The following is a 55,888-nucleotide window of genomic DNA, read 5'->3' as shown; positions in this document are numbered from 1 at the left end:
GGCAGGCTCGATGCCTGCCGGCACCGTGGCGCGGGCCGTGCGTGCCGGCGTTAGGAGGGCAGACCGTCGACGCTGGATACGGCGTGGACGCCATGAGTACATGCCCTCGGAGCAGATCAGATAGTATGTAATCATGGTTACCGTGACGGCCACCCAGGCAGCGCGGAGTTTCGCGAACATCCTCGATGCCGTCGAGCACGGAGAGATCGTCGTCATCACCCGCGACGGCGTGCCGGTCGGTCGGCTCGTCCCCGAACGGCAGACGTCCGCGGACCGGCTCAAGGCCGCGCTGCGCGACAACCCGGCCGATGCGGGCTTCGCCGACGACCTGGAGCATATCCACGCCGAGCTGGGCTCCGGCTTCAGCGATGAGGTGCGCGGATGGCCAGGCGAGTAATCCTCGACACCGGCGTCCTCATCGCTGTGGAAAGAGGCACGCTCGACGTCGACACCCTCCTCGGGCTGGACGACGCCGTGATCGCTGCGGTCACCGCGATGGAACTCCTGGTCGGCGCCGAGCGTGCTGACGAGGCACGCCGCCAAGCCCGTGCCGTCCGCGTGGAGGCGATCCTGTCCAGCCTCCCGATCGAGCCCTACACCCTCGGCGTCGCGCGGGTGCACGCGCGCCTGACTGTCGCCGCGATGGCCAGCGGCCGGCCACGATCAGCCCATGACATGGCGATCGCGGCGACTGCGGCCGCCACCAGCCGCGTGCTGCTCACGACCGACGCCAACGCCGGCTTCGGTGAACTCGCGGGCGTCCGCTCCGAAGTCGTCCAGCTCACCGGCCGATGACGCTCACCTGTCCAGGCCAAGCGTCCTGCTCACCGTCCAGGCCAAGTGCATTGTCGGCCAGGGGCAGCACGCGCTCCGGCTCATCGACGCCTCGTTCTGACCAGCGAAAACAGCAGGTCGGTCAGCCCTTGAGCAACTGCCGCGACATCACTACCCGCTGGATCTGGTTCGTGCCCTCGTAGATCTGGGTGATCTTGGCGTCGCGCATCATGCGTTCGACGGGGAAGTCGCGGGTGTAGCCGGCGCCGCCGAACAGCTGGACCGCGTCGGTGGTGACCGACATGGCGACGTCGGAGGCGTAGCACTTCGCGGCGGCCGTGACGAAGCCGAGATCCGGCTCGCCGCGTTCCGCGCGGGCGGCGGCGACATAGACGAGGTGACGGGCGGCCTCGATCTTCATCGCCATGTCGGCGAGCATGAACGCGACGGCCTGGTTGTCCGCGATCCGCCGGCCGAACTGCTTGCGTTCCTTCGTGTACGCGATCGCCGCGTCCAATGCCCCCTGCGCGATACCGACCGCCTGCGCGCCGATCGTCGGCCGGGTGTGGTCGAGGGTGCGCAACGCGGTCCGCAGCCCGGTGCCGGGAGCGCCGATGATCCGGTCGGCCGGGATCCGGCAGCCGGAGAAGTGGATCTCGCGGGTCGGCGAGCCCTTGATGCCGAGCTTGCGCTCCTTGGAACCGACCTCGAAGCCCGGGTCGTCCTTGTGTACGACGAAGGCGGAGACGCCGTCGACCTTGCGGGCGGCGTCGGGGGCAGTCACCGCCATGACCGTGTACCAGGTGGAGATGCCGGCGTTGGTGATCCAGCACTTGGTGCCGTTGAGAACCCAGTCGGACCCGTCGCGGCTGGCGCGGGCCCGCATCGATGCTGTGTCCGAGCCCGCCTCCCGCTCGGACAGGGCGTAGGACGCCATCGCCTCGCCGGCCGCGATCGACGGCAGTACCAGCTTCTTCAGCTCCTCCGACCCGGCGAGCAGGATCGGCATCGTGCCGAGCTTGTTCACCGCCGGGATCAACGAGCTCGACGCGCAGCCGCGGGCGACCTCCTCGATCACGATGCACGTCGCGACCGAGTCGGCGCCCTCGCCGCCGTACTCGGTGGGAACGTGTACGGCGGCGAAACCGGCCCGGTTCAGTGCGTCGAGCGCCTCGTGGGGGAACCGCTCGTTCTCGTCGACATCGGCCGCATGCGGGACGATCTCGGACTCGACGAGATCACGAACCGCGGCGCGCAGAGCGTCGTGCTCCTCGGGAAGCCGGTACAGATCGAAACTGGAGTCCACCTTGTGCCTTCTTCCTACCTCGCTGGTCGGGATACCTGGCTGGTGGGATACCTGGCTGATCGGGATACCTGGCTGATCGGGATACCTGGCTGATCGGGATACCTGGCTGATCGGGATACCTGGTCTACCGGCGGGCTAGCCGTGGTAGTCGTGGAACCCGCGACCACCCTTCTTCCCGACCAGACCCGCGTCCACCATCCGGGCGAGCAACGGCGGCGGCGAGTACAGCGGCTCCTTGAACTCGTCGTACATCGACTCGGCGACCGCTTTGACCGTGTCCAGGCCGATCAGGTCGCACAGCGCCAGCGGGCCCATCGGGTGGCTGCAGCCCAGCACCATGCCGTTGTCGATGTCCACCGCCGAGGCGAAGCCGGACTCGAACATCCGGATCGCCGACAGCAGGTACGGGACCAGCAGCGCGTTGACGATGAAGCCGGCGCGGTCCTGGGAGGTGATGACCTGCTTGCCGAGCGGCCCGGTGACGAACGTCCGCGCGGCCTGGATCGTCGACTCGCTGGTCAGCAGCGACGGCACCAGCTCGACGAGCGGCAGCACCGGAACGGGGTTGAAGAAGTGGATCCCGATGACCTGCTCGGGCCGGCTGGTCGCCATACCCAGCTTCATGATCGGGATGGAGGAGGTGTTCGAGGCGAAGATCGCCGCCGGGTCCGCGACCACCTTGTCGAGCGTCGCGAAGATCTCGGTCTTGAGCTGCTCGCTCTCGGCGATCGCCTCGACCACGAGCTGCCGGTCGCCGAAGTCACCCAGGTCGGTGGTGAACGCGATCCGGCTCAGCGCCGCGTCCCGCTCCTCGGCGGAGAGCTTCCCGCGGGTGACGCCACGCTCGAGCGAGCGGGCGAGCCGGGCCTGCCCGGCCTCGGCGGCGCGCGCGTCGATCTCGCGTACCAGCACGTCCAGCCCGGCCCGGGCGGCGACCTCGACAATGCCGGAGCCCATCAGCCCGCAGCCGATGACGCCGAGCCGCTCGACCGTCGGCGCGGTGGCGCCCACCTGCTCGCCCATCACGAGTCCCCTCTCGCTTCGCCGCCCAGCTGCCGGGTGTCAGGGGCGATCCAACAGGCCATCATTCCTGGCAGAAGGCCGGATTCTAGGACGTCCAGGTAAATGGGCCGGACGTCACCCAGCCCGAAACCCGCCAGACCCACGCCCGACACCCCATCCACCGTAGACCCGTCAGAACGCGCGGCAGCGGCGTCCGCAGGCCGGCCGGCCGAGGGGGACGCAGGTTGCAGGACGACGAGGACGAGGGAGGCCCGACGTAGCGGTCAGGCGCCGCCGTCGAGCGCGCGGGCGAGGCCGTCGATGGCCCGCGCCTGCTCCAGGTCGAGCACCGTGATACCGCCGGCGTCGTGGGTGCTGAGCGCGAAGGTGACCCGCCGCCAGCGGATGTCGATGTCCGGGTGGTGGTCCATCTCCTCGGCCACCGCGGCCACCTGCCGGACCAGCTCGACACCGGCGAGGAAGGTCGGCGCCGTGACCGTGCGCCGGATCGCCCCGTCCGCGAGCGCCCAGGCGGGCAGCCCACGCAGCGCCTCGGTGATCTCGTCCGTGGACAGCGGCGCCGGGCGTGCCATGCGGGCTCCTCGCGGTGCGACGGACGGTCGCCGCCCATGCCCGGACGGCCCTGCCCAGCCTAGCGCCGCACCCCCGAGATCAGCCCGTCTCGTGATCACTGGCGGCGGCCGCTACTTGACGCAGCCCGCGGCGGCCGAGACGGGCGCCTGCGTGTAGTACGGCACCACGGCGCCCGGCGCCCGAGTGGCGGCGGTCGGCGTAGCGATGACCGATGTGTCGCCGGTGACCATGTCCTCGCCGACGACCAGGGTGATCATCCCGCTGGTCGCCGTCGCCGTGGCGGAAGGACTGGCCGGCGACGTCGTCAAGGCTCCACCGGACGAGCCGGCGGCCTCGGTGTTCGGAACCAGCCGGGCCCCGGGAATGTCGGCGAGCAGCCGGCTGGCCGCGGCGGCCAGGCTTTGCGGGTAGAGCACCTCGGTGCTGGCGACCTGGCGCGAGGCGTTGGTGCCGACGCGGACCACCTGGTAGCCGGCGGCCCGCAGCTTGGCCGCCGCCTTGTTGGCGGTGCCCCCCGTCGGGCTGCCGTTGAGCACCGTCACCCGGATCTGGCTCGGGTCCACGGTCGGGCTCGGCGCCGCGGACGGCGTCGGCGATCCGGCGACAGCCGCCGTCGCGTCGTCGCTGGCGAGGATCTGCTTGATGAACCCGCGGACCGTGGCCGGGTCGTAAAGCGCGTAGTAGACCGGGGCGGACTGCGCGCCGGACAGCGGGATCGTGGTGAAGTGCACCTGCCCGGCGTTCATCGCGTGCAGCCGCTCGGCGAGGGTCTTCAGATCGGTCAGGCTCGTGCCCGAGTCGACTGTGACCGCGCCCGTGACGGCGTTCAGGAAGCCGGCCAGCTTCCCAGGGTCGGTGAGCAGGTTCCCGCTGTTGACCTTGCGGAAGACCGCCGCGAGGAACGCCTGCTGCCGCTGGATCCGGGAGTAGTCTCCGTTGACGAAGCCGTGCCGCTGCCGGACGAACGCCAGCGCGTTGTCGCCCTCCAGCAGGTTCGGGCCCACCTGCCCGCGGAACCCGGACATCGGGTCGTTGAGGTTGGTCGACGTCTTCCCGTCCTCGGCGACGTACTCCTTGAACGGGTCCTTGACCATGCAGACCTCGATGCCGCCGAGCACGTCGCTCATCTGCTTGAAACCGCCGAAGTCGATCTCGGCGAAATGGTCGATGCGCACGTCGGTGACGTTCTCGAGGGTCCGCACCAGCAGCGCCGGGCCGCCGAGGCTGAACGCCGCGTTGATCTTGTCGGTGCGCGCGGAGTGGTGCTTGCCGGCCGAGTCGGTGAACGCGGGGATGGTCACCTTGAGGTCACGCGGGACCGAGACCAGAGTCGTCGAGCCGTTGGCGCCGAGATAGCCGATCATCATCGTGTCCGAGCGGGCCCCACCGACCTCGGCCGAGTCCGCGCCGGTGCGGACGTCCGAGCCGACCAGCAGCCAGGTCTCCCGCCCGTGCGGGACCGCGGGCGGCCGGGTCCCCTCGACCCGCCCCGCGCCCAGGTCGGTCCGGCTCAGCTGCGTCTCGTAGTACTTCGTGGCGCCGTAGCCGAGCCCGGCCACGAGGAACAACGCACACGACACGATCGCGGCCAGCCCGACAACCAGCGCCCTGACGAGCCCACGAGGCCGCCGGGGCGAACCACCGTCGGCCTCGGGCCGCGGGCTGAGCTTGTCGGGCAGCTCGTTGAGGCCTTCCGGTGGAATCCACTCGGTCGGCGCCTCCGTGATCTCGGGCTCCGCCGCCGCGGCGCCACCGGCGTGAGGGCGCCGGCCCTCGTCACCCTCGGCGGACGTGCCTGGCGGGCTGGTGACGCCGACGGCCGTCACCGCGCCGCCAGGCTCGACGATGCCGCCAGTCTCGACGATGCCGCCAGGCTCGACGATGCCGTCCCTGGCGCCGTCCGACCCCGGCACGGACGGCGCAGGCTTGCGGCGCGGCCGGGGAAGAGCTGTCGTCGCCGGGGCGTCCACGGGCGCGTCGGCCGACCGTCCCGCGGACGTGGGCGCCGCCAGGGCCTCACCGGCCAGGCGGGCCAGCCGCGACCGGGGGGACAGCCGGGCAGCTGGCACCAGCGCGGGCACATCGTCGGGGCCGCCCGCCGGCACGGTCTGCGCTCCTGCTGCCGGGACCGGTTCGACCGGCTCAGCTCCGGAGACCACCTGCGCACCGCTCACGCGGATGACCTTTCGACCGGGCAACCGGCACCGGTCGCGACCAGCCCGGCCAAAGGTTCTCGTGGACAAAGTTCGATAAGTGAGACCTTACCTTCGGTGCCCTGCTGGAACGCCCGTCGATGCCTCGCCCGCCAAAGAGGGTGGCGAGCGTCTCGTCGCCTGGCGCTCGCCCGTCCTGACGACGGTGGCTGCCCCGCCACACGCCGGCGCGACGTAGCGCGGCGGTGCCACGCAGAGCGCCTCCCACGATGGCCAGAGCGACGTCGGCCAGCCTATTCGGGAGAAGACGTAGCGAATCGTGAGACGAGGCGCGACAATCGGAATACGGATTCGGCGCAGGCCACTCCACCACGCCTCCGCCCTGGCGGGTCGGCCGCTGCTGGCGGCCGGCCCGGCGCGAGGCGTAGCAGTCGCAAGGAGGCACCGATAACCAGGCCGATCTCGTCAGTCGCCAAGCCTTTCACCGAGGCGATGGCGGGCTCGATCCGTCGCAAGGCAGGCCAGCACGCGAACGAGTTGCTGACCAGCCGGGACAACGGAACGGTGCGGGACGACGAGGCGGAGCTGGCCAATCGATTCGAGTCCATGATGGCGAAGGTGCTCGACGACTATGTCCGGGACATCCCCCGCGAGGCGCGGAAGTCAGATGCGCTGGTCTTCCAGGCCCTCTACGAAACGGCTACCACTCCGGCCGCCGCGGACGCCGACGATCTGGACCAGGACAAGCACGAGGACCTGCGGTGTCTGCTGGCCGCGCTGCTGGCCGCCGAGACGGAGGCGAACGGACCTCTGCGGCTGACCACCGCCCAGACTCTCCGGCTCGCGGGTATCGCCGAGACACTGGGCAACCAGCTGCGCGGCTGGCAGCTCCCGCTGCACGCCGCGCTCGCCTACACCCGGGCCGCCGCGCTCTTCCAGACGGCGGACGAACAGCGCGCCCGTGACAAGTGTGTGCTGGCGGGCCTGCGCGCCCGGCATCAGGCCCGCAAGCCGGGCGTCGTCAAGGCGCGCGAGACGGCGGCCGACTGGCTGTGCGGCTACGGCTACGAGCCCTATCGGCTGCTCGGGTGGGGCGCCTGTCAGCTGGTCGTGTTCAGTCTCCTTTTCATTCTTGTTTTCGGGACGCCGATCGCGAACGGCACGTACGTCGCGCTCGTGAACTACCTCAACCCGCTGAGCAGCGGCGAGGGAGATCTGCCGACATCGGCCCGCATCCCGCTCGTGGTGGAGTCCTATGTCGGCCTGATCTCGACGAGCGTGTTCTTCGCGCTCATCGTTCGGCGCTGGTTCCGGCTGTAAGGCCGCGGGCGCGGTGACCGGCCCGGTTACCAGCCCGCGCTGCGCCGCCGGGCGTCGGCGAGGGCCTGGAGGGTCCGCAGCGCGATCTGGGAGTGGATCCGCCCGACCAGCGAGTTCCACTGCCTCGAGTAGCCCGGGTTGCTGTCCAGCGCCGGCCACAGCCCGGCCAGCTCGGTCGCGATCCGGGCACCCGGCATCCACAGGTGCTCGAGGCGTTCGACGGCCGCGCGCACGAGGTCGGTCGGGTCCTCTCCGGCCATCCGACGCCGCTCGGCATCTTCGATCACCCGGTCGAGCGAGGTCAGGAGCCAGTCGTGCAGCGCGAAGTCCTCGACGAAGGACTGCGCGAGATCGAGCTGCTCGGGCGGCATGGCCAGCCGCACGCTTCGCACGACGTCGTCGACGAGCCGGACCTCGGCTCTCGGCGTCCTGGCCGTCGCGTCCGGCAGCGCGACCCAGCGCACCCGGATCGTCCGTGAGCGCAGGGCGGTCACGTGGTCGAGCCGACGGTCGCGCTGGACCGTCCCGATGAGCCGCTCGGCGACGGCGCCGAGGTCCAGGGTCGGGCCCGGGCTCGGGTTCCCGAGGAACCCGTCGGCGACCACCTCCGCGTCCGTCGGGGTGACCGCTTCCACGACGCCGGGCAGTGCAGCGTAGTGCGACCAGGGGAGCCGGTTCGGCCTGGCGGCCTGGACCACGCGGGTGCGGGCCGACGCCTGCAGGACCAGCCCGCCGGTGATCACCGCGTTCGCCGACACGGTGCCGATCACGCGGGAGCCCCGTGCGGCCTGGGGAGGGCTCGCGAGCTTGCAGTCGACACCGGTGAGCAGGGGCGCGGAGACGGACTTGGCGCACGGCCGAGTCGTCGTGAGGACGCGGCGTCCGGGGAGCAGCTCAAGAACCTGCTCGGCCACGCCCAGGGGCAGCTGGGTAGAGGTCCGGAGCAGGCAGGTGCGAACTTCGCCGAGCAGCAGCATGGGCGCCGGTCAGCCGTCGATGAAGACGTGCGAGATCCGATCGGTGACCGCGGGAGGGACGGTGATCCTCTCCCGCGCGGCGCGGCGAACCAGGTCGTCGACTACCGGCTTCTCAAGGTCGAGCTGGCCGAGGATGACCTGGATCGCGTGCTCGATCGGGAGGTAGGACCTCGGCAGGATCGACAGCACGTGGTATGCGCTGAACGGGTCCGCGCCCTCGCGGAGCTGCATCACGGCCGGGAGGTCGTCCCAGGCCGACGGCCAGTCCTGCGTGGGCGAGCACAGTTGTGGCTGTGCCACCGGCTCGCCGAAGTTGCGCAGCACCCCTAGGCGCAGCAGATGCCAGATGCCCGCGAGGAACGGGCAGGACCACAGCCGGTCCCGCTCGTCCCGCCACAGCTCGACGTCCAGAAAGATCGAGTGGTTACGCCGGCCGAACTCCTGCGGCGGCTCCCAGGACCTCGAGCGCAGTGCCTGCCCGCCGTCGTCCGGCGACGACCGAGCGCCGTTGGAAAGCCAGCCCGACTGGTGCGTGGGCGGTCGCGAGCCGTTCGTCTTCGGCGCCGGCTCGTCGACGAGGCGAGCGGCCGTCAGCGCCGCGAGATCGACGTTGTCGGCCTCGTAGCAGCCAGCCTCGCGGGCGACATAGTCGATCGTGACACCGCTCGCCTCTGCGGCGGCCAGCAGCCGGGGCATGATGTCGGCTGGGTTCGTTCGCGCGTAGAAGTAGTCATCGATCAGGAAGCAGGTGCTCACCCGGGGCCGGCTGGTGGAGCGCACGGATGCGCGCGCGGCGTCCAGCCATGGCCGGACGGCGGCGAAGCGGGCGCGGATCGGCTCGTCACCGTTGAGCAGCTCGTCCATGTAGAAATGACCGACCTCGACGGAAAGGTGCGCGAGCGGGAGCGACGTCAGGTCGTCCTGGTTGCTCGCCTCGTTGTATGAGACGACGTCCGCCACGGCGGTCATTGCCCTTCCCACTCCCCGTCGTCCAGCAGGTCCTTGACGAGCTGGTTGAAGGCCGCGACGGTCTCGCCGTTGGCGATGTTGTCCGTCACGTCCGAATCAATGATCAACTGTTCGCGCCACTGCAGAACCGGCTCGACAGGAGTGGAACCGAGCAGCAGGTCCTGACCGACGTTATAGCGTCTGGCCAGCTCGTTCAGCTCGCGGTCCGCCCGCTGCAGCCAGCGCGCCTGCGTCGGCCGTGCCGCCGCCGTCGGCGACCTGAGCTCCGGGACGGCGGTGCGGACGAACTTGATCGCGTTCGCCAGTCGCTCCGGGTCGTGGCTCACGTCGGCGCCCATCTTGAGGAGCCCGTGCTCGCCGGTCACCAGGTTGGCGGCGGCCACGATGTGCTGCCGCGTCCAGCGGTGGAAGACCACCCAGCGCACCGGCACGGTCCGAAGCTCAGGCGTGGCCATCGCGGCCAACGACATGCCGACCGCGTGTGAGCGGCCGGCCGACAGGTCGACCACGCAGATGTCGAACTCGTTGTCGAGGCGCTGGAAGAGGTCGACGCACCGCGCGATCCCCTCCGGTGTGCTGCCGAACTCCGCGCCACCGAGGTCGCCGGGGAACAGCACCAGCCGGCCGGCGCCTGCCTGCAGCGCCCGCAGCTCCTGCCGGTCGGAGTGGCTCCGGACGTCGAACTGGTCGGGGTCCGTGGCACCCTCGGCGATGCACTCGTGCAGCCCGGTGGTCGGGGTACCACGGTCGATCTTCGCGATCTCGAAGATCGCGCCAGCAGTCGGTGAGCCGAAGTCGAAGTCCAGATAAGCGACATCGCGGCCCGTCATCGAGAGGCGGTAGGCGATGTTGCAGCTCGTCACCGAACGCCCGGTCCCGCCCTTGTCGGAGGCGGCGAACACCAGCATCTACATGCTCCTCGTGGCGTCGCTGTCAGCGACCGCTAGCCCGTCCAGCTGACGAAGCGCGTCCATGGCCAGCGCCGCGGCGGTTCCAGGCCTGTCATTCAGGATCCGGCGCGCTCGGGTGAGCCGGCCCTCGATCTGGAGGAGGCCCGCCTGCATCGCCGACTGGTCGTCGGCGTCGGCGGTCATCATCTCGCGGTTCAGCAGGTGGTCTGCCTCCGAGAGCAGCTGGAGGGCATGGTCCACCTGGGCTCCGCTGCGCAGCGGCAGGCCGTCGAAAGCCTTCGTGGCCGCGACCAGGCCCTCGACGACTCGCTCGGTGATGTACCACGACGGCCGCTGGTCCGACTCACCAGTGGCGTAGGGCGCGAGCACCTCGACGGGGTCGTCCCACAGGCCCGCGGCGGCGCTACCGGTCCGCAGGCGCCGACGGCTCAGGTGATCCATCGTGGACTCGGCGACGAGCATCAGCCTGTCACGCGCATGCACGTTCTGAGACAGTCCGGCGGCCTGAAGGCTGCGCTTGAGCAGCAGCGGGGCGAAGTCCGCGACGTTGCGGTATAGCGGCGGGCCTAGCAGGTCCGCGCCACGCAAGGACATCTTGACGCCGGGCTCGTGCAGGGCGATCGCACGGTCTCCCCGAGTCACGCGGCTGGTAATCCTGCCGCGCCGCGCAAGCTCCTCGAAGACCTGTACCGCCCGGGTGAGGTCGTCATCGGTCGCTCGGCGCTGCTGGAGGTCCTGCACGAGCACCGCCGAGACCAGAAGACTGAAATAGTCCGACTCCTCGTCATCGGACGTCCGCCACGGGATGTTCTCCAGCGGCCACATCTGGTCGCCGAACCTGGCGACGGTCGACCAGTAGCGCTGCGTCATGTCCCAGCGGATCTGAAGCGCGTCCGCGAGGCGGCGCTGCTCGTCATTGAGTAGCCCGAGTTCTCGGGTACGGGACGACACGAGGTCGTTGATGCCGTCAAGCGCGACAACGGTGAAGTAGAGGTACGGACGATCCTCGGCGCACCCCTGCCGTTTGTTAATCTTGAGATCGGCCACGAAGTCGATGGGTTCCGCGTTCTCCGCGATTCCCCACGTCCAGCCGCACTCGAAAAGCAGGCTGTCGTCGTCCAGCCGGTTCTTCAGGTCGGGCGAGAGGCCGATTCGGATGTCGTCACGCAGTCGCGACCGGACCCTGGCAAGCTGCCGGCGCAGCCGTTCGAGCACCACCTGCTCCGGGACACCGGACACATTGATCATGCTCAGGATCGCCCGGCCCGCCACCTCGTCAGGCTTGGTCGTCTGGACGACAAAGCTCCGCAGCAGGCCAACCATGGAATCGGTCAGTCGACGGCTCATCGCCTCGCGAACGAATTCGATGCGCCGCCGAAGATCCACTCGGCGGGGTGGGGGCTCGTATACTTCGAGGAAGCCGAGCGTCGCCAGACAAAGCGTCACGGACATCGAGTAGGCATCGACGATGTGCAGGTCCGACTGCTCGACCGAGACACCATTCGGATCATCGGTGGACACATAGCGGCCCGAACTGAAGATCGGCTCGCCGTCCTCGGCTGTGTACCTCCGAAGGTACAGCTCGACGATCTCCAGCAGTGCACGCGGCAGCTGGCTGGTATCCCCCAGCGGCCGCAGCGCGCGGCGAACGTCGGCGCCGGTCGAGTCCGCGCGGTCGAGCGTCAGCGTGTCGATCTCGGTAGCCGGATAAAGGAGACACAACAACTGCTCGGCGTCGCTGATCGAGTTGGAGTCGTCACGACCGCCCCAGCTCCATGCGCTGTCTTGGTAGGCGGTCGCCAGAACCGCTCGCCATATGTCGAGAATCTGGTGTCTCGGTTGGATCCGCACGGCCGCCGTCCAGGAATGAGTAGCGCAGTCGCACACGACCGACGGCGGCTCGCGGCCAGCGGCCGGCCGCCCGCGGCCACACCTCGGACGAGCGCATCGCCGAGAGTGGCAAGGCGCCGCGGACCGGCTGCGTGAACCGGTTGGGCTGAGCCAGCCCGCAGGTCGCCACTCAGGATTGGTTTCACGCCACCGTCCCAGTGCGTCCGCAGGTTATCAGAGTCACGAGTAGCTTTCTGTCAGCACCCACGAACTCACTCGCCGCGCCCACTGGGCGAACACCACGCGACCGGGCCGGCCGGCGGGCCGGCGGGCGGGCCGGCGGGCGGGCCTGCGGGCCTGCGGGCCTGCGACGGCCGTCGCAGCTGGCGTCCGGGGCTTCCGGCTCGTCCACCGTTCCCCGTCTCCTCGTCGTTCCCGGCGCCGCCGGCAGGCGCGCGCCGCGGCCGTTCGGACGAACAGCCTGCGCGGGCGCCTGACCGGCGGCACCGAGTTCGCCGGCCGCAGCCGGCGGTGCGGCTTGGGAGCCGGCGGCCGATTGCCGAGTAACAGCTCTGTTTCTCCGGCGCCAGCACGACCGACTTGTTAGGATTACCCCCGCTGTCATCACCTCAGACGGGAACGGCGCCATTGGCCCACTCGCCCATCCGCGACCGTTCGAGCACGCGTATGCCTAGCCAATTCGGGTCCCCGAGATTCGCCGGGCCGAAGTCCCGACAGCACTCGCGGATGCGGGTCGGCGGATTCTCCGAGAGCTGCCCAGACTTGCTGGTGGGCCGCGCTGCCAGCTCTCTCGGCCACCCAGGGCCGGGGCGCTCACGGGTCGGATCTATGGCGTCCCAGGGCGATCCAGAAAGGCATGGCAGAGAACCCGGCGCACGATCATGAGCCGGGGCGTTGGGGACCTGGCGCTGATCGCCACATTGCGACCGGGCAGCGACACGGCCGGACCGCCTGGCGGCGCCTTTACCGAGGCGGGCGCTGACCAGCGTGTTTTCCAGGTTCTCATCGCGGCTAGTGGAAAAGGGGGAACAGCAGGTGTACCGATATCCTCGCGCACTGGACGTGTCAGCCGCCGTCAGGCCCGTCCCTGATGCTCCCGAACTACATGAGTGGACGCACCGCCACACAGTCGACGACCTCGCCTGGTACGAGCGGCTCGCCGGTTCCGCGCGGGTGGAGAACCTCGGCTTCTCGTTGCGCGACGGTTGGCTGACGAACAGATGACCATTGGCCAGCCCGGGCGGGGAGAGCCGTCTACGCCCGACGACTCCGTGCCCGGAACGACGGCGCATCCAGACGGCCGCGGGCCGACAGTTTTCGGCGCCGACTTAGCCGGCAACGGGGCGGGCGGTGGCCGTGTCGCGGTAGGCGGTCGCGTCCGGCCCGTCGAGGTTGCCGAGCTTCCCCTGCTCGTCGACCTCGACACGCGCCTGTTCGGCGAGTTCGCGTACCCGTATTTCGTCCTACGGCAGCTGTTCGACCTGCACCCGGCCGACCTGCTGGTTCTTGACGATGGCGGACGGCTGCGAGGCTACTGTCTCGGAGTCGCCGGGTCCGTGCCCGGGCTTGGCTGGATCCTGGGCCTGGGGGTGGAGCCGACAGCCCGTGGGCTCGGCCATGGTGAACGGCTCGCGCGCGCCACGTTCGCGCGCCTGGCCCGGGCCGGGGTAAGCCGGGTGCGGCTGACGGTGAACCCCTACAACGACTCTGCCGTGAAGCTGTATCGCAAGCTGGGGTTCACGTTCCTCACGCACGAGGAGGACTACCTGGGGCCAGGAGCGCACCGCCGGCTGCTGGAGGCTCGGCTGCCCGGTCTCGATGGGAATCGGCCGGGATCCGACCACGAATAGCTGGCCGTGGGACGGCCGCCACCTGGCGGCTCGACCGGGAGAGATGCCGTACGCCGGGCCGGACCCGCCTGAGACGGTCCCGGCCCGGCGTGTACGGCTAACGCTTGCCGGTAAGGGAGGCGCGCAGGTACTCCTTGTTGAGGCGGGCGATGCTCGCCTGCGGGATGCCCTTGGGGCAGGCGTTGGTGCATTCGCCGGTGTTCGTGCAGCCACCGAAGCCCTCGGCGTCCATCTGCTCGACCATGTTCATCACTCGGCTCTCGCGCTCCGGCTGGCCCTGGGGCAGCACGTTGAGGTGCGAGATCTTCGCCGAGACGAAGAGCATGGACGAGCCGTTCGGGCAGGCCGCGACGCAGGCGCCGCAGCCGATGCACTCCGCGTTCTCGAACGCGAGGTCCGCGTCCGGCTTCGGCACCAGCTGGGAGTGCGCCTCCGGGGCGGCGCCGGTGGAGACGCTCACGTAGCCGCCGGCCTGGATGATCCGGTCGAACGCCGACCGGTCGACCATCAGGTCCTTGACCACCGGGAACGCCGCCGAGCGCCACGGCTCGACGACGACGGTGTCGCCGTCGGAGAACGAGCGCATGTGCAGCTGGCACGTCGTGGTCAGGGTCTGCGGGCCGTGCGGCGCGCCGTTGACCACCATGCCGCAGGAGCCGCAGATGCCCTCGCGACAGTCATGGTCGAAGGTGACCGGGATCGCCCCGTCGAGGATGAGCTTCTCGTTGAGGACGTCGAGCATCTCCAGGAACGACATGTCAGGGCTGACGTCGTCCAGCTGGTAGTCGACGAGCTCGCCTGGGGCCTCCGGGCCGGTCTGCCGCCAGATGCGCAGGGTGAGTTTCATGCGTAGCTCCGCTGGGCCAGGTGCACTTCGTCGAACTGGAGGTTTTCGCGGTGCAGCACCGGCTGGCTGCCGACGCCGGTGAACTCCCAGGCGGCCGCGTAGGCGAAGTTCTCGTCGTCGCGCAGCGCCTCGCCGTCGGGGGTCTGGCTCTCCTCGCGGAAGTGGCCGCCGCACGACTCGGCGCGGTGCAGCGCGTCGAGCACCAGCAGCTCGCCGAACTCGATGAAGTCCGCGATCCGGTTCGCCTTCTCCAGTGACTGGTTGAGCTCCGCACCGGTACCGGGAACCTTGACCCGGGTCCAGAACTCGTCCCGCAGCTCGGCGATCCGGGCCAGCGCCTTGCGCAGGCCGGTGTCGTTGCGGGCCATGCCGCAGTTGTCCCAGATCAGGTCGCCGAGCTCCTTGTGGAAGGAGTCCGGCGTCCGGTCGCCGTTCACCGCGAGCAGCTTCGTCAGCCTCTCGCTGCTCTCGGTGTGCGCCGCGACCGCCTCGGGGGCGGACGCGTCGACCGGGGCGAGCTTGGTCGAGGCCAGGTAGTTGCCCAGCATGGGCGGCAGGACGAAATAGCCGTCCGCGAGGCCCTGCATGAGCGCCGAGGCGCCGAGCCGGTTCGCGCCGTGGTCGGAGAAGTTCGCCTCACCGATCACAAAGAGGCCTGGGATGGTGGACTGCAGGTCGTAGTCGACCCAAAGCCCGCCCATCGTGTAGTGGATCGCCGGGTAGATCCGCATCGGAACCTTGTACGGGTTCTCGCCGGTGATCCGCTGGTACATGTCGAACAGGTTGCCGTACTTCTCGCGGACGCTGTCCTCGCCGAGGCGCTTGATCGCGTCGGCGAAGTCCAGGTAGACGCCGAGCCCGCCGGGGCCGACGCCGCGGCCCTCGTCGCAGACGTTCTTGGCCGCGCGCGACGCGATGTCACGCGGGACCAGGTTGCCGAACGCCGGGTAGATCCGCTCCAGGTAGTAGTCGCGGTCCTCCTCGGGGATCAGCTCCGGGCTCCGGGTGTCGCCGGCCTCCTTCGGCACCCAGATCCGGCCGTCGTTGCGCAGCGACTCGGACATCAGGGTGAGCTTCGACTGGTAGTCGCCGGAGCGCGGGATGCAGGTCGGGTGGATCTGCGTGTAGCAGGGGTTCGCCAGGTACGCGCCCCGCTTGTGCGCCCGCCAGATCGCGCTCGCGTTGGAGTTCTTGGCGTTCGTCGACAGGTAGAAGACGTTGCCGTAGCCGCCGGAGGCGAGCACCACGGCGTCGGCCATGTAGGTCGAGACCTCGCCGGTGACCAGGTCACGGGCGATGATGCCGCGGGCCCGGCCGTCGATGACGATCAGGTCGAGCATCTCGTGGCGGGCATGCATCTCGACGTTGCCGGCGTCGATCTGCCGCGACAGCGCCTGGTAGGCGCCGAGCAGCAGCTGCTGGCCCGTCTGGCCGCGGGCGTAGAAGGTGCGCTGCACCTGCACGCCACCGAAGGACCGGGTGTCCAGCAGGCCCGAGTACTCGCGGGCGAACGGGACGCCCTGGGCGACGCACTGGTCGATGATCTGGACGCTGACCTCGGCGAGCCGGTGGACGTTCGACTCGCGGGCGCGGAAGTCGCCGCCCTTGATCGTGTCGTAGAACAGCCGGCGGACCGAGTCGCCGTCGTTGCGGTAGTTCTTGGCGGCGTTGATGCCACCCTGCGCGGCGATCGAGTGCGCCCGGCGCGGCGAGTCCTGGAAGCAGAACTGGATGACGTGGTAGCCCTGCTCGGCCAGCGTCGCGCCGGCCGAGCCGCCGGCCAGGCCGGTGCCAACGACGATCACCTTGTGCTTGCGCCGGTTGGCCGGGTTGACCAGCTTCGCCTCGAACTTGCGCCGGCTCCAGCGGGTCTCGATCGGGCCGTCCGGAGCGGCCCTGTCGGCGAGGTCCTCGCCGAGCGTGTAAGGCATGGCCGCCTCGGCCGCGCCCGCGATGGTGCTCTCGACCTCGGCCGGTTCTGCCGACCCAGTGACCTCGGCCGGTTCTGCCGACCCAGTGACCTCGGCCGGTTCTGCCGATCCAGTGACATTGTCGGACATTGACTACCTCACCAGCCCTGCGAGGACCGCGATGGGGACGGACAGGAAGCCGAGCGTGATCACGGCCGCCAGGACGCCGGCGATCGCCTTGTAGGTGGTCGCCTGGGTGGCACTGGAGACGGCGCCCAGCGTGCGGGCGGCGCTCCAGAAGCCGTGCGCGATGTGCGCGCAGAGCGCCAGCATCGCGACGATGTACGCCACCGCGATGTACCAGTGCGACGGCGAGAAGTCGGCGACGACGTTGTCGTAGGGCTTCCCCTCGGCCCCGTTCGGGTTCGCGACCAGCGCCGTCAGGTCGAGGATGTGGTAGATGATGAACAGCCCGAGGATGATGCCGCCGAACCGCATGGTGTTCGTCGCGTAGCTCGCCGTCGGGCGCAGCCGGTGCGCGTACTTCGCGGGCCGCGCCTGCAGGTCCCGCCTGCTCAGCTGGTAGGCGGTGACGGCGTGCAGGCCGACGATCACGAGCAGCCCGAAACGCTGGATCCACAGGTACCAGGCGTTGTGCAGGACCGGGTGGCCGATCGTGCGCAGCCAGGCCGCGTAGTCGTCGAAATCGGTCCGCCCGAAGAAAATCTTGAGATTGCCCAACATGTGGACAATGAGGAAGAGCAGCATGAGCAGGCCGGTGGTGGCCATCACTGCCTTCTTGCCGATGTTCGACCGCCACAGGGCCGTCACGGCTGAGGGGCGACCTACCCGGGTCGCCGCGGTCTCTACTGCCACGGCGGCGACCGTACGGGCGGCACCTGGCAATGGTCCAAGACATGAAGGTGCTCGTCTCAATAGCCGAAGGCTATGGTGCGGGTGTGCAGCTCCAGCAGCTGGCCTACTTCGTCGCCGTGGCCGAGACAAAGCACTTCACGAGGGCCGCCGCGCGCGTTCACGTAGCCCAGCCATCACTCTCCGCGCAGATTCGTGCCCTGGAGACGGAGCTCGGCAGCCCCCTGTTCAACCGGGCTAGGGGGAATATCACACTCACCGCGGCGGGTGAGGCGCTGCTTCCACTGGCCCGAAAGATCCTCGCGGACGCCGACATGGCCCGCCGCGAGGTCCAGGAGCTGACCGACCTTCGCCGGGGAACCGTCCGGATCGGCGCCACCCCGAGCCTGTGCACGGGCATGCTGCCCGAGGTGCTCCGGCTGTTCCGGCAGCGTTACCCGGGTATTCAGCTGCTCGTCGAGGAGGGCGGCTCACGCGACCTGGTCGGCGAGCTCGCGGTCGGCGCCCTCGACCTGGCCCTGATCATCCTGCCGCTGCAGGGCAGCGACCCGGCGCTCGCGACCGCCCCGCTGCTGCGCGAGGACCTGGTCGTCATCTCCTCCCCCGACGGCCCACCGCCCGTGCGGGGCGCCCGGATGGCGGTCGAGGATCTGCGTGACCGGCCGCTGGTGATGTTCCGGCGCGGCTACGACCTGCGCGACTTCACCGTCGGCGCCTGCCGGACGGCCGGGTTCGAGCCGACCTTCGCGATCGAGGGCGGCGAGATGGACGCGGTCTGCGGGTTCGTGATGGCGGGCCTGGGCATCGCGGTGATCCCCAGCATGGTCGCGTTCCGGCAGCCGCTGCGGACCACGCCGTTCGCCGAGCCCGGCTTACACCGCACGATCGGGCTGGCGCACCGGCGCGACGTCGAGCCGCCGCGGGCGGCCCGTGAGCTGCGGGCCACGCTGGTCGACTTCGTCGCCAACGCGGCCGCGGCCGACATGCTGCCGCCTGGCGTCCGCCCGGCGCCGGGGGTGCGGCGTGGCGCGGACGGCCAGCTCTGGACCGCCGGCCTCGACGGCCTGACAGCCGACCCACCGGCCCCGCGGGCCGGCTAGGCCGCCTCGCTGCGCACGACCGGCATCAGGACGTAGCGGAAGCCGTCGTCGTCCTTGCCGGTGATGATCGCGGGCAGCCGGGCCGCCTCGCCCGGGTCCGCGGCGGCGAAGCCGATGGTCACCTCGTCGCCGTCCACGGCGACGAGCCCGTCGAGCAGGTAGGTGGGGTTGTACCAGGCGACCAGGTCCGGCCCGTCGTAGTCGATCGGGACCGAGTCGGTCGCCGCCGCGAGGCTGAGCGGGCCGGAGTCGCCCGCCGCGGTGGTTCCCGCGTCCGGGCCGACGTCGGCCGTGAGGGTGCCGGCCGAGAACGTCAGCCGTACCACCGGCCCTGTGCGCGGGGCGACCACCGCGACGCGGCGGATCGCCGCCGCGAGCGGCGCGATCTGCGCCCCGGCCGAGAGCCCGACGGCCTCGGGGAGAAGCCGGCGGTAGTGCGGGAACGTCCCGTCGACGAGGCGGACGACGATCCGGCGCGACCCGGTCGAGAGCCCGAACCGCGGGCCACCGTCGTCGTCCGCGCCGAGGCCGAGCGCGAGCCGCGACGCGGCGGTCGGGATGCGGGCGAGTTCCGCGAGCAGCCGGGCCGGGACGTGCGCGACGGCCTCGGGGGCCCGCACCGAGGGCTGCCAGGGGATGGAGCGCACGGCGAGGCGATAGCGGTCGGTGGCGACCAGGGTGAGGCCGCGGCCGGCGAGCTCGAGGCGCAGCGCGGTCAGCACCGGGAACGTCTCGTCCCGCGCGGCGGCCGGGACGACCTGGTTGACCGCCGCGGTGAACCCCAGCGTGTCCACCTCGCCGACCGGCGGCGGGAAGGCCGGCAGCGCCGGATAGTCCTCCAGCGGCAGGATCGGCACCCGGTAGTGGGCTCCGGCGGCGCGGACGAGCAGCCAGCCCTCGTCGACCGAGAGCCGGACCGTCTCGTCCGGCAGGCTGCGCATGATGTCCGCCACCAGCCGGCCGGGCACCAGCGCCCCACCCGGCACGGCGGCCGACGCCTCGACGGTCGCGGTCACGGCGACCTGGTAGTCGAACGCGGAAAGCGTCAGCCGCTCCGCCGCGTCCAGCCGCATCCCGGCGATCGCCACGATGCCCGGCGCCATCCGTGCCGGCAGATGCCGGGCCACCCACCCCGCGGCCTCCGCGAACTCCGCCCGCGGCACCGTGACCCTCATGGACCGACTCGCGCGGCCGTGCGGCCGGAGGCCGCCGTGCTGACCGTCATGGCTGGATTCTCCCGCGTCACGACCTGAATTCCCGGTATATCGCCCGTGTCGGCCGCCGGCTTCACCGACCACGCTGCGCCACCGCCACGTGGGGACCACGACCGGCACCGGCGGGCCCCACCCGAGGCCAGTCCTGGGCGCGGGCCGGTGAGGGCGATCGACGGATCTGTTCACCGCCCCGCCGCTCTACCTTCATCACTTCTGGATCACAGGCCATACGCTGGGCGAAGCCACCATAGGAACACCCAAATCCCACTTGTCGCCGTCCGGACCACATGTCCCCAACAGATCGGCGCCGCCGGGCCCGATTCGTCGTCATTGTGGGTGAGGTGAGGACGAGCCCGGTCCACCTGTCCCAGTCCCAGGCGTCCAAGTCTTCTGCCGCCCGTCGGCCTGTCTTCTCGGCCCGCCGGCGCACGTTCGGTAGTCGGCCCCGCCGGTGGCGGCGGCGGCCGCGCACGGCCGCGGCACTGTCGGCCGCGGCACTGTCGGTCGCGGCCTGTCTCGTCGCGGTCGAGGCTCTGACGGGCTGCGCGGCCCCGAGCCGGGCCGAGACCGGGCGCGGCACCTGCACCTCGCCCGGGATCAGCCGTGACCAGATCCAGCTGGGCATGATCTACCCGAACTCCGGGAACGCCGCGTCGCTGTTCGGGTCCTTCCGGGCGGGGGTGGACGCCCGCTTCGGCGTGGCCAACGCCGCGGGTGGGGTCCGCGGCCGGAAGCTGACCTACAGCTGGCAGGACGACGAGTCGGCCACGCAGATGAACCTGGCCGCGGCGACGGCCCTGGTGAACAGCGGTGTCTTCGCGATGCTGGAGTCGACGTCTGTCGCGACCGGCTCGGCCGCGTACCTCCACAGCCAGGGGATCCCTGTGGTCGGCTCGTCCCTCGAGGAGCCGTGGACTGTCTACGACAACATGTTCAGCTACTCGAACCTGCTGGCGGCGTCGGGGTCGGTGACCACCTACGGCGACTTCATCGCGAGCCACGGTGGGCATCGGGCCGTCATCGTCGTCTCCCGGTTCGCCCCGGCCTCGGTCGCGTTCGCGGCCGAGCTGACGGCGAGCCTGAAGTCGGTGGGCATTCCGGTCGTGGCGACCGTCGACGCGACGTCGCCCATCAACTACGCCAACCTGGGCAATCAGATCAAGGACAGCGGGGCCGACGCCCTGGTCGGCGCGGTCGCGGGTCCCGCCTTCGGCCAGTCCGTGCTCGCCTCGATCGGCGCCCAGGCCGGTATCAAGATCGCGCTCTCGCCGACCGGCTACGACCCGCGGCTGCTCAACACGTTCAAGACGATCCTCGCGGGGGCGTACTTCGTCGTCGACTTCCTGCCCTTCGAGGCCGACAGCCCGGCCCACCAGGAGTTCCTGGCCGCGATGTCGCAGTACGCCCCGGAGACGCAGCCCGCGAACCAGCAGGCCGCGCTCGCCGGCTGGATCTCGGCCGACATCACGCTGCGCGGCCTGCAGGCGGCCGGCGACTGCCCGACCAGGGCGGGGCTCGTCGCCGCGCTGCGGGCCGTGCACGGCTACACGGCCGACGGGCTGCTGACCCAGCCGGTCGACTTCCGCGCCGACTTCGGCCGGCTGACCCGGTGCCTGAGCTTTGTTCAGGTCGGCGCGGACGGCCAGCACTTCACTCCGGTGGACCCGTTGCCGCAGTGCGGCCGGCTGATCTCCCGGTAGCCAAGCGCTCGCGCCTGCGGCCACCATCCAGGACGATGTACTGACAGTACGTGGCAGGCGGATCAGCTCCCGCGACCGGACGACACCAGCCAGCGACCGTGCAGGGCCTGGCATGCCGGCGTGATGTGGAACACATAGACAACGCCACAGAAAGTGGCTAGGAACTGCCGCGATCCGGCCGTCACGCAACCAGGCCACCCTGGCGGCCCACCACACGCCGACGGGCCAGACAAACCCGGCTCAAATCTTCGCTGTTACTCCGTGGAAATACGCGAGACACCACGGCGGAACGGGTGGTGCGGAACCTGCCGCCTTGGGCCTCTCCCCCGCCGGTGCCCAGTTCCCCTCTGGTACCGCGCCGCCCAGGAGGCCGCCAGCTTCCGACCAGCACAGGGACAGGCGGGACATGCCGTTCAACATCGGCGCGATCGACTCCGGAGACACCGCGTGGCTGCTCGCGAGCTCCGCACTGGTGCTCGTGATGACGCCCGGTCTGGCGTTCTTCTACGGCGGCATGGTCCGGGTCGAGAACGTCCTCGGCATGCTCATGCAGAACTTCTTCTGCATGGGGATCGTGAGCCTGTTGTGGGTGACGTGCACCTACAGCATCGCGTTCGGCGGCCAGAACGAGTTCTTCGGCGGCCTGCACTTCGCGGGGCTCCAGCACATGAACGAACAGGTACCCGGCTACAGCGGCGCGGCGGCGCAGACGATCCCTCCGATCGTCTTCGCCGCGTTCCAGCTCATGTTCGCAATCATCACTCCGGCGCTGATCACCGGCGGGCCGGCGGACCGGTTCCGCTTCGGCCCGTTCGCGACCTTCATCATCCTGTGGTCGGTCCTGGTCTACGCCCCGGTCGCGCACTGGGTCTTCTCGCCGACCGGCTGGCTGTTCAAGCACGGCGCCGAGGACTTCGCCGGCGGGACCGTGGTGCACGCCAACGCCGGAGCGGCGGCGCTCGCGATCGCGATCGTGGTCGGCAAGCGCCGGGGCTGGCCGGACGGCAACTTCCGGCCGCACAACGTGCCGTTCGTGCTGCTCGGCGCCGGGCTGCTCTGGTTCGGCTGGTTCGGGTTCAACGCCGGCTCCGCGCTGAAGGCCAACGAGCTCGCCGGGTTCGCGTTCATGAACACCAACACCGCCACCGCCTGTGCGCTGCTCGGCTGGATCCTGCTGGAGAAGATCCGCGACAAGCGCGCGACCACCCTCGGCGCCGCCTCCGGGGCCGTCGCCGGGCTGGTGGCGATCACCCCGGCCGCCGGGTTCGTGACACCCGTCGGCTCGATCTTCATCGGTTTCATCGCCGGCATCGTCTGCGCGTCCGTCACCGGCATCAAGGGCAAGATCGGCATCGACGACGCGCTCGACGTCGGCGCGGTGCACCTGGTCGGCGGCAGCCTGGGCGCGCTGCTGATCGGGTTCTGGGGGTCGTCGGACACCGGCGGCGCGGACGGCCTCTTCTACGGCGGCGGGCTCACCCTGCTCGGCAAGCAGGCAGAGGCCGTCGCAGCGGTCGTCACCTACTCCTTCGTCGTCACGCTGGTCATCGGCACGGTGATCCGCATGTTCGTCCGGATGCGGCTGTCCGTCGACGAGGAGAAGGACGGCATGGACATCGCGCTGCACGGCGAGCGCGCCTACGACTTCTGACGCCTCGCGGCCAGCGGGACCAGCGGGCGGTTTCGGGCGGTCTGGCCGGCGGGTCGGCGGAACCGGTAGTTTCGGCGGCGTTCCGGCCGGACGGGGAAGGTTGTCGATGAGCGTCGATGCGCAGGTGATCGTCGGCGTGCTGATGCTCGTCGGGCTGGTCGGGATCGTCGCGCCCGTGCTGCCCGGCCTGGTGGTCATCCTCGGCGCCGGGCTGTGGTGGACGGTCGCCGACGGCGGCGGCGTGCGGTGGGTCGTGTTCGCCGTGATGGTGGTGCTCGCCGCCCTCGGCACCGTGGCCAAGTACGTCCTGCCGGCCCGGGCCACCGCCGGGCGCGGGGCGCCCTGGACGACGCTGCTGATCGGCGCCGTCGGCGCGGTCGTCGGATTCTTCGTGATCCCGGTGGTCGGCCTGATCGTCGGTGGCCTGCTCGGCATCTACGTGGCCGAGGCGATCCGGCTCAAGGACTGGCGGGAGGCGCTCGCCTCGACCTGGGCGGCCCTCGTCGGCATTGGGATCGGCCTGCTCGTCGAACTGACCGCCGGGGTGCTGGCGGCGCTCAGCTGGCTCGTCGCCGCCATCGTGCTCTGAGTCCCCCGGGCCCTTCGGGGCGGTCGCGCAAGCGCGGAAATCACGCACCAGTCGGCCGGCGACACCACCTGGCGCTACCGCCTGGCCACGCACCTGTACCAGACGGCCCCGGGCCGGGTCTCCTTCGCCGGGGACCGCGACGACGTCTGGGACAACGCCCCGCACAGCACCGCCGCCACGCACAACAACAGCACCACCGGCAGCCGGTGGCGCACCCCGCGCGGGCCGAATCGCCTGGGACTTAAGGCCTCACGCATTGAGACTTTAGACCCGGTCTGGGGCTGGCCAGGCAGGGTCCCGACGTTCGGCGTCGCGCGTCCCGGCCAATCCCCCGCGGTGCGGCGGCGCGGGGGGCTTTCCGCCTGGGCGCGGACGCCGGGTCTGGTCGGCGCGGCCCGGCCGGCGACCGACCTGCCGTTCGCGGAGTGAGCGCGATGTACTTTCATCGTGCTTCCCGCGGATTTCGTGGCGGATCCGGTCAGCTGGACGAAAACGAACTGTTCGCGGCTCAACGGCGGACGAGCCGCCCAGGGCCGCTGGGCACCACTCGCAGGGCCTCCACAGGCGGCCGCTTCCCTGGCGGGAAGAGCGCGAGCACCGACCCGCCGAACCCACCGCCGACCAGCCGGGCACCGGCGGCGCCGGCGGCCGTCAACCGAGCGACGGTCTCCTCCACCGCCGGCACAGACACCTCGTAGTTGTCCCGCAGGCTGGCGTGCGACGCGTCGAGCAGCCGCCCGAGCTCGGGCAGGTCGCCGCCGCGCAGCGCCGCGACCGCGCGGCGAACCCGCTCGTTCTCGTCCAGCACATGCCGTACCCGCCGACCCAGCGGCTCGGGCAGCCGGCCCGGGGCGTCCTCGTCCGCATCCCGCAGCGAGGAGATGCCGAGCAGCTCACAGGCCCGGGCGCACTCCTCGCGCCGGGTGTTGTAGCCCGATGCGGCGATTGCGTGCCGGACACCTGAGTCGACCGTCACCAACCGCCAACGGCCCAGGTCAAGGCGCACCGGCTCTATACCGGGGACGGGCCGGCCGGCCGGTCCGGACAGCCAGCGGCCGGGGGGACGCGGCACCGCCCGCCCGTCCCGTGCGGCTGGCCCGACCGGCTCAGCGGCTGGCTCGGGCACGGTCTCGGCACCGCCGGTCAGCGCGCGGATGTCGAGGCGCAGCGCATGCCCCGGCCGGCCGAACAGCGAGGCGGTCTGGTCGAGCAGCCCGGTACGGGCACCGACCCAGGTGTTCTCCACCCGGGACAGCAGCTGGGCGAGCTCGAGGCGGTCCGGCTCGCCGTAGCCGCTGTGCGCGAGCAGGGCGAGGACCAGGGCGACCTCCAGCGCCGCCGACGAGGACATGCCCGCGCCGCGCGGCAGCGTGCCGACGACCGAGAGCCGGGCCGGACGGACCGGGTAGCCGGCGGCGGCCAGCTCGGCGACGACCCCGCGCGCGAACGACCGCCAGCCATCAGCCCGGGCCGGGGCGTCGGCGACGAAGACGTCATGCGCGCCGATGTCGGCCGCATGCACCCGGATCAGGCCGTCGGGAGCCGGACGGGCCCGGACAGTCACTCCCAGCTCGATCGCGAACGGCAGGCACAGGCCGTCGTTGTAGTCGGTGTGCTCGCCAACCAGGTTGACCCGGCCCGGCCCGAAGGCGGCGGCCGAGACCGGCCCGCCGCGGCCGGACCGGCTCGCTCCCGTCGCGGCCCGGCGCCGCATCCGGGCCCGCCGAGCCCCGCTGGAGACCCGGTCTGGCTCGCCGTCCGGGCCGGCCGCCGGCTCGCCCGGTGCCTCGTCCGCTCGTCCCCTGGCGGCTCGCCCGGTCGATGGCCCGCTGCCTCGGCCACCCCGGGCGGCCGCCGTGACACCGCGCGCCGCGACACCGTCGGTCATGTCCAGGCAACGTCCGGAGTCTTTCGGGCGATCCCCTGGACCCCACTGAACGGCTACCGTCGGTCAGGGTCGCCGGGTGGTCAGCCAGCGGCCCGAAGCATCGCCGCGGCCCGTTCCGGCTCGATGTCGTTGATGTAGACGCCCATCGCCGCCTCGCTCCCGGCCAGGTACTTGAGCTTGTCCGGGGCGCGCCGGTTGGAGAACACCCGCAGCCTCAGATGCGCCCAGCGTCGGTCCCGCCGGACGGGTGCCTGCTCCCAGCCCGCCACGTAGGGCATCCGGACACCGAGCACCCGGTCCAGGCGGCCCAGCACGTCCAGGTAGAGCCCGGGGAACTCGCCCCGTTCGGCGTCGTCGAGCGCGGGCAGGTCGGGCACGTGCCGGCGTGGATAGATCGACACCTCGAACGGCCAGCGTGCCGCGTACGGGACGAAGGCGGCCCAGGCCGCCGTGCGCGCGACGAGCCGGGACCGGTCCGCGGTCTCGGCGGCGATGATCTCGCAGTGCGGGCAGGCCGCGCGGCGCCTGGCGACTCCGATCATCGTGGCGAGCGGGGTGGGGACGAACGGGTAGCCGTAGATCTGTCCGTGCGGATGACCGAGCGTCACCCCGATCTCCTCGCCGCGGTTCTCGAACACGAACACGCTCTCGACCGCCGGCAACCGGCCGAGCGCGGCGGTGCGGTCGGTCCAGGCGGCGAGCACGGTGGCGACCCGGCGCGGCGCGAGCGAGGCGAACGACGAGTCATGGTCGGCGGTGAAGCACACGACCTCGCAGCGCCCCTCTCCTGGCCGGCCCGCGTAGGGCGCGGCCGGGCCGCCCGCGCCCCAGTCCGGGGGTTCAGGGACGGGCGGCTCGGAGGCGGGCGGCTCGGGGGCGGGCGGCTCGGGGGCGGGCGGCTCGGGGGCGGGCGGCTCGGGGGCGGGCGGCTCGGGGGCGGGCGGGAGACCGAGCGCCGGGAAGCGGTTCTCGAAGACGACGACGTCGTAGTCCTCGGGGATCTCGGTCGGCCGGCCGGGCCGGCTCGGGCACAGCGGACAGTCGGCGACGGCTGGCAGATGGGTGCGCCCCTGCCGATGGGCCGCGACCACCACCCATTCCTCGGTCAGCGGGTCGAACCGCAGCTGGGACGGTGGCCGGGCCAGGGCCAGCAGGTCTCGCTCGTCCGGGCCGGGACGGCCTCGGCCGGGCGCGTCGTCGAAGTAGATCAGCTCCCGGCCGTCCGTGAGCCGCGTCGCCGTCCGGCTGGCCGCGGGCCACGAGTTGCCCGGCCCGGCGCGGACGGGCCCCGGCGGGACGGGCGTCCCGGGCGCGGTCGTCACGGCGCTGACGGTACCGGGAAACGCTCAGGCCGACGGCGTGAGGTCGCGGCGCGGCGGCTGGGTGAGCCGGCGCCGGGCCAGGAACGCCACCACCGCGCCCACTACGAGGATGACCAGCACGACCGGCCCCTCGCGGGTGAACCAGTCGGTCACCGCCGGCCGGCCGACGAACAGCAGCTCGGGGTGCGGCACGGACAGCAGCGCGCCGAACGCGCCGACCAGGATGAGCAGCCCCGGGCGCTGGGCTCCGCGCGCCATCGCGAGCGGCACCGTCCCCCACACGAGGTACCACGGGTAGAGCACCGGCCCGAGCAGCGCCAGGCACAGCAGCGCGAGGCCACAGCTCGTGAGCACGTCGCGGCGGCGGACGGTGACCAGCAACCAGCCGATCAGCAACGCGGCGACCAGCATGCCGACGGCGCGCGCGATCCGCAGCGGCTCGCTGCCGGGCAGCGCCGCGCCCGGTAGGCCGGTCATCATCGCGATCAGGTTGGCCAGCGCGGAGACCGGCGAGTAGAGGCTGAGCCCGAGCGACGGCGTCGACGTGGCCCGGACCCAGCCGAGGCCGTCCGGCACCAGCAACAGCGACAAAGCTGCCGCGGTGCCGGCGACCACCGCGAGATCCCGGCCGGCTGTCACGAGCACCCGCCGGGCGCGGCCCGCCCGCGAGCCGCCGGCCGCGCTCACCACCCCATCGTCGTCCGCCCGGCCGTTCGCCACCGAGGTGTCCTGCGCTGGCCCGGCTGCCGCCGGGGCGTCCACCGGCTTGGTCGCCAGGTCGGCCCAGCGGCGGGCCAGAAGCACCACCAGGATCACCGCGGCCGGCCACTTCGTCAGCGCGGCGGCGGTGAGCAGCCCGAGGCCGAGCCCCGGCCGGCCGCGCAGCGCGGCCAGCAGGCCGGCCGCCGCGAGCGCCATCATCACGGCCTCCAGGTGCACCGCGCCGAGCAGCTCGAGCAGCACGACCGGCCCGCCGACGGTGACGGCCAGCGTCCACGGCCGGCGGGCCGCGGGGACGGCGCGGGTCAGGCACCACGCGAGCGCCACGACCGCGAGCGTCGTCACCCCGCGCAGCAGGAGCACGGAACGCACCACCCGGCCGCCGGTCAGCGCCGCGACGGCGTGGAACAGCGCGAGGCCGACCGGGCCGTACGGCGACGGGGTGTTCTGCCAGATCGGGTCCGCCGCCATCGCGGCCGGAGCACTGCCGAGCAGCGCCGGGCCGGCGGTGTACGGGTCGAGGCCGGAGGAGACCATGACGCCCTGCGCCACGTAGCTGTAGACGTCGAGGCTGAGGATCGGCGGGCCGGCCAGCGGCACGACCGCCCAGCAGCAGATCAGCGTGACGACGCCGCGCAGCGACAGCTCGCCGCGCTGGCAGCGCCGGCAGACCCACCACCAGGCACCCACGAGCAGCGCGGCCCCGGCGATCAGCACCGCGGGCAGCACCGACGGCTCGTTCGTCGACACGGGGTCGAGCAGGCCGAACCACGCCGTCGGTGGCTTCACCACTGGTCCAAGCGCGAGCCGTCCACCGGTGATGACGACGAGCGTCGCGCCGACCGAGCCGGTCACGCCGGCGGTGACCAGCGCGCCCACCCGGCGTACGGCCGCCCACCGGCGGCCGACGCGCGGCTTGGCGCCTGGTTCGACGTCACTACCGTCGACCTCGGCACATCCGAGGTCGCTGGTTTCGATGTCGCCGCATTCCACGTCACCGCACCCGATGGTGGTGCACTCGATGTTGGTGCGATCGTCGTGGCTACGTTCGACGCCCGTCGGCCCGGCTTCTCCCATTGTGTGCAGCACGCTGCCAGCCCAGCCGGACCGACAGACTGCGATCGGGCAGCCCCCGCGTGAACAGACCGCGACCCGACGGTGAGCGCGGCGGGACCGTGACAAGAATCGCGTTGGGCCCGTTGATCGCCACCGATGGTTACCGCGGTGCTACCGGAGGCGGCAAGGCCGCTCGACTGCGTCCATAGGGTCACCCGGAGCGATCTCGCGGGTGGCGGGCTCGCTTACCATCGAGACCGAGCGCCCAGCAGCGGCCACCTCCGCGTCAGCCGACGCGGACCTACCGGCGCAGCCGCTCCGGCGAACAGACGCGGCGACGCGGAAGGAGGCGCCCGGTGACGACCGCCCCGGCCCGCGGGACGCGAGAGATCCCTCTCCCCCGCACGACGTCGACCGGCCCGACCACGTTCGGGCCGGTGGCCGACGACGCCGCGACGCCGGTCGATCTCCGGGACTTCCTCGACGGCGCGGGCGCGTTCCTGGCCGGCCTCGCGAACGTCGTCATGCAGCTGAGCTGGGCCCCGGTCGGGCACGGCGTGGTGGAAAGCCGGATACCGGGCGGGCAGCTGACCCGCCACCCGGCCAAGCGCGGGCGCACCACTCTCACCTACATCGCCGTGGCGTGGCTCGGGACCGACGAGGAGCGGGCCAGGTATCGGGACGCCGTCAACGCCTCCCACCGCGACGTCCGCTCGACGGCCGCGAGCCCGGTCGAGTACAACGCGTTCCGCCAGGACCTGCAGCTCTGGGTCGCCGCGTGCATGTACCGCGGCCTGACCGACTTCTACACCCGGACGTACGGCCCGGCGCAGCCCGCCGTCGCGGACAGGGTCTACCGCCATGCCGCCCGGTTCGGCACGACGCTGCAGGTCCACGGGGACCTGTGGCCGGCCGACCTTGCCGCGTTCGAGGAGTACTGGGAGCGAGCCCAGGCACAGGTGTCGGTGGACCCGGTCGTGCGCGACTACCTGCTCGGCCTGGTGAGCCGGCGCGCGCTGCGGTTCCCGTTCAACCTGCCGCCGCGCCGGCCACTGGAGTTCATGACGACCGGCTTCCTGCCGGCGCGGTTCCGCGCCGAGCTGGGGCTCGCCTGGTCGGCGGACGACGAGGCCCGGTTCGACCGGACGCTGCGGCGGCTCGGCGCGGTCTCCCGCCGGCTGCCGCGTGATGTCCGGCTGTTCCCGTTCAACCTGCTGCTGCTGGACCTGCGCCACCGGATCCGGCGCGGGCTCCCACTGGTCTGACACACCGGTCTGATCGCGCACGAGGCCCCGGCCGCTCCCACGCGGGAGCGGCCGGGGCCTCGGCGGCGCCGGACGGCGGTCAGCCGGCGTGGACCGGCGTGGCGGTCCCGACCACGTCCGACTTGCGCGCCCGGACCAGCACCACGACGATGACCAGCGCGATCGCCATGAAGACGGCGCTCCACACAAAGGACGTCGTGTAGCCGGAGATCTGCGCGTGCGCCTGGTCGATCGGGCTGGACCCGTGGTCCTTGACGTAGTTGGCCACGACCGTCGCGTAGATGGTGTTGAGCAGGGCGATGCCCAGCGAGCCGCCCACCTGCTGTGTGGTGTTCACCAGCGCGCTGGCGACGCCGGCGTCGTGCGGGGCGACGCCGATCAGCGAGACACTCGACATCGGGACGAAGGCCAGGCCCATGCCGATGCTGATCAGCAGCTCGGCCGGCAGCACGTGCGACGCGTAGCCGGTGTGCAGGTCGACCTGGGTGAGCAGGAGCAGCCCGACCACGGCCATCGCCGAGCCCACGATCATCGGGGACTTCGCACCCACCCGCGGCATGAACTGGCTGGCGAGCCCGGCACCGAAGACGATCCCGGCGCTGAACGGCAGGAACGCGAAGCCGGACCGCAGCGCACTGTAGCCGAGCGTGTTCTGGAAGTAGAACGTCATGAACAGGAACATCGCCAGCAGCGCGGCGCCGAAGAACAGCGACGAGCCGAACGCGCCACCTCGGGTCCGGTCGAGCACGACCCGCAGCGGCAGCAGCGGGGCGGCCGTGCGCATCTCGATGACGACGAACGCGACGAGCAACACCGCCGAGGCGACGAGCAGGGAGACCGTCGGCACGGAGCCCCAGCCGCTCTCAGCCGCCCGGGTGAACCCATACACCAGGGCGAGCAGGCCGCCGGTCACCGTCAGCGCACCGGGGATGTCGTAGCTCGGCTTGCCCTCCGCCCGGCTCTCGCGCACGACGCTCACGGCCGCGACCGCCGTGACGAGCGCGATCGGGACGTTGACGAACAGGCACCAGCGCCAGGACGCGTACTCGGTGAGCAGCCCGCCGGCGATCAGGCCGATCGCCGCGCCACCGCCGGAGATGCCACCGTAGACGCCGAACGCCCTGGCCCGCTCCTTCTCCTCGGTGAAGGTCACGGTGATCAGGGAGAGCGCGGCCGGGGCGAGCACCGCGGCGCAGAGGCCCTGCAGCGCCCGCGCGGCGAACAGCAGCCCGCTGTTCGGCGCGAACCCGCCGAGACCACTCGCGGCGGCGAAGCCGATCAGCCCCCAGACGAAGGCCCGCTTGCGGCCGGCGAAGTCCGCGATCCGGCCGCCGAGCAGCAGGAGGCTGCCGAAGGCGAGTGAGTAGGCAGTCATGACCCACTGCCGGTTCGCGGTGGAGATGTGCAGGGCCTTCTGTGCGTGCGGCAGCGCGATGGTCACGATCGAGCCGTCGAGCACGACCATGAGCTGGGCGACGGCGATCACGGCCAGCGCCAGCCAGCGGCGCGGGTCCGGCTCGCCACCCGGCGCCGAGGCGACGGGGGCCGGGCTCGTCGTCGCCTGGGCCGGGACCGACACCGCCCGGGCAGCATCGCCCCCCGGGCCTTCGCCAGGCGTGACGTCGGTGGTTGTAGTCACAGTGTCTCCCTGGGTCAACTCCTGGAGACTGAGAGCCTCCACGGCGCTGAAGTCGATCCGGTCAGCTGGAACAGCCACGCACGCCGGAGGGTTGGTGCGCGACAGCGGATGGTGGACGTCCGCCGTGGACGTCGGTCGAGGGCCGCCGGGTAGCGGGGGGCGCTCCGGAGGACAGGCCGGAGTAGTTCACCTCCTTATAGTACGGCATCGAACTTGACTGGCATCGAACTGTATTGATCAACTACACTCGGGTCATGAAAGGCCGCGCGAACGGCGCCGCGGTGGGCGCCGACATCGCACCCGGTGCCGCGACTCACGGCCCCGTCGACCTCGTCATGAGCGCGACGGACGCCCTGGACTCAGCCGGCGACGAGTGCACGTTCTCGGGCGCGCTCACGTCAGTGGGTGGACAGGATCCGATCGACGAACTCATCGCCGACTGGCGCCGTGAACGCCCGGACCTCGATGCCAGCGCCCTGGGCTGCTTCGCCCGCATGAAGCTGCTGTCGAAGAACCTCGCCGGCGCGGCCGACCAGGTTCTGAGCCACCATGGCCTGAACCCGGGCGAGTTCGACGTGCTGGCCACCCTGCGCCGGTCCGGCCCGCCCTGCACGCTGATCCCGTCACAGCTGTCCGCCCTGCTGATGATGTCGCGAGCGGGGATAACCAACCGGCTGGACCGGCTGGAGGCCGCCGGCCTGATCGAGCGCAGCCTCGACCCGACCGACCGGCGCAGCTTCCGCGTCTGCCTCACCGCGAAGGGCCTGACGATCGTCGACGCGGCGATCACCGAGCATGCCGAGCTGGTCAACCGGGTGGCCGCCGTCCTGTCCCCCGAGCAGCGCAAGCACCTCGATGATGCGCTGCGTGCCCTGCTCGACGCCTTTCAATAGGTCGGCACAACACGCCAGCAACGGATCGCGGCAATAGATCTACATTTAGCCGGCCGCTGGCCTGAACGAACGCGGACTTGTTATCGGCGTACGCACGAGATGGCGCCGACGGCCCCCAGATGGTGCTGTTTCGACCTGCGAGCACGGGCCAGCCGGCGTCGGCAGCCAAGCTGGACAAGTGGGCGGTTTCCCACCGGACGCGCCAACCGGGTACGCTCACGGCCGGCTGTCGCCGGACCCGGTGTATACCACCCAGACCGGCCGGGCGATGATGTCCCGTATGAGGCCGTCCACGCAGCCCCTGATCCTGGCTCTCGTCGCGGGCCCCAAGCGGGGAAAGGCGTCCGGTCGACATCGGCGCCGGACCCGACGTACCCGGCGGATACTCGCGACCGTCGTCGCCACGATGCTCGCGCTGGTGTTCACCCCGCATCTGGCCTCGGCCGCCGTCCCGCCGTCGTTGACCATCACGCTTTATGACACGGATACGGCCGTGGTCGGTGGCACCGGGTTCCCGGTCAAGTCAACGGTGAAGCTGCACGCCGACCTCGCGTATCCCGATGGCACGGCCTATGCGGGCGACGGAACCATCGGCACCGACGGGACCGGCCATTTCCTGGTCGGGTTCATCCTGCCCGAGCATCTCGGCAGCGGCGGCAAGCTGACGGTCACGGCCACCGCGAAGGGCGCGCCGACGCAGGACGTGACGCTGTCCCTGAGCGCGGGAGCGCCCATCAACGGGCCCGAGCTGACGCCGTCCCTGCAGCCGTCGGCCTCCGCGCCGGCCGGCGGGGCGCCGAACACCACCACCGGTGGTAGCACCGGCGGCGACCGGCTGCGCGGCGGGACCACCGACCTGGGCAACACCGCCGCCTACCCGAACGCGCCACTCATCCCCGCGCCGCTGAAGATCCCGGCCGGCGGCGTGAGCGTGCCCGCGGGCTCGGACCTGCAGTCCTTCATCGACAGCCACGGCGCCGGCACCCAGTTCAACCTGGCCGCCGGCACCTTCAGCGGCCCCGGTGTCATCCACCCCAAGGCCGGCGACAAGTTCTACGGCGTCAAGGCCGGCCCCGGCGGGACGAAGCTGGTAGGCCTCGGCATCCAGCGGCCGAACGGCAGCGCGGACAACGTCGAGATCCACAACATCAGCATCACCGGCTACTCCGACTCCGGCCGCAACGGCGCGATCGACAGCAACCTGCACGAGTCCGACGCCGCCAGCGGCTGGAAGCTCACCAACTCGGAGATCTACGGCAACTACCTGGGTGCCTCGATGGGCATGAACTCGCTCGTCGAGAACAACACGTTCCACGACAACGAGTGCAAGGGCGCCGCCGGCGGCATGGACGGCACCATCTGGCGCTACAACCAGTTCATCCACAACCGGCTGCCGGACGCCAACGACCCCGGCGGTGACTGCGGCGGCGTGAAGATCACCGTCGAGACCAACAACCAGTTCATCGGGAACCTGTTCTCGGACAACGGCCACCCGTCGGGCCTGTGGATGGACGCGTCGTGCCACGACAACACGTTCACCAACAACATCTCGTACAACAACGACGGCTCCGGGTTCACCGACGAGACCGGCTACAGCAACACCTTCAAGAACAACATCGCCGCGGGTAACGGCTCGAACGAGCCGGACGGCTGGCGGAAGGTGGGCATCGTGATCCAGAGCAGCGGGCGCGACACGGCCACCGGCAACTTCGCCTGGAACAACAACGGGGCGTCGATCACCATCTACATGGAGGACCGGCACGATGCCAGCGGCACCGACCGGACCGCGAACAACACGGTGACCAACAACACCGTCGACGTCGCAACGAAGATCATGAACGTCAACACCAACGGGCCGAACACCACCTCGGGCAACGTGGTCAAGGTGATCGCCAACATGCTGATCCCCCGCCTCGCGGCCGGCCCGCAGATGTGAGGGACGCCAGGCGACACCGTTGAGCGGGTCTGCTGGCCGGCGACAGCCCGGCCAGCAGACCCGCTCAACGCTCGATCGCCGCGATGACCGGGCCGACGCGCAGAATGCCGTCGGTCAGCGGGGTGCAGCGAATCCCGCCCTTGCCGCGCAGGGCGGCGCGTGCGCCGGGGCCGATGGTGGCGTCCAGCCAGGCACACGGGTTCGCCCGCCGGTTGCCCCCAGCCGCACCGGGCCGTCGCCCGAGTCGAGCACCAGCACGGTCCCGACGAGATGTCAGTCGCTACCGACCGATGCGGGCCTTTGCGAACGCGAAACTCGCCAACGTCGCCTTCGCGGCCGAGCTACCGGGACACCTACCCGGCGTGCGCGCGGTGTCCTTCCACCCCGGCCTGATCCGCTCGAACTTCGCGGCGGGCAGCGCCCCGGTGATCCGGACCTTCATGCGCTCGCCGGCGCGGGCGCTCATGCGCTCGCCGGAGCAGGGCGCCGACACGCTGGTGTGGCTCGCGACCGCCGACGAAGGACAACTCGTCGACGGCGCCTACTACATCGACCGGAAACCGGCGCCCCGCAACCAGGTCGTCGACGACCCGGAGTTCCGCCGCCGGCTGTGGAGCCGCACGGCCGAGGCCGTCGACCCGGCCCGGTGACCGGGGCGGCTCCGGATGACCCGGAGCCGCCCCGGTCCAAGCCGGTCAGGCCGTGGCGGTCAGGCCGTGGCGGTCAGGCCGTGGCGGTCAGGCGGTGGCGCCGTGCTTCTCGGCGTAGCGGCGGGCCCACTCGGCACGGGGCACGACGGCCGTCTCAACGTCCATCGCGGTCGACCGCAGGGCCCCGACCGTCGCCTTCTCCTTCGGGATCACCGCGAACGGGTCCCAGTTGAAGAACCGGCTGGCGTTCTGCCAGGTGATCTTGTCGATCTCCGAGTCCGCCGCCCCGGCGTTGTTCAGCTCGTTCAGAACGAACTCGGGAGCGGTCGGCCAGATCGAGTCGGAGTGCGGGTAGTCGCACTCCCAGGCGATGTTGTCGATGCCGATCTCGTTGCGCAGCTTCAGCGCCGTCGGGTCGGTGACGTAGCAGGCCAGCGTGTGCTCGCGGAACACCTCGCTGGGCAGCTTTCCGCCGAAGTCGCGGCGCAGCCAGCGCTGGTTGGTGTAATGCCGGTCGCAGCGGTCCAGGTAGAACGGGATCCAGCCGATGCCACCCTCGGAGAAGGCGAACTTCAGGTCCGGGTAGGTGCGCATCGCCGGGCCCCACAGGACGTCCTGAGCGGCCAGCGCCGAGATCTGGCAGGCGAGGATGATCAGGTTGTCGATCGGCGCGTCCGGGGCGCCCTTGATGGCGCCGAAGCCCTGGCCGATGTGCAGGCACCACACCAGGCCGGTGTCCGACATCGCCTGGAAGACGGGGCCCCAGTAGTTGAGGTCGTGGTAGCTCGGCAGGCCTTCGATGTGGGGCTGCTCGGGCATGGTGACCGCCCGGCAGCCCTTGGCCGCCACCCGCTTGATCTCGGCCACCATCAGCTGCGGGTCCCAGGTCGGCACGAGCGCGATCGGGATGAACCGGCCCGGGCAGGAGGCCGCCCACCCGTCGATGTGCCAGTCGTTGTAGGCCTCGATCATCGCGACGGTGATCTCGTCCTTGTAATGGGTGAGATGGCCAGCGGAGAAGCCCGTGAACGTCGGGAAGCACATCGACGCGAGGATGCCGTTGCGGTCCATGTCGCGGACCCGGTCGTGGATGTCGTAGGCGCCCGGGCGCATCTCGGCGAAGCTCGCCGGGTTCTTGTCCCACTCCTCGGCGGGCCAGGAGACGACGGCGTTCAGGCCGGAGACGCCGGTCGGGCGGCCGCGGTAGATCCACCGCTCGATCCCGTCCTCGCCCTTGGCCACCTGGGGCGCAAGGTCGGCCCACTTCGCCGGCACACGGCCGGCGAACATGTCGGGCGGCTCGACGACGTGGTCGTCGATGCTCACCAGGACCATGTCCTCGATGTTCATCTGGGAGTTCCTCCTCGGGCGCGGCCGGGCCGTACGAGTGCCTCGTGGGTCAGCCCCTCCGCGGCCTGGATCACGGTGTTGGCTGGACCTCCCACCTAGTTGTACGCTGGCCAGCCATGTCCGTCTCCGCACGTTCGGCCAGGAACCCTGCAGAAACGGCCAACCTCGCGGTGGCCGTCACTGTGCCAGGCCACACCGGAACGCTGCGATTCAGCGGGGCCACGCTCCCCAGCGAGCTCGACCTGATCGGCGTCCACGTCGGCGCGATCGACCTGCGCCGCGGCGGCGAGGCTCTCGGCGGCGGCTACCTGTACGAGGGCCAGCGCCTGGTCACCCCCTGGCACTCGCACGACCTGCACCAGATCGAGTACGCCGTCTCCGGCGTCGTCGAGGTCGAGACCTCCGGCGGCCGCTACCTGCTGCCGCCGCAGCAGGCCGCCTGGCTCCCGGCCGGCCTCTCGCACCAGGCGACGATGAACACGGCGGTGCGGACGGTGTCGGTGATGTTCGACCCACGCATCGTCCCCCGGCCCGGCGACCGGGCCCGGATCGTCGCGGTCTCGCCACTGATCCGCGAGATGATGCTCTACGCGCTGCGCTGGCCGATCGCGCGGACCGAGAGTGACGACGTCTCCGACGGCTTCTTCCGCACGCTCGCGCACCTGGTGGCCGAGGCGCTCGACCACGAGGCCCCGCTGAGCCTGCCGACCTCGGCGGACCCGCTCGTCGCGGCGGCGATGGCTTACACCAGGGAGAACCTCGACACCGTCACCGCGGCCACGGTGAGCCGGGCGATCGGGGTGTCCGAGCGGACGCTGCGCCGCCAGTTCGCCGCCGAGCTGGGCCTGTCCTGGCGGGCCTATCTGCTGCAGGCGCGGCTGTTGCGAGCGATGGCGCTGCTCGCCGAGCCGGGGCCGTCGGTGCTGGACGTGTCCCTCGCGGTCGGCTTCGAGAACGTCAGCGCCTTCGCCCGGGCCTTCGCCCTGCGGGTGGGCGAGACCCCGTCCGCCTACCGCCGCCGGGTCGCGGCCGACCCGAAGCCGACCGGCCGGCCGGAGATCGTGCCCGCCGGGTGATGGTCAGTCCCCGGCCGGGCTCGGGACGAACCGTCCGACCTCCCCGTTCGGCAGGCCGACGGCCGGGCCGGTACCGCCCGGTCTGCCCGATCCGGCGAGCCGGCGCCCCAGCACCCGCCAGAGCGCGTACTGCAGCACCGCCAGCAGCAGCGCGGCCGGGGGCAGCGTCCACGGCCCGACCAGCTGGATGACCGTGCCCATGAGCCAGGGGAACAAGGCGCCGCCAGCGACCCCGCCAGCGCCCAGCGCGCCGATCGCGGTCGGCACCAGGCGGGCGTCAGTCAGCCGGTGCATGATCGACATCGTGGTCGGGTAGACCGGCCCGAGGAAGAAGCCCAACGGGACGAAGCTAAGGCTCGCCAGGCCCGAGGTGGCGGGGGCGGCCCACAGCATCGCGCAGCTCACCGTCGTCCCGACCATGCAGACCGACAGCAGCTGGGTCGCCGACAGGCGCAGCCGGGTGGTCGCCGGCGTGGCCATGAACCGGCCGGCCGTCAGGCCGAACCAGTAGCCGCTGGCGGTGTAGCCGGCAAGCAGGCCGGACACCGATCGGGCGTCGACCAGGTAGGTGTAGCCCCAGTTTCCAAGGCCCTGTTCCAGGCCGACGTAGAGGCAGAGCATGGCCCCGGCCCACAGCACCAAGGGCTGGCGCACGACGGCGAGCAGCGCGTGCCGGCCGCCGCGGCTCAGGGCGGCGGGCGCGGGCCCGTCCGCGCCCGCCGCGCTGCTGGCGACGACGGCGCCGGGGTGGGCGACCAGCAGCGGATCGACGTCACGGGCGGGGAACGTGAGCCAGCCGATGGCCGCGGGAGGCAGAGCGAGGACTGCCATGATCATCATCACCGCGGGCCAGCCGGTCACGGTCAACAGGCCGGCCGCGGCCAGCGGGCCGAGCAGCGCGCCGACGCCGAAGTAGGCGTGCAGCCGGTTCATCACCGCCGTGGCCGACGGCAGCCCGGCGACGTACGCGTTGAGCACGCCCTCACAGGAGCCGGACGCCGAACCGACGACGAAGCTGGCCAGGACGAGCACCACCAACGGCGGCCGGCTGGCGGACAGCAGGCAGGCGCCGCCGAGCACGACGCTGGCGGCCAGGATCATCCGCCGCATGCCGAACCGGTGGCCGAGCGGCCCGACGACCGCGCTGGCCACCACGAACCCGACCGAGTTGGCGACGAAGGTGGCCCCGATCGCCGCCTGGTCCACCCCGTAGTCGCGCATCTGCGCGGGCAGCAGCACCCCGGTCGCGCCCAGCCCGATGCCGAAGATGACGAACAGGTAGTAGGAGAACCAGACCGACCAACGGTTCCGGTCCGAGGCCGCGCGAATGGTGCCTCCCCTGCTCGTCCCGCCGGCCGGAGGCCCCGACGAGGCGACGCCGGACGGTTGGCCGGGAAACTGGCCAGCAACAGTTCACCACCGCGACCGGGCGAGCGGCTCCGCGATCGGGGTGAGAACCGTCAGGACCTGCGCTGTTCAGCTGGCCTTGGCCCGCATGGCCGACGCGGCCTACCGAGGGAACGCAGAGCAGGTTCTTGCCGGTCTTGACCTCGACCAGGCCGGTCCAGGGCCGTTGCCCTGGCCGCTCGGCCTGGATGACGCCGTCAGGACGGTATGCGCCGCCGTTGAGGGTGAAGGGCACCTCGGTGAACGTCGTGAGCCTCGCTCCGCGCGGCCCGCGCATCCGGTCGAGGAAGACGGCGCCCAGCTCGTCAACGCCAGCCAGCACGGCGAGCAGCGCGGAGGTCGCCCGCCGTTCCTGCTCCTGCGCGCCGCCGATGCCGGCGACGGGGAAGAGCCGGGCCGGCTGCCAGCCGCGCGCGACGCCGCCCTGCGGCCGCATCAGGGCCTGCGCCGCCGCGGGCGCGTTGGCCAGACCCGGGATCCTCGATGACGTCGGCGAAGCCGGTGAACCGTTCGGCCTCGAAGGACACCTTGCCGCGCAGCCGGACGGCGCCGTCGCCACCCGCCTTCTGGTTGTAGAAGACGAGGTCGTCGTTGGACCGGGCCCTGCCGTCGTCGCCGATCAGTACGGCGCTTACGTCCGCGTCGAGCCGCCGTCCCCGCTCGACGCCCCACTCCAGCATCGCGGAGACCGAACCCAGTTCGTCAGCGAGCGCGCTAAGGGTGACGTTCGCCCCCTTGCGCAGTGCCGCGACGGCAGCAGCGCACATAGCGCGCCATCGTAGGACATAGATCTCGATACGCCTCGTCCGGGCCGCCACCGGCGCGCCGGCCCGGCGGACGTGCCCTGACCAGCCCTACCGCGTGCCGGTGGCGACGCCGGTGCGGCGGGGGCGGCCCGTGCGGGCAGCCTCGCGGGCCTGGGCCGCCCGCATCGTCTGGTCGATCAGGACGGCGATCGTCATCGGGCCGACGCCGCCGGGCACCGGGGTGATGTACGAGGCCCGCTCGGCGGCCGGCTCGTACTCGACGTCGCCGCTGTTGTCGGCGTAGCCGGCGTCGACGACGGCCGCACCCGGCTTGATCCACTCGCCTCGGATGAGAGCGGGGCGGCCGACGGCGGCGACGACGACGTCCGCGCGGGCGACGTGGTCGGCCAGGTCGGTGGTGCGCGAGTGGCAGTAGGTGACGGTCGCATTGCGGGCCAGCAGCAGCATGCCGACCGGCTTGCCCAGGATCGGGCTGCGCCCGACGACGACCGCGTGCCGGCCCGCCAGCGGGATCTCGTAGGCGTCGAGAAGGGCCATGATCCCGCCGGGGGTCGCCGAGTGGAACCCGCCCTCGTCGAAGGCCATCATCGCGAACGAGGTGCGGGTGACGCCGTCGACGTCCTTGGCCGGGGCGATCGCCTCGAACGCGGCCCGCTCGTCGATGTGGTCGGGCACCGGGTGCTGCAGCAGGATGCCGTCGACCTCCGGGTCGGCGGACAGCTCCCGGATCCGTTCGACGAGCGTCTCGGTCGAGATCGACGCGTCCAGGTCCAGGCGGCGCGACTGCATGCCCACCTTGGCGCACCGGTTGGCCTTCATCCGGACGTAGGTGTGCGAGGCCGGGTCGTCGCCGACGAGCACGGTCGCCAGCACCGGGACCCGGCCGTGGGCCGCGACGAACTCCGCCACCTCCCGTTGCACCCGGTCGAGGATCGCCGCCGACTGGGCACGGCCGTCGAGGATCTGCGCGGTCACTCGGTCTCCTATCTGAGGCGGCCAGGACGCCTTGTCGTCTGGGCCGGGCGCGGGCCGCGGGGCGCTGGGGCACGGGCCGCTGGAACGCGGCGGTCGGGTCCCGCGTCACAGCCGGCCCGGTCGTCGCAGTGCCAGGCTACGGCGCAGGCGAGCTCGGGTGCGCCACCCAGAACGGGCCTCCGAGGGTCGATTGGAGCTCAGTCATCCGCCCCGGTCGCGATCTCGAGCGGGCGAGCGATCGCGACGGAGGCCTGGGCCTGGCAACCGAGGACCCGGACCAGCGCCAGCCGCCCGACTCAGCGAACGAGGGCCGAACGGGCCAGGCGGGTCAGAACCCTGGCCTTGGCGCACAGCTCGGCGTACTCCGCGGCCGGCTCCGAGTCCCAGGTGATGCCGCCGCCGGTGCCGTAGTCGACGTGGCCGGTGGCGCGGTCGAGGACCGCGGTGCGGATGGGGACGCTGAACCGGGCCTGGAACCGGGCGCGCGGCGGGGCCACCAGGCCGAGGGCGCCGCAGTACACCCCCCGCGGGCCATCCTCCAGCTCGCGGACGATCTCCATCGTGCGCCGCTTGGGCGCCCCGGTCACCGAGCCGCAGGGAAACAGCGCCCGGAAGACGTCGACCAGCCCGACCTCCGGTCGCAGCCGTGCCGTGACCCGCGACGTCAGCTGGTAAACGGTCTCGAACCGCTCAGCCCGGCACAGCGACGTCACCCGCACCCCGCCGGTCTCGGCGAGCCGGGCGAGATCGTTGCGCAGCAGGTCGACGATCATGATGTTCTCGGCGCGTTCCTTCTCGCTGGCCCGCAGCGCCGCGAGGATCGCCGCGTCCGCCGCCGGGGTGGCGCCGCGCCCGGCCGTGCCCTTCATCGGCCCGGTCCGCACGTCGCGGCCGTCGACCTCGAAGAACAGCTCGGGGCTGGCGCTCGCGACCACGAACCGGCCGGTGTCGACGAACGCGTTGTAGGCGCCGCGCTGGCCGAGCGCGAGGTCGGCGTACAGCGCGCGCGGGTCGCCGTCCGCCTCCGCCGTCAGCCGGGTGGTCAGGTTCGTCTGGTAGGTCTCGCCCGCGGCGATGTACCGGCGGACGGCCTCGACCCGGTCGCGGTGGGTGTCCTCGTCCCAGGCCAGCTCGCAGTGGCCGAGGTGGTAGGCGCCGCCGTCCGCCGGCCGCACCGGCGTGACGACCACGGGCGCGGAGCAGACGCCGAACCAGGCCAGCGGCAGCCCGGCCACGCCCGGGTGGACCGCGAGCCCGGGGTCCAGGCCAGCCGCGGCCTCGTAGGCGAGGAATCCGTACGCCCACCAGCCATCGGTGGTGGCCCGCTCCAGCTCCGCCAGCAGCGGCGCGACCTCAGCGGGCCGGCTCGTCTCCAGGACGAAGGCGGGTGGCCCTAGCTCCCAGGCCACTCCGGCCCGCAGGTCGTCGAACCGCGCGGTGGGGTGCGAGCGTTCCATGACACCTCCGGCGCGGCGCGGGCGGACCGGGACACTTCCTCAGGGTAAGGACAGTCGGGCCGCCCGGTAGGCGCCGCCCGCCACGTGTTGATCGCGGCCGCGGCCCACGGCTGGCCGGATGAGTGCGATTTCGCGGCGGTCGCGCGGCCGGCCCGGATACTCGCGGTGACGCCGGCGGGCCTGTGCCGATACCTCGACCGGTCGCCAGGACCGCCAGAAGGTGCTATCTCACGGGCCCGACGCGCAACGCGATGTCAGATTGAGGCGTTACACCTGCAAGCGCGGGCGAAGACGATACTGTCCGGCTTCGTACCATGCCTCCCCGACGGCGGTGGGGCCAACGCGCGGAAGCGAGAGTGCCATGTTCCAAATCATCTGGATCATCATTGCGGGTCTGATCATCGGGGCACTCGCGCGGCTCGTCCTGCGTGGACGCCAGAGCCTCCCGATCTGGCTGACGATCGTCGCCGGCATCATCGGCGCGCTGATCGGGAACGTGATCGCCAGCGCCGTCGGCGTCGGGCACACCGGCGGCGTCGACTGGATCCGCCACATTCTCCAGATCGCGGTCGCGGCCGGCGCCATCGTCATCCTCCAGCCCATCTGGCGGTCAGCGCGCCGCTGACGACGCGGCCGGCACCACCCGCCGGGCCAACGCAAAACGGCGTCCTCCGCACGGAGGGCGCCGTTTTCGTGTCGGGCGCTTCCCATTTCGTTTGCCGCGCCACATCTCAGCTCAAACGGCGCAGTTTCCGAGCGCGACGGAACGTACACGGTGCAATCTTCGCCGACGCAGACGAGGCCGGGCCGTCGCCACCGCGAGGAACTGGAAGCTCAGGCGTCCGCCCAGTCGGGGAGGTCGATGCCGTGAACCGGCGACTCGAATCCCGGTTCGGGCCAGACGACCAGCCCGTCGCCGGTGACGAAACGGCACACGACCGAATGGATCCGCCAGCCGTCGGCCGTGCGCACCACCTCGTCCCGATAGAGGGTGTGGCGCAGCGAGCCGTTGTGCCGGTTGACGAACAGCGCATTGCGGGTGGTGCGGACCCGGCCGGGGCCGACCGGCTCGATGACCGGCGGGTTGGCGAGGTGGGTCCCGCGCTGCGCGGTCCGCATCAGCCGGCGCAGCCCGTCGTGGCCACGGTAGGTCCGCCCGTCGATGTCGAAGCCCGCATCGGAGGTGAACAGCCCGACCCAGCCGTCGATGTCCGCGAGGTCGAGCAGCACGCAGTACCGCGCCAACAGATTGGTGATGGCCAGCTGGTCCACCGGCGGCAGTTCCTCAGCATCAGCCACGCTCGCTCCTGTCCACGCGGTCCGCCTCAGGAGGCGCCGGGGACCGCCCTCGGGCGGGCGACGCGCCGTCACCCGGGGGAGGTCGACAGCCGGCGCGCTGGCCCGGCCGTCTCCCGCCCGCATGTCCTGAGCAAGATGTGATGTGCATCACCTCAGTGTAGATGGCCGGCCCGCAGCCGCCAGCCTTTCTTGGCAAATCCCGACCTGGACCGGGCAGCCGGGGGTCGCCGAAGGCCATTGACTCCTGCCAGCCGGGCGGCGCCGCGGCCAGCAGCGTCCTGAAGTCCCAGTAGTCCCGCCACAGCGTGATCACGCTGTCCTCGATCCGCTGGACGGAGACGAACGGCAGGGTGACCTTCCCCCCGGTGGGCCAGCCCCAGCGCTCCTCGTGCTCGGTGATGACGAGGTCACCTTCGGCGACGACGCGGGAGCTGCCGTGGCTGTACTCGGACAGGCCAGCGAGCGCGGTCCTCAGCCAGCCTCGATGTGCTCCGGGCCGCGGGCTGCGGCCGCAGCGGTCGTCGGCACGTCGTAGTAGATCGAGTCGGGCCCGAAGAAGGCCCCGCAGCCGCGGCCAGTCCCGTGCGTACAGCGCGTCCCACAGCCGGCCGCCACGCCCCGGGGGGCCAGCAGGTCTCGCGGGGCAGCCATCGTCGGACTCGGATCGCCCATCGCCGTCACCTCGTCAACCAGCCGAGTGGTGCCACCAGCCCGTTGACCTGACGACCCGTCAGGTCTGAGAAGCCAACATCCGCGCGGCCACGACGCAGGTGGTCCGGGCTAACGCAGGTCCGGCAGGGTCGCGAGAGCGTCGAGAAGCGTCTCGGACAGCGAGCCGTCGCCGCCACCGGCGACCCAGCGCTCGAACGCGTAGCTGACGACGCCGGAAAGGGCCGCCGCGTATGCCCCGGCGCGGGCGTCGTCGGGTGCGACCCCGAGCCGCGCGCAGACGGCGGACTGGAACGACACCGCGGTACTCACCGCGCCACGGGCTAGCGCCAGCAGCACGGCTTCCGGCAGGCGATGCACGGCTAGGCCCCAGGTCAGCAGCAGCTCTCGATCCGCCTCGCGCTCGGTGCCGCGCTCCGCCTCGGTCTCCCGGACTGCCGCCGAGAACGCCTCGACCAGCGACTCGTGCGCCGGCCGGTCGCGGACCCTGGTGCAGAGGATCTCGGTCAGGGTTCGCGGCAGCGCGGCGAGCACCTCGTCGCGGCTGCCGAAGTAGCGGAAGAACGTGCGCATCGAGATGCCGGCCGCCGCCGCGATCCGCTCGATCGTGACGTCCTGCGGAGCCTCCTGGGCGAACAGCGTCAACGCGGTGCGTTCCAGATGCCGGGCCACCCGCTCACGCCGCAGCTCCCATCCGTTAGGACGGTGCACCAGGGTCTCGACGCTCATGAGTCCGCATCATGCCGCACCGGGAGGCCGCGGACCCGGCCCAAACGGGCCGAACCCGCGGCCGTCCGACCTACGCACCAGTCGGGTTACCAGCGGTTATGAACGAGCCCGCGGATCCGCTCGTCGTAGATCTCGCGGATGGCCGTAAGGGTGGCGGCGTCCAACGGCGGTGCCGCGGCGGCGCCCGCGTTTTCGGCCGCCTGCGCCCGGCTGCGGGCGCCGGGGATGACAGTCGTGACGCCAGGCTGGTCGATCACCCAGCGCAGCGCGAGCCGGGCCGGATGGTCCGACAGCCCGGCGAACGCCCGGGCGGCCGCGACACCGGTCGGGAAGTCCACACCGGAGAACGTCTCGCCGACGTCGAAGGCCTCGCCGTGCCGGTTGAACGACCGGTGGTCGGACGGGTCGAACACGGTGTTCTCGTCGTAGCGGCCGGACAGCAGGCCCGAGGCCAGCGGGACGCGAGCGAGGACGCCGACGCCGGCGGCCAGCGCAGCCGGCAGGAAATCCTCCAGCGGTTTCTGCCGGAACGCGTTGAGGATGATCTGGACGCTCGCGACATGCGGCCGGCGGATCGCCGCGAGGCCCTCGGCCACCGTCTCGACGCTCACGCCGTAGCTCGCGATCCGCCCCTCCGCGACCATCGTGTCGAGCGCGTCGTACACCTCGCCGCCGGTGACCACCGAGGTCGGCGGGCAGTGCAGCTGGACCAGGTCGAGCCGGTCGGTGCCCAGGTTGCGCCGGGAGCGGTCGTTCCAGGCCCGGAAGTTCGCGAGCACGTAGTTCTCCGGCACCTGCGCGAGCCGCCGGCCCATCTTGGTGGCGACGAAGACGCCGCTGCCCGGGTGCTCCCGCAGGAACCGGCCGATGAGCTGCTCGCTTCGGCCGTCTCCATAGACGTCCGCGGTGTCGAAGAGCGTGACGCCCTGCTCGACGGCGGCGGCGAGCACGTCGAGCGCGCTCGCCTCGTCGACGGCACCCCAGTCGGCACCCAGCTGCCAGGTACCGAGCCCGGCCACGGACACCGGCCGGCCGGTGCGCCCCAGAACCCTCCGCTCCATGCCCGCGATCCTAGGTGCCGGGTGCGACAGACCGCTCCCGCCCGGGCCGGGGCGGGCCCGTCAGGTGCCGTGGCGTGGGTAGCGGGCGAACTCGAAGAGTTCGTGGACGTCGTGCCCGGCGAGCAGGGCGCAGACCGCGGCGACGGCCAGGACCAGCAGCGGGGCCGCCGCCGGCAGCCAGCGCCGTCGGGGTGGTGGAGCCAGCAGCGCGGCTACGCGGTCGGAGATGTGGCCGTCGGTGAAGGCGGGGGCGGTGGCTCGCGCCGCGTCGTGGCGGGCGAGCGCGGCCCGGGCGACGGCCTGCGCGGTCAGGCGCCGGTCGCCGGTGGCGGCGGCGGCCGCCTCGTCCGCCCAGCGCTCCAGGGCGTGGTCGCAGGCGGCGACGTAGGGCCGGGCCAGCGGGCAGGCCGCGGCGGCGAGCCGCACCACGAACCGGAAGACCCAGTGCGCGTGGTTGAGGTGGCATTGCTCGTGGGCGAGCAGCACCCGGCGTTCCTCGGCCGGCAGAGCCCGCAGCATGCCCGACGACACGACGATCCGCCCGGGCCAGCCCGGCACCGCCAGCGCGGCCGGTTCCGGGTCGTCGACGACGACGAGCAGGCCGGCGCAGCGGTCGCAGCGGTAGGCCGGCAGCCAGCGGCGCGCCTCCGCCACGAGCCGGCGGGCCAGCATCGCGGCACCCGCGAGCCCGACGGCGACCGCGACCCACGCGACGACCGACGCGGCCGTCGGCACCGGGTCACCCGCGCCGACGAGCCGAGCCGACCAGCGCCCGACGGCCGCGACCGGCGGCGCCTGGCCGACCAGCAGCACGGCGAGCAGTCCGACGACGATCACCCAGACGGCGGCACCCCCCAGCGCGGAGGTCGCCAGCAGCAGGGCCGCCCGCGCCGGTGGGAGCCGGCGGGCGGCCGGGCGGGCGACCGCCAACAGCAGCAGCGCCGCCCCACCGGCCAGGCAGACAGAGAGCAGCACCGCGTCAGCCCTCGCCCCCTGGACCGGCCGCGTCATCAGCGGTCCGCGGATGGTTCAGCAGGTCACGCAGCGCCTGCTCCTCGCCGGGCTTCAGGCTGCCGACGAAGCGGGCCAGCACCCCGACCGGGTCGTCGACCTGCTCCAGCAGCCCACGCATCCGCCGGGCGGTGAACTCGGCCGTGTTCTGGGCCGGCTGGTAGAGGAACGTGCGGCCAGCGGCGGTCCGGGTCAGCTCGCCCTTGGTGTGCAGCCGGTTGAGGATGGTCATGACCGTGGTGTAGGCGAGGCCGTCACCAAGGGCGGCCTGTACCTCCCCGGGCGCGAGTGGCCGGTCGGCCGCCCACAACGCCGAGAGCACCTCCGCCTCCAGCTGTCCCGGCCGCCGCCGCGACCTGCCTTCGGAGCCCATCGTCACCCACCCAAGCTACCTGGGCCCGCGCCACCAGCGGTACCGGTCGTCCGGGCGGCAACCGCACTGTAGTAGGTTGTAGTAGAACGGGTATGATGAGCCGGCCCAGCCAAACCACCCTTGCCAGGCGAGTACTGCCGGCCAAGCCCAGCCAGCCAGCCAGCCAGCCAGCCCCGCCTGCCGGCCCGGAACCGAGCGGAGACCCGTGTGTCCAGTGACCTGACCTATCTGCAGTCAGGCGTGATCGGTCTCCTGCAGGGGGCCACCGAGTTGTTCCCCGTTTCCAGCCTGGGGCACTCGGTGATCATCCCGGCCCTGATCGGTGGGTCGTGGAAGCACCTGGTGACCGAGAACTCGGCCGACAAATCGCCGTACCTGGCCTTCATCGTCGCCCTGCACGTGGCGACGGCGATCGCGCTGCTGGTCTTCTACCGGTCCGACTGGGCCCGTCTGATCAAGGCCTTCATACAGACGCTGCGCTCCCGGAAGATCGAGACCTCGGAGCAGCGGCTGGCCTGGATGGTCATCGTAGGGACCATCCCCACCGGCCTGATCGGCCTCGCGCTCGAGCACACCCTGCGGACGATCTTCGCCAAGCCGGTCGCGGTCTCCCTGTTCCTGGCCATCAACGGGGTCGTCCTCTACACCGGGCAGCGGATGCGCGACCGCGCCGACCGGCGCTCCCCCGCGGCCGTCGCCACCAGCCGCGACGGCGTGACCTCACCCCTGGCACCGGACGCGCGCGCGGGCGCCGAGGCCGGTTATGCCACGACGGCCGGCGGCGGGGACGCGCCGACGCTGGCGCTCCGCATTCCCGGGCGGTCCCGCTCCCGCGTGCCGGCCCAGGCTGGTGCCGACCAGGGCACCGCCCAGCCGACCGGGCGAGGCCGGGCGAAGACCCTCGAGAACCTCACCGTCAAGGAAGCGACCGTCATCGGCCTCTTCCAGTCGCTGGCACTGCTCGCCGGCATCTCCCGGTCCGGCGTCACCATGATCGGCGGCCTGTCCCGCGGGCTCAACAACGAGGACGCCGCCAGGTTCGCCTTCCTGCTGGCGACGCCCATCATCCTCGCGGCCGGCCTGTTCAAGCTGCCTGAGCTCGCCGGTAGCGAGACGAAGGGCATCCACGGTCAGATCGTCTTCGGAGCGGTACTCGCCGGGATCGCCGCCTACCTCACCACCCGCTTCCTGGTGCGCTACTTCGAGACACGTACGCTCACGCCGTTCGCCATCTACTGCTTTGTGGCCGGCGTGCTGTGCACCCTGCGGTTCGCCATCTTCTAAGCGAAGCCCGGCGGCGCCGGCCGGCCCGTCGCCCGATCCGTCACACTCACCCCGCGAAAGAGGCCTAGACGCTCGTGGAGCACTTCATCACCACCTACGGGATCGCCGCGGTGTTCGTGCTGATGGTCCTCGAGTCCGCGTGTATCCCGATCCCGTCCGAAGTCACCATGCTGGTCGGCGGGGCGATGTCGGCCGGGGCGTTCGCGGGCTCGAAGCCGAGCCTCGTCCTGGTGATCGCCGCCGGCGTGGTCGGCAACGTCATCGGCAGCTACATCGCCTGGGCCGTCGGACGGTACGGCGGCACCCCGCTGATCATGAGGTTCGGCAAGTACATCTTCCTGCGGGAACACGACCTCGACAAGGCCGAGCGCTGGTTCGACAACCGTGGCGCGGTCTCCGTCCTGGTCGGACGCCTGCTGCCGGTGATCCGGACCTTCATCTCGCTGCCCGCCGGCATCGCCCGGATGAACCCGGTCAAGTTCGGCATCTACACCACGCTCGGCTGCATCCCGTGGACCGCGGCGCTGGCCATCGTGGGCTACCAGGTCGGCGGCAACTACAAGCACATCGCCGACGACTTCCACGGGCCGACGTACATCATCGCCGTCATCGTCCTCGTGGTCGCGCTCTTCCTCGCCTACCGGCACATCAAGCGCAGCCGCGCCGCGGCGAACGCCGCCGGCGTGCCGGGAGCACCGGGCAGGCAGGACGACCGGGCCATGGCGGTCGACCGGCGCGGGCCGCGGCACCGGCGCGGCGGCGCCCCGGACACGCGGGACGTGCCGGACGAGCGCCCCGGCTCCGACCAGTGGACCGACGACCGGGACCAGACCCGCGCCCGCTGGTAGCTCCACCAACCGGCCGACGTCGGCCCGCGGGCCGTCGCGACAGCGCCGATGTCGTTCGTGGCGAAGACCGCGGTGGGCCGCTCGGCCCGGCCCAAGAAGGCCAAGGCCGCACGGCGGCAGGCCCGGGGATCCGGGTCGGCGGCGGCGACCAGTGCCGGATCGGCGTCAAGGCCGGCCGCGGCCAGCGCGTCCCGGTACCCCTGCTCGCGCGGCTGCTCGGACCAGGGGCCTCTCGGTGGTCGGCTTCGGCAACATTCCCGAGTCGGCGCTGAACGCCCCGCCGCTGACCACCGTCCATCAGCCGACCAAGGAGATGGGCCGGCGCGCGGCCGCGCTGCTGCTCTCCCTGCTGCGTGGCGAGGCGGCGCCGACGGCGCACCTCACGCTCGCCACCCACCTGGTCGTGCGCGCGTCCACCCTGCCGCCCGCCGGCCGTACCGGCTGATCCAGCGAGCCTCGGCCGGTGGGCGCACGGTCTCGGGCGCCGAACCGAGCAGGCCGCGCGGCCGGCTACAGGACCGCGCCCCGCTCCTTCAGCGCGGTGTTCTCCTCCCAGCTCAGGCCGAGCCCGAGCAGGAGGTCCTCGGTGTGCTCGCCGTGCTCGGGCGCGCGGGTCGGCTGGCCCGGCCGCCCGTCGAACTGCACCGGCGCGGTGACCATCGGCAGGCCGAAGCCGCCGGCATCGAAGTCGGGGCCTTGGGGCGAAGTGGGACCTTTGACCTCGTCAGGTCCCGGTCGCCGCCGAGTCCGGGACCTGACGAGGTTCCACCGGTCTAGGTCGCGTTCGCCGGCTGTTTGTACTGCTTGCCGTTGACCGTCGTGGTCAGGGTGCCGGTGGCGTCGAAGCTGTTGGTCAGCAGGTCGATGGAGCGGCGGAAACCATCGGGGCTGGTCCTCTTGGTGGCGGTGACGCCGCCGGTCTCGGTGAGACCGGAGAACCAGTCGACCTTGGTGACCGCCAGGCTCGGTGCCGGGTGCGAGGCACTCACCGCGCCCGGAATGGCATGGGACGGTACGGTTCGGTCCCGCTGGTCGTGAAGAACAGGGAGTGCGCAGATGACGTCGACGGTACGCGCCGGCCGGGTCCGCCGCGCGGCGCGGCCACGGCCGCTCGTCGCAGCGGTCACCCTCGCGCTGGCCGCCGCGGTGCTGGCCGCCTGCTCGTTCGGGGGTAGCTCGGCGACTCCCCCGGCGGACGGTGGCGGGCCGACGGCCTCGGACGGCCTGTCGACCAGCGCGCAGGCCACTCCGACGCTCGCGGCCGTGACGGCGGCGGGCGCGCTGGTGCTGCTCGACCCGGCCAACGGGCAGGCGACCCGGACCCTGGTATCCAGCAGCGTGGCCGGCGACGCCCTCGCGGTCAGCCCGGACGGGAAGACGGTCTACTACGAGGTCGCCACCGGCTGCCAGCACGAGATCTGGCGGGTCAGCACCTCGGACGGCACGAAGACCCGCGTCGCGGCGGCCGGCAGCTCCCCCGCGCTCAGCCCGAACGGCGAGCGCCTCGCCTACGCGACGCTGTACTTCGAGGACTACAAGGGTCCCAGCTGCTACCCGGCCAACGACCTGACCGCCGGGTACCAGGTGATCGTCGTCGACCTGGCCACCCACCAGACGCACCGCTACCCGATGGCGCCCCAGGTGGCGTCCACCGGTCTGCCCGCGCCGGTCGACCACCTCTCCTGGTCGCCCGACGGCGCCAAGCTCGCGGTGTCGATCTCCTCGGTGCAGGACAACGAGGGCTGGCAGCTGGCGATCATGAATCCCGCGGCGGACACGTCGTACTTCAAGGACGACGGCTCGACCGCGGTCCCGCTGCCGGGCGCCCCGGCGGGCACTTACTACGCCGAGGGCGTCTACCTGCCGAACGGCCACCTGTTCGCGGTACGGCAGTGCTGCGACGGCTGGCCGCCGAACACGACGAACGTCGACATGCTGGAGATCGACCCGGCGACCGGCCAGCAGGTCCGGCAGATCGCCGTCGGCCTCACCGACCGGTACCACACCAGCCTCGACGCGAGCGCCGACGGGCACTGGCTGCTGTATCTGTCCGGCAAGGACCTGGAGGTCGCTCACGACGGCGCGAAGCCCTCGATCCTCGCCACCGGATTCCTCGCGGCGGCCTGGTAGGCAGGAACCGGTGCGTTGCTCCTGACGTGGTGCTCGTGCCACGCTTCCTGCACGGCTGACGGTGTAACGGGTTCTACGGCATCGATCGCCCGGGGTCGGGCCGGTTCACGCCGTGGCCAAGGCTGTCGCCGCGCCGAACGCGCGGGCAGCCCCGCCGACGCCAGAGGATGGAGCGCCCGCGCATGACGAGCAGCGAGAACGTGACCGTCGGCCGCGACGTCTACTACGACCCCTACGACGCGGCCATCGATGCCGACCCGTATCCGACCTGGCGCCGGCTGCGCGACGAGGCACCGCTCTACTACAACGAGAAGTTCGACTTCTTCGCGCTGAGCCGGTTCGCCGACGTCGAGGCGGCGCTCGCCGACTGGAATACCTACCGGTCCGGCCAGGGCTCGGTGCTGGAACTCATCAGGGCGAACATCGAGCTGCCGCCCGGGATCATCCTTTTCGAGGACCCGCCGGTCCACACGGCCCATCGCAGGATCCTGGCCCAGGTCTTCACGCCGAAGAAGATGAACGCCCTCGAACCGAAGGTCCGGGAGTTCTGCGCCCGCAGCCTCGACCCGCTCGTCGGCGCGGGCCGGCTCGACCTCATCAAGGACCTCGGCGCCCAGATGCCGATGCGCACCATCGGCTACCTGCTCGGCATTCCCGAGGAGGACCAGGAGGCGATCCGGGACCGCTTCGACGAGGGACTGAAACTGGCCGGTGACGGGACCGAACTTCCGTCGTGGGACATGAGCTACGGCGGCGACGAGTTCGGCGCGTACATCGACTGGCGGGCCAAGAACCCGTCCGACGACATCATGACGGAGCTGCTGACCGCGCAGTTCGAGGACGAGACGGGTACGACGCGCACGCTCACCCGCGAGGAGATCCTCACCTACATCGCCCTGCTGACCGGCGCGGGCAACGAGACGACCACCAGGCTGGTCGGCTGGGCCGGCAAGGTGCTCGCCGAGAACCCCGACCAGCGCCGCGAGCTCGCCGCCGACCGCTCGCTCATCCCGAACGCGATCGAGGAGCTGCTCCGCTACGAGGCGCCGTCCCCGGTCCAGGCCCGTTACGTCGCCCACGACGTCACCCACCTTGGCCAGACCGTTCCCGAGGGCAGCGTCATGGTCCTGCTCAACGGCTCGGGGAACCGCGATGAACGCCGCTACACCGACCCCGACCGCTTCGACATCCGCCGCGACGTCGGGCGTCATCTCACCTTCGGTTACGGCATCCACCACTGCCTCGGCGCGGCGCTGGCCCGCCTCGAAGGCCGGGTCGCCCTCGACGAGGTGCTCAGGCGCTTCCCGGAGTGGGAGGTCGACTGGCCGAACGCCGTGCAGGCCCGCACCTCGACGGTCCGCGGCTGGGAGACCCTCCCCGTCATCACCGGCTGACGCCGCCAGCCGCCACCCGGCGGCGCCCGAGGCCTGACGCGCCGACTCACCCGCGGGCCCGATTCCGTCGCCGCGCGGGCCTGCCTCGGTCCCGCGTGGCCGGGGTCGCCGAGATCACCTGAGATTTGGGCCGGCAAGGCGGGTCTGGGCGCGAAAATTGCCGAGACCCGCCCGCACGGACCAGACTTCTGGTCCAACGTCGACGTCGAACTCGATATAACAGGAGATCCGCCAACGGCGGCGGGTTACCGTGCCGGTGGACCAGACCGCTGCCACGGCCCCTGCCGTCCGGGAAGGATCTTCCGTGTCCGAACAGACCGACCGCGCCGACCGGCTTTCCTTACCCAATGCCAGTCGCGGCTGGCGCGATGACACACGTACCAGCCGGCGCGGCACCGGTCGGACCAGCCGGGGCCGCCAGACCCATGACCAGCTGCTCGACGCGGCTCGGGTCGTGTTCGAGCGCGACGGGTTCCTGCGCGCCCGCGTGGCCGACATCTGCGACGAGGCCGGCACGTCCCACGGCTCGTTCTACACGTACTTCGTGTCCAAGGAAGAGATCTTCCGGAAGGTCGTCGACTCGGTCGAGGTCGACCTGCTCACCGTCGACCCGGCCCCCACCGACGCCGACCCGGTCGAGCGCATCCGGGCCGCCAACGAGCACTACCTGCGGTCCTACGCCGCCAACGCGGGGATCATGCGGGTCATCCACCAGGTCGCCACCATCGACGCCGAGGTCTGGCGAATCCGGACCCAGCGCCAGAACGCCTTCGCGCAGACCATCGAGCGGCGCATCCGGGCCCTGCAGCAGGACGGCGTCGCCGATCCCGCGGTCCAGCCGGAGTACGCGGCCCAGGCGCTCGGCGGCATGGTCGCCCACTTCGCCGAGCTGCTGTTCAACTCACGCGACCCGGTCGGCCTGGACGTCCAGACGGCCACCGACGAGCTCACCCGGCTGTGGGCGAACGCTCTCGGCATCCCAGCCCGCGTCGAAACCGCCTGAGGCGGAGCGGCCGGAACGGGTGCGGAGCGCCCCAGACCTTCCAGATCGCCGACCTCCCAGATCGCCGACCTGCCAGATCGACTCCGTCAATGTCAGGCCTTGGCCTGGCTGGAGCGGACGCCGGCCTCGACGGCGTCGCCGAGGTTCTTGTCGACGTTGCGCCAGTACTCGAACGCCCGGACCAGGACCGGCTCACTGACGCCCTTGAGCAGGTGCCCGACGATGTTGCCCACGAGCCGTTCGCGGGCCGCGTCGTCCAGCACCTCGCGCACGAGCGTGCCGGGCTGGCCGAAGTCGTCGTCGTCGCGGCGCAGCGTGTAGGCCGTCCGCATCATCTCGCCGTCGGCCTGCCACAGGCCGCCGTCGTCGGTCAGCGCCGGGTCGGCCTTCGGGCCGCCGTACGAGTTCGGCGCGTACACCGGGCCGGTGACGTTGCGCATCCGCATCGCCCCGTCCTTCGAGTAGCTGTACACCGGGGCCTTCGGCGCGTTCACCGGGATCTGCTTGTAGTTGACGCCGAGCCGGGCCCGGTGCGCGTCCGCGTAGCTGAACCCGCGGGCCAGCAGCATCTTGTCCGGTGACAGGCCGGTGCCCGCCACCAGGTTGTTCGGCTCGAAGGCCGCCTGCTCGATCTCGGTGTGGTAGTCCTCGACGTTGCGGTTCAGCGTCATCCGGCCGACCTCGTACAGCGGGTAGTCGCCGTGCGGCCAGACCTTGGTCAGATCGAACGGGTTGAACCGGTACGTCTTCGCCTCGTCGAACGGCATGATCTGCATCTTCAGCGTCCAGCTCGGGAAGTTCCCGCCCTCGATCGCCAGGTACAGGTCGCGCTGGTGGAAGTCGCCGTCCTCGCCGGCCAGCCGGTCGGCGTCCTGCTGGGTCAGGAAGTCCACGCCCTGGTCGGTCTTGAAGTGGTACTTCACCCAGAACCGCTCGCCGAGGGCGTTGATCCACATGTAGGTGTGGCTGGAGTAGCCGTTCATGTGCCGCCAGCTGCGCGGGATACCGCGGTCGCCCATCAGCCAGGTGACCTGGTGCGCCGACTCCGGTGAGAGCGTCCAGAAGTCCCACTGCATGTCGTTGTCGCGCAGGTTGTTGTCGGGGCGGCGCTTCTGCGAGCGGATGAAGTGCTGAAACTTCATCGGGTCGCGGACGAAGAAGACCGGCGTGTTGTTGCAGACGAGGTCCAGGTTGCCCGCGGGCGTGTAGAACTTCAGCGCGAACCCGCGCGGGTCACGCCAGGTGTCGGGGCTCCCGCGCTCGCCGGCGACCGTGGAGAAGCGGGCCAGCATCTCGACCCGGGCGCCCGGCTGGAACACGGCGGCCCTGGTGTAGCGGCTGACGTCCTGGGTCACCTCGAAGGTCCCGAACGCCCCGCCGCCCTTCGCGTGCGGCTGGCGCTCCGGGATGCGCTCCCGGTTGAAGTTCGCCATCTGTTCGAGCAGGTAGTGGTCCTGGAGCAGCAGCGGACCGTCCGGGCCGACGGACAGCGAGTGCTCGTCGCTGGCAACCGGCACACCGGCGTCGGTCGTCGTCGGGCGACGCTCCTTTGCGGTCGTCACGGGCCACACTCCTCACGTTTGTCCGCCTGTACCTGCGCGGGGCTTACCGTCCGCCCGGAGGTTGGTCACGCACCGCATGTGTTGATCGGCGGTTGGTTACACCCCTTGGGTCGGCTACCCGTGCTCCGGCCAGGCAAACGCCACCAGGGCCAGGCCAGGGGACAAGCGTCCGCAGGAGTCCGCAGCCCGGTCAGGACCCGGCGCCACCGCCGAGCAGCGGCTGGCCGGTCTCCAGCAGGGTCTTCAGGCCGCTGAGCACGAACATCCAGCCCGCTCCGGACACACTCTCGGCCGTCTTCGGCGCGCCTTCGAGCCGGTCGTGCGTGACGGTCAGCAGGCAGCAGCCGCCGTCGCGCGGCTCGATCTCCCAGATCACCCGGCTCGGCTGCTCCATCGCCAGCTCCGCGTCGTACAGCGAGCTCCACTGGTGGGCCAGCCGCCGCGGCGGGTCCCACTCGAACACCGGGCCATCGCCCCACTTCGCCCCATCCGGACCGTAGGACGCGTGCCAGGTGGGCGTGTTCTCGATGCGG

General features: G+C 71.5%; 52 protein-coding genes and 2 pseudogenes (1 of these 54 cut by a window edge). 21 read left to right on the top strand and 33 right to left on the bottom strand.

The features are described 5' to 3' along the window. Positions 1-142 precede the first annotated feature (142 nt). Both FRADC12_RS22785 and FRADC12_RS22780 read left to right on the top strand, forming a co-directional pair. Entirely contained in the window at positions 143-397 is a 255-nt protein-coding gene (locus FRADC12_RS22785) for a type II toxin-antitoxin system Phd/YefM family antitoxin (protein WP_198153008.1), read from the top strand. Next, on the top strand, positions 382-795 hold the full coding sequence (locus FRADC12_RS22780) for a PIN domain-containing protein (protein WP_045878163.1): 414 nt from the start codon (positions 382-384) through the stop codon (positions 793-795). Before FRADC12_RS22785 ends, FRADC12_RS22780 begins: the two co-directional genes overlap by 16 nt. A gap of 121 nt (positions 796-916) precedes the next feature. Here FRADC12_RS22780 and FRADC12_RS22775 read toward each other — a convergent pair whose 3' ends face one another. The 4 genes from FRADC12_RS22775 to FRADC12_RS22760 form a co-directional block, all read right to left on the bottom strand. Beyond that, on the bottom strand, positions 917-2,080 hold the full coding sequence (locus FRADC12_RS22775; RefSeq protein WP_045878162.1) for an acyl-CoA dehydrogenase family protein: 1,164 nt from the start codon (positions 2,078-2,080) through the stop codon (positions 917-919). A 135-nt stretch (positions 2,081-2,215) separates the two neighbouring features. After that, positions 2,216-3,103 (bottom strand): 3-hydroxybutyryl-CoA dehydrogenase, encoded by an 888-nt coding sequence (locus tag FRADC12_RS22770; protein ID WP_045878161.1) that lies wholly within the window; start codon positions 3,101-3,103, stop codon positions 2,216-2,218. Positions 3,104-3,366: 263 nt separating this feature from the next. Further along, positions 3,367-3,675, bottom strand: a complete 309-nt coding sequence (locus tag FRADC12_RS22765) for a 4a-hydroxytetrahydrobiopterin dehydratase (RefSeq protein ID WP_045878160.1) — start codon at positions 3,673-3,675, stop codon at positions 3,367-3,369. A gap of 111 nt (positions 3,676-3,786) precedes the next feature. Continuing rightward, positions 3,787-5,850, bottom strand: a complete 2,064-nt coding sequence (locus FRADC12_RS22760) for an LCP family protein (RefSeq protein ID WP_052711099.1) — start codon at positions 5,848-5,850, stop codon at positions 3,787-3,789. A 471-nt stretch (positions 5,851-6,321) separates the two neighbouring features. On the opposite strand from FRADC12_RS22760, the gene FRADC12_RS22755 reads away from it, so the two are divergent. Then, positions 6,322-7,149, top strand: coding sequence for a hypothetical protein (locus tag FRADC12_RS22755; protein ID WP_045878159.1), 828 nt, complete (start codon positions 6,322-6,324; stop codon positions 7,147-7,149). A gap of 26 nt (positions 7,150-7,175) precedes the next feature. On the opposite strand, the gene FRADC12_RS22750 is transcribed toward FRADC12_RS22755, so the two are convergent. The 4 genes from FRADC12_RS22750 to FRADC12_RS22735 are packed head-to-tail and all read right to left on the bottom strand — an operon-like array spanning position 7,176 to position 11,857. Continuing rightward, positions 7,176-8,126, bottom strand: a complete 951-nt coding sequence (locus FRADC12_RS22750; protein ID WP_045878158.1) for an SCO2521 family protein — start codon at positions 8,124-8,126, stop codon at positions 7,176-7,178. Positions 8,127-8,135: 9 nt separating this feature from the next. Next, the gene (locus FRADC12_RS22745; RefSeq protein ID WP_084011121.1) at positions 8,136-9,095 is read right to left on the bottom strand and encodes an SCO2522 family protein; all 960 of its coding nucleotides are present in this window, start codon (positions 9,093-9,095) and stop codon (positions 8,136-8,138) included. Then, positions 9,092-10,003 carry an SCO2523 family variant P-loop protein gene (locus tag FRADC12_RS22740; RefSeq protein ID WP_045878157.1) on the bottom strand — a complete coding sequence of 304 codons (912 nt, stop codon included), beginning with the start codon at positions 10,001-10,003 and terminating at the stop codon, positions 9,092-9,094. The genes FRADC12_RS22745 and FRADC12_RS22740 overlap by 4 nt, the downstream gene beginning before the upstream one ends. Further along, positions 10,004-11,857, bottom strand: a complete 1,854-nt coding sequence (locus tag FRADC12_RS22735; RefSeq protein WP_045878156.1) for an SCO2524 family protein — start codon at positions 11,855-11,857, stop codon at positions 10,004-10,006. A 1,220-nt stretch (positions 11,858-13,077) separates the two neighbouring features. Here FRADC12_RS22735 and FRADC12_RS22730 point away from each other — a divergent pair. Next, complete coding sequence (locus FRADC12_RS22730) at positions 13,078-13,707, top strand: GNAT family N-acetyltransferase (protein WP_084011120.1); 630 nt, start codon at positions 13,078-13,080, stop codon at positions 13,705-13,707. Between the two features lie 97 nt (positions 13,708-13,804). On the opposite strand, the gene FRADC12_RS22725 is transcribed toward FRADC12_RS22730, so the two are convergent. The 3 genes from FRADC12_RS22725 to FRADC12_RS22715 all read right to left on the bottom strand — a co-directional run bounded on the left by FRADC12_RS22725 (position 13,805) and on the right by FRADC12_RS22715 (position 17,340). After that, positions 13,805-14,554, bottom strand: a complete 750-nt coding sequence (locus FRADC12_RS22725) for a succinate dehydrogenase/fumarate reductase iron-sulfur subunit (protein ID WP_045878155.1) — start codon at positions 14,552-14,554, stop codon at positions 13,805-13,807. Continuing rightward, the gene (locus FRADC12_RS22720) at positions 14,551-16,485 is read right to left on the bottom strand and encodes a fumarate reductase/succinate dehydrogenase flavoprotein subunit (protein ID WP_045880064.1); all 1,935 of its coding nucleotides are present in this window, start codon (positions 16,483-16,485) and stop codon (positions 14,551-14,553) included. The genes FRADC12_RS22725 and FRADC12_RS22720 overlap by 4 nt, the downstream gene beginning before the upstream one ends. 132 nt (positions 16,486-16,617) lie before the next feature. Next, positions 16,618-17,340, bottom strand: coding sequence for a succinate dehydrogenase cytochrome b subunit (locus FRADC12_RS22715; RefSeq protein ID WP_084011119.1), 723 nt, complete (start codon positions 17,338-17,340; stop codon positions 16,618-16,620). A gap of 41 nt (positions 17,341-17,381) precedes the next feature. Between FRADC12_RS22715 and FRADC12_RS22710 the strand changes: the two genes are divergently transcribed. Beyond that, entirely contained in the window at positions 17,382-18,437 is a 1,056-nt protein-coding gene (locus FRADC12_RS22710; RefSeq protein WP_052711098.1) for a LysR family transcriptional regulator, read from the top strand. Here FRADC12_RS22710 and dnaN read toward each other — a convergent pair. Further along, positions 18,434-19,612: a DNA polymerase III subunit beta gene (gene dnaN / locus FRADC12_RS22705; RefSeq protein ID WP_045878153.1), complete on the bottom strand. Its 1,179-nt coding sequence runs from the start codon at positions 19,610-19,612 to the stop codon at positions 18,434-18,436. The genes FRADC12_RS22710 and dnaN overlap by 4 nt on opposite strands. 380 nt (positions 19,613-19,992) lie before the next feature. Here dnaN and FRADC12_RS22700 point away from each other — a divergent pair, with 380 nt between their 5' ends. The 4 genes and pseudogenes from FRADC12_RS22700 to FRADC12_RS35100 form a co-directional block, all read left to right on the top strand. Beyond that, on the top strand, positions 19,993-21,351 hold the full coding sequence (locus FRADC12_RS22700; RefSeq protein WP_045880062.1) for an ABC transporter substrate-binding protein: 1,359 nt from the start codon (positions 19,993-19,995) through the stop codon (positions 21,349-21,351). A 406-nt stretch (positions 21,352-21,757) separates the two neighbouring features. Next, positions 21,758-23,002, top strand: coding sequence for an ammonium transporter (locus tag FRADC12_RS22695; protein WP_045878152.1), 1,245 nt, complete (start codon positions 21,758-21,760; stop codon positions 23,000-23,002). 106 nt (positions 23,003-23,108) lie between these two features. Continuing rightward, positions 23,109-23,591 (top strand): DUF456 domain-containing protein, encoded by a 483-nt coding sequence (locus tag FRADC12_RS22690; protein ID WP_045878151.1) that lies wholly within the window; start codon positions 23,109-23,111, stop codon positions 23,589-23,591. Between the two features lie 39 nt (positions 23,592-23,630). After that, positions 23,631-23,747: pseudogene (locus FRADC12_RS35100) on the top strand (GDSL family lipase); the annotation flags it as partial. Between the two features lie 352 nt (positions 23,748-24,099). Here the strand turns inward: FRADC12_RS35100 and FRADC12_RS22685 are convergent. The 3 genes from FRADC12_RS22685 to mptB all read right to left on the bottom strand — a co-directional run bounded on the left by FRADC12_RS22685 (position 24,100) and on the right by mptB (position 28,610). Next, positions 24,100-25,479, bottom strand: a complete 1,380-nt coding sequence (locus FRADC12_RS22685) for a galactokinase (protein ID WP_052711097.1) — start codon at positions 25,477-25,479, stop codon at positions 24,100-24,102. A gap of 80 nt (positions 25,480-25,559) precedes the next feature. Then, positions 25,560-26,801: a galactose-1-phosphate uridylyltransferase gene (locus FRADC12_RS22680; protein ID WP_232303970.1), complete on the bottom strand. Its 1,242-nt coding sequence runs from the start codon at positions 26,799-26,801 to the stop codon at positions 25,560-25,562. Positions 26,802-26,825: 24 nt separating this feature from the next. Then, a complete protein-coding gene (gene mptB, locus FRADC12_RS22675) occupies positions 26,826-28,610 on the bottom strand; it encodes a polyprenol phosphomannose-dependent alpha 1,6 mannosyltransferase MptB (protein WP_232303969.1) in 1,785 nt (594 codons plus the stop codon). A gap of 323 nt (positions 28,611-28,933) precedes the next feature. On the opposite strand from mptB, the gene FRADC12_RS22670 reads away from it, so the two are divergent. Next, complete coding sequence (locus FRADC12_RS22670; RefSeq protein ID WP_084011118.1) at positions 28,934-29,842, top strand: oxygenase MpaB family protein; 909 nt, start codon at positions 28,934-28,936, stop codon at positions 29,840-29,842. Between the two features lie 79 nt (positions 29,843-29,921). Here the strand turns inward: FRADC12_RS22670 and FRADC12_RS22665 are convergent, their stop codons facing one another. Next, entirely contained in the window at positions 29,922-31,481 is a 1,560-nt protein-coding gene (locus FRADC12_RS22665) for an MFS transporter (protein WP_198153007.1), read from the bottom strand. A gap of 254 nt (positions 31,482-31,735) precedes the next feature. On the opposite strand from FRADC12_RS22665, the gene FRADC12_RS22660 reads away from it, so the two are divergent. From FRADC12_RS22660 to FRADC12_RS22650, 3 genes are all read left to right on the top strand, one after another. Continuing rightward, positions 31,736-32,374, top strand: a complete 639-nt coding sequence (locus FRADC12_RS22660; protein WP_232303968.1) for a MarR family winged helix-turn-helix transcriptional regulator — start codon at positions 31,736-31,738, stop codon at positions 32,372-32,374. Positions 32,375-32,654: 280 nt separating this feature from the next. Continuing rightward, the gene (locus FRADC12_RS22655; protein WP_232303967.1) at positions 32,655-34,310 is read left to right on the top strand and encodes a right-handed parallel beta-helix repeat-containing protein; all 1,656 of its coding nucleotides are present in this window, start codon (positions 32,655-32,657) and stop codon (positions 34,308-34,310) included. A 290-nt stretch (positions 34,311-34,600) separates the two neighbouring features. Continuing rightward, complete coding sequence (locus FRADC12_RS22650) at positions 34,601-34,960, top strand: Rossmann-fold NAD(P)-binding domain-containing protein (RefSeq protein WP_198153006.1); 360 nt, start codon at positions 34,601-34,603, stop codon at positions 34,958-34,960. 87 nt (positions 34,961-35,047) lie between these two features. Here FRADC12_RS22650 and FRADC12_RS22645 read toward each other — a convergent pair whose 3' ends face one another. After that, positions 35,048-36,310 carry an amidohydrolase family protein gene (locus FRADC12_RS22645; protein ID WP_045878148.1) on the bottom strand — a complete coding sequence of 421 codons (1,263 nt, stop codon included), beginning with the start codon at positions 36,308-36,310 and terminating at the stop codon, positions 35,048-35,050. A gap of 116 nt (positions 36,311-36,426) precedes the next feature. On the opposite strand from FRADC12_RS22645, the gene FRADC12_RS22640 reads away from it, so the two are divergent. Next, entirely contained in the window at positions 36,427-37,386 is a 960-nt protein-coding gene (locus tag FRADC12_RS22640; protein WP_157488989.1) for an AraC family transcriptional regulator, read from the top strand. 3 nt (positions 37,387-37,389) lie between these two features. On the opposite strand, the gene FRADC12_RS22635 is transcribed toward FRADC12_RS22640, so the two are convergent. The 4 genes from FRADC12_RS22635 to pabB form a co-directional block, all read right to left on the bottom strand. Next, positions 37,390-38,625 carry an MFS transporter gene (locus FRADC12_RS22635; RefSeq protein WP_045878147.1) on the bottom strand — a complete coding sequence of 412 codons (1,236 nt, stop codon included), beginning with the start codon at positions 38,623-38,625 and terminating at the stop codon, positions 37,390-37,392. Positions 38,626-39,098: 473 nt separating this feature from the next. Then, positions 39,099-39,560 (bottom strand): TerD family protein, encoded by a 462-nt coding sequence (locus FRADC12_RS22630; RefSeq protein WP_045878146.1) that lies wholly within the window; start codon positions 39,558-39,560, stop codon positions 39,099-39,101. A gap of 87 nt (positions 39,561-39,647) precedes the next feature. After that, the gene (locus FRADC12_RS22625; protein ID WP_045878145.1) at positions 39,648-40,535 is read right to left on the bottom strand and encodes a bifunctional 5,10-methylenetetrahydrofolate dehydrogenase/5,10-methenyltetrahydrofolate cyclohydrolase; all 888 of its coding nucleotides are present in this window, start codon (positions 40,533-40,535) and stop codon (positions 39,648-39,650) included. 296 nt (positions 40,536-40,831) lie between these two features. Continuing rightward, positions 40,832-41,992, bottom strand: a complete 1,161-nt coding sequence (gene pabB / locus FRADC12_RS22620; protein ID WP_052711096.1) for an aminodeoxychorismate synthase component I — start codon at positions 41,990-41,992, stop codon at positions 40,832-40,834. A 361-nt stretch (positions 41,993-42,353) separates the two neighbouring features. Here pabB and FRADC12_RS22615 point away from each other — a divergent pair, with 361 nt between their 5' ends. Then, a complete protein-coding gene (locus FRADC12_RS22615) occupies positions 42,354-42,617 on the top strand; it encodes a GlsB/YeaQ/YmgE family stress response membrane protein (protein WP_045878144.1) in 264 nt (87 codons plus the stop codon). A 209-nt stretch (positions 42,618-42,826) separates the two neighbouring features. Here the strand turns inward: FRADC12_RS22615 and FRADC12_RS22610 are convergent, their stop codons facing one another. The 7 genes from FRADC12_RS22610 to FRADC12_RS22585 form a co-directional block, all read right to left on the bottom strand. Further along, positions 42,827-43,291, bottom strand: coding sequence for a nuclear transport factor 2 family protein (locus FRADC12_RS22610; protein ID WP_084011116.1), 465 nt, complete (start codon positions 43,289-43,291; stop codon positions 42,827-42,829). Beyond that, positions 43,284-43,859 (bottom strand): nuclear transport factor 2 family protein, encoded by a 576-nt coding sequence (locus FRADC12_RS33400; protein WP_502685319.1) that lies wholly within the window; start codon positions 43,857-43,859, stop codon positions 43,284-43,286. The genes FRADC12_RS22610 and FRADC12_RS33400 overlap by 8 nt, the downstream gene beginning before the upstream one ends. Continuing rightward, positions 43,763-43,963 carry a hypothetical protein gene (locus FRADC12_RS33395; RefSeq protein WP_045878143.1) on the bottom strand — a complete coding sequence of 67 codons (201 nt, stop codon included), beginning with the start codon at positions 43,961-43,963 and terminating at the stop codon, positions 43,763-43,765. Before FRADC12_RS33395 ends, FRADC12_RS33400 begins: the two co-directional genes overlap by 97 nt. A gap of 108 nt (positions 43,964-44,071) precedes the next feature. Beyond that, positions 44,072-44,689 (bottom strand): TetR family transcriptional regulator, encoded by a 618-nt coding sequence (locus tag FRADC12_RS28675; RefSeq protein ID WP_052711095.1) that lies wholly within the window; start codon positions 44,687-44,689, stop codon positions 44,072-44,074. A gap of 86 nt (positions 44,690-44,775) precedes the next feature. Next, positions 44,776-45,750, bottom strand: a complete 975-nt coding sequence (locus FRADC12_RS22595; protein ID WP_045878142.1) for an aldo/keto reductase — start codon at positions 45,748-45,750, stop codon at positions 44,776-44,778. 60 nt (positions 45,751-45,810) lie between these two features. Then, a complete protein-coding gene (locus FRADC12_RS22590) occupies positions 45,811-46,725 on the bottom strand; it encodes a M56 family metallopeptidase (protein ID WP_045880052.1) in 915 nt (304 codons plus the stop codon). Positions 46,726-46,729: 4 nt separating this feature from the next. Beyond that, positions 46,730-47,134 carry a BlaI/MecI/CopY family transcriptional regulator gene (locus tag FRADC12_RS22585; RefSeq protein ID WP_045878141.1) on the bottom strand — a complete coding sequence of 135 codons (405 nt, stop codon included), beginning with the start codon at positions 47,132-47,134 and terminating at the stop codon, positions 46,730-46,732. Positions 47,135-47,341: 207 nt separating this feature from the next. On the opposite strand from FRADC12_RS22585, the gene FRADC12_RS22580 reads away from it, so the two are divergent. Next, complete coding sequence (locus tag FRADC12_RS22580; protein ID WP_045878140.1) at positions 47,342-48,418, top strand: undecaprenyl-diphosphate phosphatase; 1,077 nt, start codon at positions 47,342-47,344, stop codon at positions 48,416-48,418. 74 nt (positions 48,419-48,492) lie between these two features. Next, on the top strand, positions 48,493-49,266 hold the full coding sequence (locus tag FRADC12_RS22575) for a DedA family protein (RefSeq protein WP_045878139.1): 774 nt from the start codon (positions 48,493-48,495) through the stop codon (positions 49,264-49,266). 53 nt (positions 49,267-49,319) lie between these two features. On the opposite strand, the pseudogene FRADC12_RS33390 reads toward FRADC12_RS22575, so the two are convergent. Beyond that, positions 49,320-49,457 (bottom strand): annotated as a pseudogene (locus tag FRADC12_RS33390) (LacI family DNA-binding transcriptional regulator); the annotation flags it as partial. Positions 49,458-49,501: 44 nt separating this feature from the next. Here FRADC12_RS33390 and FRADC12_RS22570 point away from each other — a divergent pair. After that, positions 49,502-49,711, top strand: coding sequence for a substrate-binding domain-containing protein (locus tag FRADC12_RS22570; RefSeq protein ID WP_045878138.1), 210 nt, complete (start codon positions 49,502-49,504; stop codon positions 49,709-49,711). A 65-nt stretch (positions 49,712-49,776) separates the two neighbouring features. On the opposite strand, the gene FRADC12_RS30320 is transcribed toward FRADC12_RS22570, so the two are convergent. Both FRADC12_RS30320 and FRADC12_RS31650 read right to left on the bottom strand, forming a co-directional pair. Then, positions 49,777-49,926 (bottom strand): hypothetical protein, encoded by a 150-nt coding sequence (locus tag FRADC12_RS30320; protein ID WP_502685280.1) that lies wholly within the window; start codon positions 49,924-49,926, stop codon positions 49,777-49,779. Between the two features lie 113 nt (positions 49,927-50,039). Then, entirely contained in the window at positions 50,040-50,255 is a 216-nt protein-coding gene (locus tag FRADC12_RS31650; RefSeq protein ID WP_157488988.1) for a hypothetical protein, read from the bottom strand. Positions 50,256-50,322: 67 nt separating this feature from the next. Here FRADC12_RS31650 and FRADC12_RS22560 point away from each other — a divergent pair, with 67 nt between their 5' ends. The 3 genes from FRADC12_RS22560 (at position 50,323) to FRADC12_RS22550 (ending at position 53,793) form a co-directional block, all read left to right on the top strand. After that, entirely contained in the window at positions 50,323-51,396 is a 1,074-nt protein-coding gene (locus FRADC12_RS22560; protein ID WP_045878136.1) for a TolB family protein, read from the top strand. Positions 51,397-51,578: 182 nt separating this feature from the next. Then, positions 51,579-52,790, top strand: a complete 1,212-nt coding sequence (locus FRADC12_RS22555) for a cytochrome P450 (protein ID WP_045880051.1) — start codon at positions 51,579-51,581, stop codon at positions 52,788-52,790. 304 nt (positions 52,791-53,094) lie between these two features. Beyond that, entirely contained in the window at positions 53,095-53,793 is a 699-nt protein-coding gene (locus FRADC12_RS22550; RefSeq protein WP_045878135.1) for a TetR/AcrR family transcriptional regulator, read from the top strand. Positions 53,794-53,885: 92 nt separating this feature from the next. Here the strand turns inward: FRADC12_RS22550 and FRADC12_RS22545 are convergent, their stop codons facing one another. Next, positions 53,886-55,355 carry a catalase gene (locus FRADC12_RS22545; RefSeq protein ID WP_045878134.1) on the bottom strand — a complete coding sequence of 490 codons (1,470 nt, stop codon included), beginning with the start codon at positions 55,353-55,355 and terminating at the stop codon, positions 53,886-53,888. A 190-nt stretch (positions 55,356-55,545) separates the two neighbouring features. Continuing rightward, a protein-coding gene (locus FRADC12_RS22540; protein ID WP_045878133.1) for an SRPBCC domain-containing protein crosses the window boundary here: on the bottom strand, positions 55,546-55,888 show its 3' portion. 152 nt of this gene lie beyond the right edge of the window; only the last 343 of its 495 coding nucleotides appear in the window; its start codon lies beyond the right edge, outside the window — the gene reads right to left on this strand; it ends in the stop codon at positions 55,546-55,548.

Source organism: Pseudofrankia sp. DC12 (genome assembly GCF_000966285.1).
Classification (GTDB): domain Bacteria; phylum Actinomycetota; class Actinomycetes; order Frankiales; family Frankiaceae; genus Pseudofrankia.
This window is presented reverse-complemented; position numbering and strand designations above follow the sequence as displayed.

Excerpts from the sequence above, each read along its gene's own strand:
- FRADC12_RS22770 (WP_045878161.1), bottom strand. The coding sequence starts at position 3,103 with ATGGGCGAGCAGGTGGGCGCCACCGCGCCGACGGTCGAGCGGCTCGGC.
- FRADC12_RS22695 (WP_045878152.1), top strand. The coding sequence starts at position 21,758 with ATGCCGTTCAACATCGGCGCGATCGACTCCGGAGACACCGCGTGGCTG.
- FRADC12_RS22720 (WP_045880064.1), bottom strand. The coding sequence starts at position 16,485 with ATGCCTTACACGCTCGGCGAGGACCTCGCCGACAGGGCCGCTCCGGAC.
- FRADC12_RS22690 (WP_045878151.1), top strand. The coding sequence starts at position 23,109 with ATGAGCGTCGATGCGCAGGTGATCGTCGGCGTGCTGATGCTCGTCGGG.
- FRADC12_RS22655 (WP_232303967.1), top strand. The coding sequence starts at position 32,655 with ATGAGGCCGTCCACGCAGCCCCTGATCCTGGCTCTCGTCGCGGGCCCC.
- FRADC12_RS22650 (WP_198153006.1), top strand. The coding sequence starts at position 34,601 with ATGCGGGCCTTTGCGAACGCGAAACTCGCCAACGTCGCCTTCGCGGCC.
- FRADC12_RS22560 (WP_045878136.1), top strand. The coding sequence starts at position 50,323 with ATGACGTCGACGGTACGCGCCGGCCGGGTCCGCCGCGCGGCGCGGCCA.
- FRADC12_RS22685 (WP_052711097.1), bottom strand. The coding sequence starts at position 25,479 with ATGACCGACGGTGTCGCGGCGCGCGGTGTCACGGCGGCCGCCCGGGGT.
- FRADC12_RS22615 (WP_045878144.1), top strand. The coding sequence starts at position 42,354 with ATGTTCCAAATCATCTGGATCATCATTGCGGGTCTGATCATCGGGGCA.
- FRADC12_RS22645 (WP_045878148.1), bottom strand. The coding sequence starts at position 36,310 with ATGAACATCGAGGACATGGTCCTGGTGAGCATCGACGACCACGTCGTC.
- FRADC12_RS22755 (WP_045878159.1), top strand. The coding sequence starts at position 6,322 with ATGGCGGGCTCGATCCGTCGCAAGGCAGGCCAGCACGCGAACGAGTTG.
- FRADC12_RS22730 (WP_084011120.1), top strand. The coding sequence starts at position 13,078 with ATGACCATTGGCCAGCCCGGGCGGGGAGAGCCGTCTACGCCCGACGAC.
- FRADC12_RS22765 (WP_045878160.1), bottom strand. The coding sequence starts at position 3,675 with ATGGCACGCCCGGCGCCGCTGTCCACGGACGAGATCACCGAGGCGCTG.
- FRADC12_RS22780 (WP_045878163.1), top strand. The coding sequence starts at position 382 with ATGGCCAGGCGAGTAATCCTCGACACCGGCGTCCTCATCGCTGTGGAA.
- FRADC12_RS22725 (WP_045878155.1), bottom strand. The coding sequence starts at position 14,554 with ATGAAACTCACCCTGCGCATCTGGCGGCAGACCGGCCCGGAGGCCCCA.
- pabB (WP_052711096.1), bottom strand. The coding sequence starts at position 41,992 with ATGGAACGCTCGCACCCCACCGCGCGGTTCGACGACCTGCGGGCCGGA.
- FRADC12_RS30320 (WP_502685280.1), bottom strand. The coding sequence starts at position 49,926 with ATGGTCACCGCGCCGGTGCAGTTCGACGGGCGGCCGGGCCAGCCGACC.
- FRADC12_RS22740 (WP_045878157.1), bottom strand. The coding sequence starts at position 10,003 with ATGCTGGTGTTCGCCGCCTCCGACAAGGGCGGGACCGGGCGTTCGGTG.
- FRADC12_RS22595 (WP_045878142.1), bottom strand. The coding sequence starts at position 45,750 with ATGGAGCGGAGGGTTCTGGGGCGCACCGGCCGGCCGGTGTCCGTGGCC.
- FRADC12_RS22640 (WP_157488989.1), top strand. The coding sequence starts at position 36,427 with ATGTCCGTCTCCGCACGTTCGGCCAGGAACCCTGCAGAAACGGCCAAC.
- dnaN (WP_045878153.1), bottom strand. The coding sequence starts at position 19,612 with ATGAGGGTCACGGTGCCGCGGGCGGAGTTCGCGGAGGCCGCGGGGTGG.
- FRADC12_RS22745 (WP_084011121.1), bottom strand. The coding sequence starts at position 9,095 with ATGACCGCCGTGGCGGACGTCGTCTCATACAACGAGGCGAGCAACCAG.
- FRADC12_RS33395 (WP_045878143.1), bottom strand. The coding sequence starts at position 43,963 with ATGGGCGATCCGAGTCCGACGATGGCTGCCCCGCGAGACCTGCTGGCC.
- FRADC12_RS22630 (WP_045878146.1), bottom strand. The coding sequence starts at position 39,560 with ATGTGCGCTGCTGCCGTCGCGGCACTGCGCAAGGGGGCGAACGTCACC.
- FRADC12_RS22710 (WP_052711098.1), top strand. The coding sequence starts at position 17,382 with ATGAAGGTGCTCGTCTCAATAGCCGAAGGCTATGGTGCGGGTGTGCAG.
- FRADC12_RS28675 (WP_052711095.1), bottom strand. The coding sequence starts at position 44,689 with ATGAGCGTCGAGACCCTGGTGCACCGTCCTAACGGATGGGAGCTGCGG.
- FRADC12_RS22750 (WP_045878158.1), bottom strand. The coding sequence starts at position 8,126 with ATGCTGCTGCTCGGCGAAGTTCGCACCTGCCTGCTCCGGACCTCTACC.
- FRADC12_RS22585 (WP_045878141.1), bottom strand. The coding sequence starts at position 47,134 with ATGGGCTCCGAAGGCAGGTCGCGGCGGCGGCCGGGACAGCTGGAGGCG.
- FRADC12_RS22660 (WP_232303968.1), top strand. The coding sequence starts at position 31,736 with ATGAAAGGCCGCGCGAACGGCGCCGCGGTGGGCGCCGACATCGCACCC.
- FRADC12_RS22555 (WP_045880051.1), top strand. The coding sequence starts at position 51,579 with ATGACGAGCAGCGAGAACGTGACCGTCGGCCGCGACGTCTACTACGAC.